The 56288-nt window shown below is 71.3% G+C and carries 54 protein-coding genes and 4 pseudogenes (3 of these 58 cut by a window edge); 35 read left to right on the top strand and 23 right to left on the bottom strand.

All coding sequences use genetic code 11. The annotated features are described in order from the left end of the window. Positions 1–61, top strand: the 3' end of a protein-coding gene (locus tag PV419_RS17735) for a metallophosphoesterase (RefSeq protein ID WP_319689680.1). It extends 1268 nt beyond the left edge of the window; 61 of the gene's 1329 nt are visible here — the last part of the coding sequence; its start codon lies off the left edge, out of view; it ends in the stop codon at positions 59–61. Here PV419_RS17735 and PV419_RS17740 read toward each other — a convergent pair. Together PV419_RS17740 and PV419_RS17745 are read right to left on the bottom strand one after the other, a co-directional pair. Further along, positions 1–1560, bottom strand: partial view of a HAMP domain-containing sensor histidine kinase gene (locus tag PV419_RS17740; protein ID WP_319689681.1) — the 5' portion only. Its footprint begins 36 nt before the window's first position; the window shows 1560 of its 1596 coding nt (coding positions 1–1560); the start codon lies at positions 1558–1560; the stop codon falls past the left edge of the window. The two genes, PV419_RS17735 and PV419_RS17740, sit on opposite strands and share 97 nt — an antisense overlap. After that, on the bottom strand, positions 1557–2318 hold the full coding sequence (locus tag PV419_RS17745; protein WP_319689683.1) for a response regulator transcription factor: 762 nt from the start codon (positions 2316–2318) through the stop codon (positions 1557–1559). Before PV419_RS17745 ends, PV419_RS17740 begins: the two co-directional genes overlap by 4 nt. A 163-nt stretch (positions 2319–2481) precedes the next feature. Between PV419_RS17745 and PV419_RS17750 the strand changes: the two genes are divergently transcribed. Further along, positions 2482–4728 carry an MMPL family transporter gene (locus PV419_RS17750; RefSeq protein ID WP_319689685.1) on the top strand — a complete coding sequence of 749 codons (2247 nt, stop codon included), beginning with the start codon at positions 2482–2484 and terminating at the stop codon, positions 4726–4728. Positions 4729–4746: 18 nt separating this feature from the next. Here PV419_RS17750 and PV419_RS17755 read toward each other — a convergent pair whose 3' ends face one another. The 6 genes from PV419_RS17755 to PV419_RS17780 all read right to left on the bottom strand — a co-directional run bounded on the left by PV419_RS17755 (position 4747) and on the right by PV419_RS17780 (position 10394). Continuing rightward, positions 4747–6057 (bottom strand): VanZ family protein, encoded by a 1311-nt coding sequence (locus PV419_RS17755; RefSeq protein ID WP_319689687.1) that lies wholly within the window; start codon positions 6055–6057, stop codon positions 4747–4749. A 145-nt stretch (positions 6058–6202) separates the two neighbouring features. After that, positions 6203–6976, bottom strand: a complete 774-nt coding sequence (locus PV419_RS17760; RefSeq protein WP_319689689.1) for a succinate dehydrogenase iron-sulfur subunit — start codon at positions 6974–6976, stop codon at positions 6203–6205. After that, the gene (gene sdhA, locus PV419_RS17765) at positions 6976–8730 is read right to left on the bottom strand and encodes a succinate dehydrogenase flavoprotein subunit (protein WP_319689690.1); all 1755 of its coding nucleotides are present in this window, start codon (positions 8728–8730) and stop codon (positions 6976–6978) included. Before sdhA ends, PV419_RS17760 begins: the two co-directional genes overlap by 1 nt. Before the next feature lie 24 nt (positions 8731–8754). Next, positions 8755–9225, bottom strand: coding sequence for a succinate dehydrogenase hydrophobic membrane anchor subunit (locus tag PV419_RS17770; protein ID WP_319689691.1), 471 nt, complete (start codon positions 9223–9225; stop codon positions 8755–8757). A 5-nt stretch (positions 9226–9230) separates the two neighbouring features. Then, the gene (sdhC, locus tag PV419_RS17775; RefSeq protein ID WP_319689693.1) at positions 9231–9611 is read right to left on the bottom strand and encodes a succinate dehydrogenase, cytochrome b556 subunit; all 381 of its coding nucleotides are present in this window, start codon (positions 9609–9611) and stop codon (positions 9231–9233) included. A 156-nt stretch (positions 9612–9767) separates the two neighbouring features. After that, the gene (locus PV419_RS17780; RefSeq protein ID WP_319689694.1) at positions 9768–10394 is read right to left on the bottom strand and encodes a 2-oxo-4-hydroxy-4-carboxy-5-ureidoimidazoline decarboxylase; all 627 of its coding nucleotides are present in this window, start codon (positions 10392–10394) and stop codon (positions 9768–9770) included. Between the two features lie 400 nt (positions 10395–10794). Here PV419_RS17780 and PV419_RS17785 point away from each other — a divergent pair, with 400 nt between their 5' ends. The 4 genes from PV419_RS17785 (at position 10795) to PV419_RS17800 (ending at position 15804) form a co-directional block, all read left to right on the top strand. Beyond that, on the top strand, positions 10795–12486 hold the full coding sequence (locus tag PV419_RS17785; protein ID WP_319689696.1) for a glycoside hydrolase family 20 protein: 1692 nt from the start codon (positions 10795–10797) through the stop codon (positions 12484–12486). Between the two features lie 363 nt (positions 12487–12849). Next, positions 12850–13785 carry a DUF4328 domain-containing protein gene (locus tag PV419_RS17790; protein WP_319689698.1) on the top strand — a complete coding sequence of 312 codons (936 nt, stop codon included), beginning with the start codon at positions 12850–12852 and terminating at the stop codon, positions 13783–13785. Positions 13786–13840: 55 nt separating this feature from the next. After that, complete coding sequence (locus tag PV419_RS17795; RefSeq protein ID WP_319690024.1) at positions 13841–14515, top strand: RNA polymerase sigma factor; 675 nt, start codon at positions 13841–13843, stop codon at positions 14513–14515. Continuing rightward, entirely contained in the window at positions 14515–15804 is a 1290-nt protein-coding gene (locus PV419_RS17800) for a hypothetical protein (protein WP_319689699.1), read from the top strand. The genes PV419_RS17795 and PV419_RS17800 overlap by 1 nt, the downstream gene beginning before the upstream one ends. A 187-nt stretch (positions 15805–15991) precedes the next feature. Here the strand turns inward: PV419_RS17800 and PV419_RS17805 are convergent, their stop codons facing one another. Then, entirely contained in the window at positions 15992–16876 is an 885-nt protein-coding gene (locus tag PV419_RS17805; RefSeq protein ID WP_319689701.1) for a L,D-transpeptidase family protein, read from the bottom strand. A 204-nt stretch (positions 16877–17080) separates the two neighbouring features. Here PV419_RS17805 and PV419_RS17810 point away from each other — a divergent pair, with 204 nt between their 5' ends. Further along, positions 17081–18670: a methylmalonyl-CoA mutase gene (locus tag PV419_RS17810; RefSeq protein ID WP_319689702.1), complete on the top strand. Its 1590-nt coding sequence runs from the start codon at positions 17081–17083 to the stop codon at positions 18668–18670. Between the two features lie 85 nt (positions 18671–18755). Beyond that, complete coding sequence (locus tag PV419_RS17815; protein ID WP_319689704.1) at positions 18756–19358, top strand: SecDF P1 head subdomain-containing protein; 603 nt, start codon at positions 18756–18758, stop codon at positions 19356–19358. Here PV419_RS17815 and PV419_RS17820 read toward each other — a convergent pair. After that, positions 19348–20079 carry a B3/4 domain-containing protein gene (locus tag PV419_RS17820; protein WP_319689706.1) on the bottom strand — a complete coding sequence of 244 codons (732 nt, stop codon included), beginning with the start codon at positions 20077–20079 and terminating at the stop codon, positions 19348–19350. The genes PV419_RS17815 and PV419_RS17820 overlap by 11 nt on opposite strands. A 194-nt stretch (positions 20080–20273) precedes the next feature. Between PV419_RS17820 and PV419_RS17825 the strand changes: the two genes are divergently transcribed. Next, entirely contained in the window at positions 20274–21002 is a 729-nt protein-coding gene (locus PV419_RS17825) for a hypothetical protein (protein WP_319689708.1), read from the top strand. Here the strand turns inward: PV419_RS17825 and PV419_RS17830 are convergent. Further along, positions 20977–21117, bottom strand: a complete 141-nt coding sequence (locus PV419_RS17830) for an SCO1431 family membrane protein (RefSeq protein ID WP_319689710.1) — start codon at positions 21115–21117, stop codon at positions 20977–20979. The two genes, PV419_RS17825 and PV419_RS17830, sit on opposite strands and share 26 nt — an antisense overlap. A 160-nt stretch (positions 21118–21277) precedes the next feature. On the opposite strand from PV419_RS17830, the gene PV419_RS17835 reads away from it, so the two are divergent. Then, entirely contained in the window at positions 21278–22735 is a 1458-nt protein-coding gene (locus PV419_RS17835) for an amidase (protein WP_319689712.1), read from the top strand. A 37-nt stretch (positions 22736–22772) separates the two neighbouring features. Here PV419_RS17835 and PV419_RS17840 read toward each other — a convergent pair whose 3' ends face one another. Beyond that, a complete protein-coding gene (locus PV419_RS17840; protein ID WP_319689714.1) occupies positions 22773–23474 on the bottom strand; it encodes a FadR/GntR family transcriptional regulator in 702 nt (233 codons plus the stop codon). A gap of 145 nt (positions 23475–23619) precedes the next feature. Between PV419_RS17840 and PV419_RS17845 the strand changes: the two genes are divergently transcribed. From PV419_RS17845 to PV419_RS17860, 4 genes are all read left to right on the top strand, one after another. Beyond that, complete coding sequence (locus PV419_RS17845; RefSeq protein WP_319689717.1) at positions 23620–24135, top strand: gluconokinase; 516 nt, start codon at positions 23620–23622, stop codon at positions 24133–24135. A 108-nt stretch (positions 24136–24243) separates the two neighbouring features. Next, positions 24244–25641, top strand: coding sequence for a gluconate:H+ symporter (locus PV419_RS17850; RefSeq protein WP_319689719.1), 1398 nt, complete (start codon positions 24244–24246; stop codon positions 25639–25641). 68 nt (positions 25642–25709) lie between these two features. Beyond that, on the top strand, positions 25710–26510 hold the full coding sequence (locus PV419_RS17855) for an SDR family oxidoreductase (protein WP_319689722.1): 801 nt from the start codon (positions 25710–25712) through the stop codon (positions 26508–26510). A gap of 42 nt (positions 26511–26552) precedes the next feature. Next, positions 26553–27587: an L-idonate 5-dehydrogenase gene (locus PV419_RS17860; RefSeq protein WP_319690031.1), complete on the top strand. Its 1035-nt coding sequence runs from the start codon at positions 26553–26555 to the stop codon at positions 27585–27587. Positions 27588–27699: 112 nt separating this feature from the next. Here PV419_RS17860 and PV419_RS17865 read toward each other — a convergent pair whose 3' ends face one another. After that, complete coding sequence (locus PV419_RS17865; RefSeq protein ID WP_319689725.1) at positions 27700–28893, bottom strand: FAD-dependent oxidoreductase; 1194 nt, start codon at positions 28891–28893, stop codon at positions 27700–27702. A 105-nt stretch (positions 28894–28998) separates the two neighbouring features. Here PV419_RS17865 and PV419_RS17870 point away from each other — a divergent pair, with 105 nt between their 5' ends. The 3 genes from PV419_RS17870 to PV419_RS17880 all read left to right on the top strand — a co-directional run bounded on the left by PV419_RS17870 (position 28999) and on the right by PV419_RS17880 (position 32360). Then, positions 28999–29622 (top strand): TetR/AcrR family transcriptional regulator, encoded by a 624-nt coding sequence (locus tag PV419_RS17870; protein ID WP_319689727.1) that lies wholly within the window; start codon positions 28999–29001, stop codon positions 29620–29622. 293 nt (positions 29623–29915) lie between these two features. After that, entirely contained in the window at positions 29916–31286 is a 1371-nt protein-coding gene (locus tag PV419_RS17875; protein ID WP_319689729.1) for a CoA transferase, read from the top strand. An 81-nt stretch (positions 31287–31367) separates the two neighbouring features. Beyond that, on the top strand, positions 31368–32360 hold the full coding sequence (locus PV419_RS17880) for a hypothetical protein (RefSeq protein WP_319689731.1): 993 nt from the start codon (positions 31368–31370) through the stop codon (positions 32358–32360). 76 nt (positions 32361–32436) lie between these two features. Here the strand turns inward: PV419_RS17880 and PV419_RS17885 are convergent, their stop codons facing one another. After that, positions 32437–32766, bottom strand: coding sequence for a hypothetical protein (locus PV419_RS17885; protein WP_319689733.1), 330 nt, complete (start codon positions 32764–32766; stop codon positions 32437–32439). On the opposite strand from PV419_RS17885, the pseudogene PV419_RS17890 reads away from it, so the two are divergent. Beyond that, positions 32760–33197, top strand: a pseudogene (locus PV419_RS17890) (XRE family transcriptional regulator); the annotation flags it as partial. The gene PV419_RS17885 and the pseudogene PV419_RS17890 sit on opposite strands and share 7 nt — an antisense overlap. Before the next feature lie 136 nt (positions 33198–33333). On the opposite strand, the pseudogene PV419_RS17895 reads toward PV419_RS17890, so the two are convergent. Next, positions 33334–33528, bottom strand: a pseudogene (locus PV419_RS17895) (winged helix-turn-helix transcriptional regulator); the annotation flags it as partial. A gap of 87 nt (positions 33529–33615) precedes the next feature. Between PV419_RS17895 and PV419_RS17900 the strand changes: the two are divergent. The 3 genes from PV419_RS17900 (at position 33616) to PV419_RS17910 (ending at position 35158) form a co-directional block, all read left to right on the top strand. After that, positions 33616–33771 carry a hypothetical protein gene (locus PV419_RS17900; RefSeq protein ID WP_319689735.1) on the top strand — a complete coding sequence of 52 codons (156 nt, stop codon included), beginning with the start codon at positions 33616–33618 and terminating at the stop codon, positions 33769–33771. Between the two features lie 48 nt (positions 33772–33819). Further along, on the top strand, positions 33820–33981 hold the full coding sequence (locus PV419_RS17905; RefSeq protein WP_319689737.1) for a hypothetical protein: 162 nt from the start codon (positions 33820–33822) through the stop codon (positions 33979–33981). 190 nt (positions 33982–34171) lie between these two features. After that, positions 34172–35158, top strand: coding sequence for an aldo/keto reductase (locus tag PV419_RS17910; protein ID WP_319689739.1), 987 nt, complete (start codon positions 34172–34174; stop codon positions 35156–35158). Positions 35159–35287: 129 nt separating this feature from the next. Here PV419_RS17910 and PV419_RS17915 read toward each other — a convergent pair whose 3' ends face one another. Continuing rightward, a complete protein-coding gene (locus tag PV419_RS17915) occupies positions 35288–35761 on the bottom strand; it encodes a helix-turn-helix domain-containing protein (protein ID WP_319689741.1) in 474 nt (157 codons plus the stop codon). Positions 35762–35886: 125 nt separating this feature from the next. Here PV419_RS17915 and PV419_RS17920 point away from each other — a divergent pair, with 125 nt between their 5' ends. The 5 genes from PV419_RS17920 to PV419_RS17940 all read left to right on the top strand — a co-directional run bounded on the left by PV419_RS17920 (position 35887) and on the right by PV419_RS17940 (position 40120). Then, positions 35887–36819 (top strand): NADP-dependent oxidoreductase, encoded by a 933-nt coding sequence (locus tag PV419_RS17920; protein ID WP_319690037.1) that lies wholly within the window; start codon positions 35887–35889, stop codon positions 36817–36819. Positions 36820–36869: 50 nt separating this feature from the next. After that, the gene (locus PV419_RS17925) at positions 36870–37751 is read left to right on the top strand and encodes an SAM-dependent methyltransferase (protein WP_319689743.1); all 882 of its coding nucleotides are present in this window, start codon (positions 36870–36872) and stop codon (positions 37749–37751) included. A 114-nt stretch (positions 37752–37865) separates the two neighbouring features. Then, on the top strand, positions 37866–38330 hold the full coding sequence (locus PV419_RS17930) for a MerR family transcriptional regulator (protein ID WP_319689745.1): 465 nt from the start codon (positions 37866–37868) through the stop codon (positions 38328–38330). 8 nt (positions 38331–38338) lie between these two features. Beyond that, the gene (locus tag PV419_RS17935) at positions 38339–39364 is read left to right on the top strand and encodes an aldo/keto reductase (protein ID WP_319689747.1); all 1026 of its coding nucleotides are present in this window, start codon (positions 38339–38341) and stop codon (positions 39362–39364) included. Between the two features lie 39 nt (positions 39365–39403). Beyond that, positions 39404–40120 (top strand): AraC family transcriptional regulator, encoded by a 717-nt coding sequence (locus PV419_RS17940; protein ID WP_319689749.1) that lies wholly within the window; start codon positions 39404–39406, stop codon positions 40118–40120. On the opposite strand, the gene PV419_RS17945 is transcribed toward PV419_RS17940, so the two are convergent. From PV419_RS17945 to PV419_RS17960, 4 genes and pseudogenes are all read right to left on the bottom strand, one after another. Beyond that, a complete protein-coding gene (locus tag PV419_RS17945) occupies positions 40073–40672 on the bottom strand; it encodes a class I SAM-dependent methyltransferase (RefSeq protein WP_319689751.1) in 600 nt (199 codons plus the stop codon). The genes PV419_RS17940 and PV419_RS17945 overlap by 48 nt on opposite strands. A gap of 190 nt (positions 40673–40862) precedes the next feature. Beyond that, positions 40863–41423: pseudogene (locus PV419_RS17950) on the bottom strand (IS5/IS1182 family transposase); the annotation flags it as partial. Between the two features lie 77 nt (positions 41424–41500). Then, positions 41501–41908 carry a peptidase inhibitor family I36 protein gene (locus PV419_RS17955; RefSeq protein WP_319689753.1) on the bottom strand — a complete coding sequence of 136 codons (408 nt, stop codon included), beginning with the start codon at positions 41906–41908 and terminating at the stop codon, positions 41501–41503. Positions 41909–41991: 83 nt separating this feature from the next. Then, positions 41992–42585: a CGNR zinc finger domain-containing protein gene (locus PV419_RS17960; protein WP_319689755.1), complete on the bottom strand. Its 594-nt coding sequence runs from the start codon at positions 42583–42585 to the stop codon at positions 41992–41994. A gap of 86 nt (positions 42586–42671) precedes the next feature. Here PV419_RS17960 and PV419_RS17965 point away from each other — a divergent pair, with 86 nt between their 5' ends. Both PV419_RS17965 and PV419_RS17970 read left to right on the top strand, forming a co-directional pair. Next, a complete protein-coding gene (locus tag PV419_RS17965) occupies positions 42672–43148 on the top strand; it encodes a carboxymuconolactone decarboxylase family protein (protein ID WP_319689757.1) in 477 nt (158 codons plus the stop codon). Further along, positions 43145–43689 (top strand): annotated as a pseudogene (locus PV419_RS17970) (phosphotriesterase); the annotation flags it as partial. The gene PV419_RS17965 and the pseudogene PV419_RS17970, both read left to right, overlap by 4 nt. 55 nt (positions 43690–43744) lie before the next feature. Here the strand turns inward: PV419_RS17970 and PV419_RS17975 are convergent. From PV419_RS17975 to PV419_RS17985, 3 genes are all read right to left on the bottom strand, one after another. After that, positions 43745–44869 carry an acyltransferase family protein gene (locus PV419_RS17975; RefSeq protein ID WP_415925327.1) on the bottom strand — a complete coding sequence of 375 codons (1125 nt, stop codon included), beginning with the start codon at positions 44867–44869 and terminating at the stop codon, positions 43745–43747. Positions 44870–45180: 311 nt separating this feature from the next. Then, complete coding sequence (locus tag PV419_RS17980) at positions 45181–46608, bottom strand: alpha-2,8-polysialyltransferase family protein (RefSeq protein WP_319689761.1); 1428 nt, start codon at positions 46606–46608, stop codon at positions 45181–45183. Next, the gene (locus tag PV419_RS17985) at positions 46608–47582 is read right to left on the bottom strand and encodes a glycosyltransferase family 2 protein (protein ID WP_319689763.1); all 975 of its coding nucleotides are present in this window, start codon (positions 47580–47582) and stop codon (positions 46608–46610) included. The genes PV419_RS17980 and PV419_RS17985 overlap by 1 nt, the downstream gene beginning before the upstream one ends. Before the next feature lie 286 nt (positions 47583–47868). On the opposite strand from PV419_RS17985, the gene PV419_RS17990 reads away from it, so the two are divergent. From PV419_RS17990 to PV419_RS18020, 7 genes are all read left to right on the top strand, one after another. Then, positions 47869–49221: a DUF6716 putative glycosyltransferase gene (locus tag PV419_RS17990; RefSeq protein ID WP_319689765.1), complete on the top strand. Its 1353-nt coding sequence runs from the start codon at positions 47869–47871 to the stop codon at positions 49219–49221. 226 nt (positions 49222–49447) lie between these two features. Beyond that, complete coding sequence (locus tag PV419_RS17995; RefSeq protein WP_319689767.1) at positions 49448–50683, top strand: acylneuraminate cytidylyltransferase; 1236 nt, start codon at positions 49448–49450, stop codon at positions 50681–50683. Continuing rightward, entirely contained in the window at positions 50684–51628 is a 945-nt protein-coding gene (locus tag PV419_RS18000) for an N-acetylneuraminate synthase family protein (RefSeq protein WP_319689769.1), read from the top strand. It begins immediately after the preceding gene. 202 nt (positions 51629–51830) lie between these two features. Further along, complete coding sequence (locus tag PV419_RS18005) at positions 51831–52865, top strand: hypothetical protein (RefSeq protein WP_319690043.1); 1035 nt, start codon at positions 51831–51833, stop codon at positions 52863–52865. Positions 52866–53112: 247 nt separating this feature from the next. Then, on the top strand, positions 53113–54405 hold the full coding sequence (locus PV419_RS18010; protein ID WP_319690049.1) for an amidohydrolase: 1293 nt from the start codon (positions 53113–53115) through the stop codon (positions 54403–54405). Between the two features lie 164 nt (positions 54406–54569). Further along, the gene (locus PV419_RS18015; RefSeq protein ID WP_319689771.1) at positions 54570–55607 is read left to right on the top strand and encodes a BMP family ABC transporter substrate-binding protein; all 1038 of its coding nucleotides are present in this window, start codon (positions 54570–54572) and stop codon (positions 55605–55607) included. Positions 55608–55887: 280 nt separating this feature from the next. Then, positions 55888–56288 carry the 5' end (the start) of an ABC transporter ATP-binding protein gene (locus PV419_RS18020; RefSeq protein ID WP_319690066.1) on the top strand. The gene runs 1171 nt beyond the window's last position, so the window shows 401 of its 1572 coding nt (coding positions 1–401); its start codon is at positions 55888–55890; the stop codon falls past the right edge of the window.

Here is a 56288-nt window from a genome sequence, read left to right on the forward strand (position 1 = left end):
GGTGCGGGTGGGGGCGCCGCCGGACATCACCGTGGTGGAGCTGGCCTCGGCCCGTGCGTGATGGGGTCTGCCGGCGCGCGCCGACGGCAGGGCCACCACGACCGTCAGCCCCTCGCCCGGGGCGGTGGTGACCCGGACCGTGCCGTCGTGTGCGTCGACCGCCGCCCGTACGACCGCCATCCCCAGGCCGCTGCCCTCCGTGCCGCCCGTACGGAAGAAGCGGTCGAAGATGCGCTCCGCGTCCTGCGGGCGCATGCCGGGCCCCTCGTCGGCGACCCGCAGCACCCCGAACCCGCCCTCTTCGTCCCCCTCCTCCACGCTTACCCGCACCCGCGCGTCGGCGGGCGTGTGGATGCGCACATTGGCCAGCAGATTGCTGACGATCTGGTGGAGGGTCGGCTCGTCGGCGAGGACCGGACAGTCCGCGGGCAGGCGCAGCTCCACGGGGCGGCCGGGCTGCTGGGCGCTGAGGTCGGCGGCGGCGGCGCGCGCCACGCCCGCCAGGTCCACGGGCGCGGGGCGCAGCCGGGGCCGCTGGTCGAGGCGGGCCAGCGCGAGGAGTTCGTCGAGGAGCCGGGCCATCCGTTCGGCCTCGGCGTTCATCCGGGCCATCGCGCGCGCCCGTTCCGCCTCGTCCCCGAACATGCCCTTCTCGTCCAGCTGCAGATAGCCGCGGATCGCGGCGAGCGGCGTCCGCAGTTCGTGCGAGGCGTCCGCGACGAACCGGCGCAGCTGTCCGGCGGCGTGCTCGCGCGTGACGAAGGCGGTCTCCAGCTGCTGGAGCATGGCGTTGAGGGCGGTGCGCAGCTGCTCGACCTCGCCGCCGCTGTGCCGGTGGCCGCGGGAGGCGACCCGGCGGGAGAGGTCGAGCCCCTGGGGGCAGCCTTCGGCGATGGCGGAGGCGGTCTCGACCATGTCCTCCAGGGGGCGCAGCCGCCGCCGCGCGCCGATGAAGGTGGCCGTGCCCAGGCAGGCGACCAGGGCGGCGCCGACGCCCAGGACGAGCCGTACGACCTTGTGCATCGTCTGGGTGACGGCCGTGGTGGAGTTGGCCATCAGGAGCAGCCGGCCGTCGGGGCCGCCCAGGCGCAGGGCGGTCACCCGGTAGCCGGTGCCGTGCGCGGTCACGTCCACGGGCGTGTCGCGGCGGGCCAGCGCGGCGGCGTCGGGGACGGCGTCGGCGAGGGCGCGCTGGGCGGCGTCCGGCGCCGCTTTGCCGAACGGCGTGGCCTTGCCGTCGCGGCCGACGACGGCGAACAGGGTCCGGTTGGAATGGTTCTCGGCGGCGAACTGGCCGCTCAGGTCGGCGATCGCGGCAAGGGTCGCTACCTGGTCGCTGGTCAGCCTGGTCCGCTGGAGCCCGTCGCGGGAGGCGCGGAGATCGCTGTCGATGTTGGCGACCATGTAGTGCCGGATGCCCATGGTGCTGACCCACAGGGCGGCGGCGATGCCGATCGTCAGCATGGCGATGATGCTGAGCGTCAGCTTGGCCCGCAGCGTCGCGCGCTGGTGCTGCTCCTTCCGCCGGCACCTCCCGCACCCCCAGCACCAGCACTTCACGCGGGCTCCACGGGCCGCAGTCCGTAGCCGACGCCCCGCCGGGTGCGGATCAGGGGCGGCCCCAGCGGGTCGAGCTTGCGCCGCAGATAGCTGATGTACGTCTCGACGACCGTGGACTCGACGGGCTGCTCATACCGCCACACGTCCCGCAGCAGCTGCTCCTTGGGCACGATCCGGTCCGCGTGCCGCACCAGATGGCGCAGCAGCGCGAACTCGGTCGGGGTCAGATCCGCGCTGCGCCCGCCGCGCCGCACCGTGTACGTGGCCTCGTCGAGCTCCAGGTCGCCGTGGCGCAGCACCGGGGGCCGGGGCGGCGGCGGGGCGTCCGGGTCCGGGCCCGGCGGGCGGGTGCGGCGCAGCACGGCCCGGATCCTGGCGACCACCTCGTCGACGTTGAACGGCTTGGTGATGTAGTCGTCGCCGCCGAGCGCGAGCCCGCGCACGATGTCGGCGGGGGCGTCGCGGGCGGTGAGGAAGACGACCGCCAGATCGGCGCGTTCGGCGCGCAGCACCCGGCACACCTGGCGCCCGTCGCCGTCGGGCAGGGCGATGTCGAGCAGGACGGCGTCCGGGCGCGCCTCGTGGGCGAGTTCGACGGCGGCCCGTGCGCTGCCCGCGCACACCACCGAGAAGCCGTGGAAGCGCAGGGTGATGGCTAGCACATCCGCGATGCTCGGCTCGTCCTCGACGACCAGGACGGTCGCGCTGCCGGGACCGTTGGGGATACCAGCGCTGCCGTTGGAGTCTGCGGCACTCATCTCCCCAGTATCGGTCCCGGAATTGCGCGATCCCATGGGGAAGCCTGGGAGCTTCTTGTGAGTCCGGGGGTGGTCGCCCCGCCGCCCCGTACCGGCGGCCGAATCTTGGTGCGTACCTCGGGGGCGGACGTCACGACATCACGAGAAACAGGGGGCGGAACGCATGGCGGCATGGGCACGGTGGTGCCTCAGACACCGGCTGGTGGTGCTTCTGCTGTGGGTGGGGGCGCTGTTCGGCACGGTCGTCGCGAGCGGGGTCGCGGGCAGCGCGTACTCCAACGTCTTCAGCCTCCCGGGGACCGAGTCCTCGCGGGCCATGGAGCGGATGGAGAAGGCGTTCCCGCAGCGGGCGGGGGACACCGACAGCGTGGTGTGGCAGGTGGACACGGGCAAGGGCGCCGAGTCGGTCAGGGACCCGGCCGTACGGGAGCGGATGTCGGCGGCGCTCGCGGACATCGGGAAGCTGCCCGAGGTCGGCACGGTGGTCAGCCCGTACGAGCCCGAGGGCGCGCGGCAGATCAGCGAGGACGGGCGGATCGCCTACGCCGAGGTGACCTTCACCAAGCAGGCGCCCGAGCTGCGGAAGGAGAACATCCGGAAGGTCATCGACCGGGCCGAGGAGGCGCGCACCGCCGGGCTGCGGGTGGAGCTCGGCGGCCAGGCCATCGAGCAGACGCAGGAACCGCCGGCCGGGCTTTCGGAGGCGGTGGGCATCGTCGCGGCGGCCGTGGTGCTCTTCCTCGCCTTCGGATCGCTGTTCGCGATGCTGCTGCCGCTGCTCAACGCCGTCTTCGCGGTGGGCACTGGCCTGTCGGCGCTGGTCCTGCTCAGCCATGTCGTCGACCTGCCCGATGTGGCGCCGCTGATGGGCAGCCTGATCGGGCTCGGCGTCGGCATCGACTACGCGCTGTTCATCGTCACCCGGCACCGCAAGGGCCTTCGGGCGGGCCTGGATCCGCGCGAGTCCGCGACGCGGGCGCTGGACACCTCAGGCCGCGCGGTGCTGTTCGCGGGCGGCACGGTGTGCGTCGCGCTGCTGGCGATGTTCTCGCTGGACCTGGGCTTCCTCAACGGCATCGCGATCGCCGCGACGCTCACCACCCTGCTCAGCGTCCTCGCCGCGGTCACCCTGCTGCCCGCGATGTTCGGCTTCCTCGGGCACCGGGCGCTCAGCCGCAAGGAGCGGCGGGCCCTGGCCGAGGAGGGGCCGCGGGAGGGTGAGAAGCCCGGCGGGGCGGCGGTGCGCTGGGCCTCGTTCGTGGAGCGGCGGCCCAAGGCGCTGGCCGCGGTCGCGCTCGTCGTGATGGCGGTGCTCGCGATCCCCACGCTCTCGCTCCGCCTGGGCACCAACGACCAGGGCAACCAGCCCGAGTCGCAGACCACCCGCAAGGCGTACGACCTGCTGGCCGAGGGGTTCGGGCCCGGCTTCAACGGGCCGCTGCTGATGGTCGCGGACGTCTCCGGCGGGGCGGCCGAACAACGGGCGCTGGACCGCCTGGTGCGCCAGGTGGACGGTACCGAGGGCGTGGTATGGGCGGTGCGGCTGCCCGCGGCTGCCGGGCCCGGCGCACCCGAGACGGCCAGGAACACGGCGGTGGTGCAGGTGGTGCCGGCCACCTCGCCGCAGTCGGAGAAGACCGACCGGCTGATCGACAAGCTGCGCGACGAGACCGTGCCCGCGGCCGAGCGGGGCACCGCGCTCGAGGTCGACATCGGCGGTGCCACGGCGATCCAGAAGGACTTCGCCTCGGTCATCGGCGAACGGCTGCCGCCGTTCATCGCGCTGATCGTCGGGCTGGGCGCGCTGCTCCTGCTCGTGGCGTTCCGCAGCGTGGTGGTGCCGCTGACGGCCGCGGTGATGAACCTGATCGCGGCGGCCGCGTCCTTCGGCGTGCTGGTGGCGATCTTCCAGTGGGGCTGGGGCATGGACCTGCTGAGCCTGGGCAAGGAGGGGCCGATCATCTCCTTCCTGCCGGTGATCATGCTGCCGCTGCTGTTCGGCCTGTCCATGGACTACCAGGTCTTCCTGGTCAGCCGGATGCACGAGGAGTGGGTACACACCAAGGACAACGCGCGGGCGGTGCGGGCCGGGCTCGCCGACACCAGCCGGGTCATCAACTGCGCGGCGCTCATCATGATCTGCGTCTTCTCCTCGTTCATCCTCAGCGGCGACCGGGGCGGCGTCATGGCCGGACTCGGGCTCGCGGGCTCCGTGGCGCTGGACGCGTTCATCCTGCGCATGGTGCTCGTACCGGCCCTGATGCAGCTGATCGGCCGGGCCAACTGGTGGCTGCCGCGGGCGATCGACAAGCGGCTGCCGCACCTGGCGGTGGACCCGCCGGACCGCCCGTACCCGGGCGTCTCCCCGGAACGCGCCGAGGGTGAGCGGGAGTTGGTGGGCGACCGCTGAGGCTCCCGGGCGCCGGGTTCAGACGCTGGTGAGCGTCTTCTGCCCTGGGGCGGCCTCCTTGACGGCGACGGCGACGGCGACGGCGACGGCGACGGGGGCGGCCACCGGGCGGGCGGCCACCGTGCCGCGGGGGCGCCGGGCGCGGGTGTGCGGCAGGGCCTCGTTGCGGAGCCCCGAAAGGGTCTCGTGCGGGCCGAGGCCCTCGGGGTGGCGCAGCGTCCGCAGCCCGTACGTCACCAGCAGCGCGATGCCCAGCACCACGACGCGTGTCTGCTCCGGCGAGGACGCCGCGAGGTACACCGCGTCCTCGCCGTTCGCCTGCCGGGCTGTGGCGGTGGCGGTATCAATGAGGTCGGGCAGAGACGGCTCGAAGAGCAGCACCGCCGTCGCGAGCGACAGCCCCGCCAGCAACGGCAGCGCGGCCACGCCGAGCACCAGCGCCCGTACGGCCGGCCGCCAGAGGGGGAGCGCGCCGCCGCCGGTGGGCACCAGCCGCAAGCGCAACAGCCGTTTGCCGGGCGTTGCCCCCGTCAGATACGGCAGGACGACGAACCACCCGGCGAAGACCGCGACGGGTACCCACGGCAGGAGGTCCGCCCCGCCGAGTCCCTGGCTCACCACGACGGCGAGAAGCGTCGCCGCCGCGTACCCGACCAGGTCGACCACCAGCGCCGTCAGCCGCCGTCCGAACGGCACCGGGTGGCGCGCCAGCGCCCGCCCGTCCAGCGTCTCCAGCGTGGGCAGCCGCCGCGCCACGGGCCCGGCCAGGATCCAGCCGAGCATCGCGCCCGAGGTGTTGACGATCAGGTCGTCCACGTCGAAGAGCCGGTACGGGCAGGCGTAGAGGCCCCACACCCCACTCCACTGCGTCAGTTCGAAGAACAGCGAGGCGCCGAAGCCGAGGGCCGCGGCGGCCCGTGGCCCTCGCCGGAAGTGATAGCGGAGGAAGACCCCGAGCGGCAGGAGCAGCAGCAGGTTGAAGAGGGTTCCGGCGACGGCGGGGTTCTGCAGGACCAGCGCGTTGAAGGTGACCTTGCCGTGCGCCTCCTTCCAGATGTCGCCGAAGGTGTTGCCCGGGATCAGCTGCGGGGCGGCCACCATGGCGTAGCCGGCGCACATGTCGGGGGACCGCATGGGCAGCGGGACGACCGTCATGCAGAACGCACTCAGCGCGTAGTACAGGAAGCCGTACAGCGACAGGGCCCGCCCCCGCGACATGACGCCGTGCCTGCGGTAGAGCACGACGGCCGTCGGCAGAAACAGGGCCAGCGCGAGGAGGGGGAACAGGGCCGCGGCTGTCGTGATCGGCAGCAGGTACGCGTGGGTCATGCGGAGCACTATACACACGGCGTATACACCACGTGTATAGATGGACATGGGTGGCCCCCGGCGATACGACGAGTGCCCCGCTTCCCGGGCGGGAAGCGGGGCACTCGGCAGGTGCCTGCGGGCGGGTGCCTGCGGCAGTGGGGACTCAGAAGCGCCGCGTGATCAGCGCGCGCTTCACCTCCTGGATGGCCTTGGTGACCTCGATGCCACGCGGGCAGGCCTCCGTGCAGTTGAAGGTGGTGCGGCAGCGCCAGACGCCGTCCTTGTCGTTCAGGATCTCCAGGCGCTGCTCACCGCCCTCGTCGCGCGAGTCGAAGATGAAGCGGTGCGCGTTGACGATCGCCGCCGGGCCGAAGTACTGGCCGTCGTTCCAGAACACCGGGCACGAGGAGGTGCACGCGGCGCACAGGATGCACTTGGTGGTGTCGTCGAAGCGCTCGCGATCCTCGGCGGACTGTCGGCGCTCGCGGGTCGGCTCGTTGCCCGTCGTGATCAGGAAGGGCATCACATCGCGGTACGCCTGGAAGAACGGCTCCATGTCCACGACCAGGTCCTTGAGGACCGTGAGGCCCTTTATCGCCTCGATCGTGATGGGCTTCTCAGGGTTGATGTCCTTGATCAGCGTCTTGCAGGCGAGCCGGTTCCGGCCGTTGATGCGCATGGCGTCGGAGCCGCAGATGCCGTGGGCGCAGGAGCGGCGGAAGGTCAGCGTGCCGTCCACGTCCCACTTGATCTTGTGAAGCCCGTCGAGGACGCGCTCCTTCGGATCGATGTCGAGCTGGAAGTCCTCCCAGAACGACTCGTCGGAGACCTCCGGGTTGAAGCGGCGGATCCGGAAGGTGACCGTGATCAGGTGCGAAGCCGTGGCCGCGGCCGCCTCCGGAGCCTCGGAGGGCTTGTCAAGCGTCGGGGTGCTCATCAGTACTTACGCTCCATCGGCTGGTAGCGGGTCTGTACGACCGGCTTGTAGTCGAGGCGGATGGATTCGGAACCGTCGGCGCCCACCTCGCGGTACGCCATGGTGTGGCGCATGAAGTTGACGTCGTCGCGGTTCGGGTAGTCCTCGCGGTAGTGGCCGCCGCGCGACTCCTTGCGGGCCAGGGCGGAGACGGCCATGACCTCGGCCAGGTCGAGCAGGTTGCCCAGCTCGATCGCCTCCAGCAGGTCGGTGTTGAACCGCTTGCCCTTGTCCTGGACGCTGATGTTCTTGTAGCGCGAACGCAGGTGGCCGATCTCCTCGACGGCCTCCTTCAGCGTCTGCTCGGTGCGGAAGACCATGACGTTCTTGTCCATGGTCTCCTGCAGCGCCTTGCGGACCTCGGCGACCCGCTCGCTGCCGGCGGCCTCGCGCAACCCCTCGACCTGGTCCTGGACCAGCTGCGCCGGGTTGTCGGGGAGCTCGACGAAGTCGTTCTCGGCGGCGAACTCCGCGGCGGCGATGCCGGCCCGGCGGCCGAAGACGTTGATGTCGAGCAGCGAGTTGGTGCCCAGGCGGTTGGCGCCGTGCACGGAGACACAGGCGACCTCGCCCGCCGCGTACAGGCCCGGCACGACGGTGTCGTTGTCGGACAGCACCTCGCCCAGGACGTTGGTCGGGATGCCGCCCATCGTGTAGTGCGCGGTCGGCTGGATCGGGATCGGGTCCGTGTAGGGCTCGATGCCCAGGTACGTCCGGGCGAACTCGGTGATGTCGGGCAGCTTGGCGTCCAGCTGCTCCGGCGGCAGGTGGGTCAGGTCCAGGAAGACGTGGTCGCCCTCGGGCCCGCAGCCGCGGCCCTCCCGGATCTCGGTGTAGATGGAGCGGGAGACCACGTCGCGCGAGGCGAGGTCCTTCATGACCGGCGCGTACTTCTCCATGAAGCGCTCGCCGTCCTTGTTGCGCAGGATGCCGCCCTCACCGCGGGCGCCCTCGGTGAGCAGGATGCCCATGCGCCAGATGCCGGTCGGGTGGAACTGGAAGAACTCCATGTCCTCCAGCGGCAGCCCGCGCCGGTAGGCGACCGCCTGGCCGTCACCGGTCAGGGTGTGGGCGTTGGAGGTCACCTTGAAGAACTTGCCGCAGCCGCCCGAGGCGAAGATCACGGCCTTCGCCTGGAAGACGTGGATCTCGCCGGTCGCCAGCTCGTACGCCACCACACCCGCGGTGCGCTTGACGCCGTCGACCTCGGTCATCAGCAGGTCCAGGACGTAGAACTCGTTGAAGAACTCCACGCCCTCCTTGACGCAGTTCTGGTACAGCGTCTGGAGGATCATGTGGCCGGTGCGGTCCGAGGCATAGCAGGACCGGCGGACCGGGGCCTCGCCATGGTTACGGCTGTGGCCGCCGAAGCGGCGCTGGTCGATGGTGCCGTCGGGGGTCCGGTTGAACGGCAGGCCCATCTTCTCCAGGTCGAGGACCGAGTCGATGGCCTCCTTCGCCAGGATCTCGGCGGCGTCCTGGTCGACCAGGTAGTCGCCGCCCTTGATCGTGTCGAAGGTGTGCCACTCCCAGTTGTCCTCCTCGACGTTCGCGAGGGCGGCGGCCATGCCGCCCTGGGCGGCGCCGGTGTGGGAGCGGGTCGGGTAGAGCTTGGTCAGCACCGCGGTGCGGCTGCGCTTCGTCGACTCGATGGCCGCGCGCATCCCGGCGCCGCCGGCGCCGATGATGACGGTGTCGTACTTGTGGATCTTCATCAGTGGATACCTCAGCCCCGGGGCCTAGCGGATGTTCGGGTCGAAGGTGAAGATCACCAGAGTGCCGAGCACAATGGTGAATCCTGCCGCCGTGTAGAGCAGCGCCTTCAGCCAGAGACGGGTGTTGTCCCGCTCCGCGTAGTCGTTGATGACCGTGCGCAGACCGTTCGCGCCGTGCAGCGTGGCGAGCCAGAGCATGATCAGATCCCATGCCTGCCAGAACGGCGAGGCCCAGCGGCCGGCCACGAAGGCGAAGCCGATCTTGGAGACGCCGCCGTCGAGGACCAGCTGGATCAGCAGGTGGCCCAGGACGAGCACGACCAGCAGGACGCCGGACAGCCGCATGAACAGCCATCCGTACATCTCGAAATTGGTGCGAGTCGCCTTCGGCGTCTTACGGGTACGGGCGCGCGGCGGCTCGATGAGCGGCGCGGGGTGGTCCACGTCGTACGCGCGGACGCTGTCGTTCGCGGGGGTGGTGGTCTCGGCGGACATCTGTGTCAGCTCCCGAACAGCTCGCGCAGGGTGTGCTGCAGGATCGGGTAGAAGGCACCCGCCATCAGCACGACCCAGATACCGACAACGCTCCACAGCATCTGCCGCTGGTACTTCGGGCCCTTCGACCAGAAGTCCACGGCGATGACGCGCAGGCCGTTGAGGGCGTGGAACAGGATGGCGGCCACCAGGCCGTACTCCATCACGTTCACAATCGGATTCTTGTACGTCGCGACGACGTCGTCGTAGGCCTCGGGCGAGACACGTACAAGCGAGGTGTCCAGGACGTGGACGAACAGGAAGAAAAAGATGAGGACGCCGGTGACTCGATGAGCCACCCAGGACCACATGCCTTCCCGGCCGCGATACAGCGTTCCAGCCGGCACGGAAAACCCTCCGGAAACGGGGATTGGGGCCTGCCGGCTTCTGTCGGTCGGGCCCGGCCGGGTACGGTCCACCGGCCCTGGCCATCGTAGCGACGTGTTGTCGGTTCGCTCGCCCGGGGGGCTTCAGTGTGATCGATCAGGCACGTACGGCCTATATCAGGCAGGGCGGAACCGTTTGATTCCGGACACCTGAGAGTGGCCCGCGATCAGCCGGGCGAGTCGGCCGCGCGCGATGCGCCGCAGCTCCTCGGCCGCCTTGACCCGCTCGGCGTCCCTCTCGTTGTCCAGACGGGCATGGATTTCGGCCAGCACCCGATTCCGTATTTCGTCGGGGTGCAGGCCGTCCAGGCAGATCACGAAGACATGGCCGAAGCGGCGCTCGTACTCCGCGTGGGCGGCCCGCAGCGCGGTGTGCGCGGCCAGCGCCCCCGCCCCGCCCATGGGGATGCCCGTCGGCAGCTGCCCGACCGCCGCCTCGTCGGCGAGGGCCTCGTCGAGGTCGGCGGGGGTGAGGTCGTAGCTGGCCTCGTCACCGGCCGCGAGCAGCGCGTCGAGATCCGGATAGGGGCGGTGCGCCACGATCAGCCGCGCCCAGCGGCGGCTGCCGCAGCAGGCGAGCAGCGCGTCCTCGGCGGCGCCGGCCGGGGCGGTGTTGAGGTGGTCGAGGCGGGCGGCGCAGATCCGGCCGGGCGCGGCGGGGGTGGCTGGGGCGCGCTGGGCGGGCGGCCTGGGGGAGCGGAGCGCGGAAGGGGTGCGCGGGGAGTCGCTGGGCCTGGACAGCATGGGCTCCTTGGACACGCGTGTTCGAAAGGGCGGCGCAAGGGGTGCAGGGAGGGATGTAGTGGGCACAAGGGGTTGAAGTGGTGCGATCGGCAGTTCAAGGTAACGATATGTGTCAGTCGCTGTCCGGTGGATGTGCGAAATTCACCCGGAAGTGGAGGTTTCATGGTGTGCGGTGGACGCCATGCGGCCCGGGACGGGAGGTCAGCGCCATGAGGGACCCGAGAGACCCGAGCGAGCTGAGAGACCCGAGAAGGCTGAGAGACCTGACAGGTCCGAGCGAGCTGAGAGACCCGAGAGACCCGAGCGAGCTGAGAGACCCGAGAAGGCTGAGAGACCCGAGCGACCCGAGAGAGCGGCCCGTGCCATGGGATTGCCGTATATAAGGCGGCCGGGGCGACGCATGGCCGACCGGGCGGCAGCCACCCGTGGCGCGGGCACCCCCGTCGTCACGGCCGTCGCCGCCACGGTCGTCACGGCCCTCGCCCTGGTCACCGGCTGCCAGCAGCAGGGCGGCGAAGGCGGGCACCCGGCGACCACCAGCCACCGCCCGACCGGCACCGCCACCGCGACCAGCCGCCCCCCGACCACCCCGACCACCCCGGCCACTCCGAGCCCCCGGCCCACCACCACCTCGCCCCGGCCCCCGGCCAGCCCGTCGGCCCTCCCCGCCGCGCCCCGCACCGTCCCGTCCGTCCGGAGCTACGTTCCTCAGGCCGGCCCCGGCTGGCGGCCCGGCGCGGGCAGCCGCATCGTCGCCGACACCAGCGGCCCGCTCGCCGACGAGGCCGCGCTGATCGCCCGTGAGCTGGGCCTTCGCGTCAGCCCGGGCCCAGCAGGCAGCGGCGACCTGGAGCTCGCCCTGAACCCCAAGCAGAGCGGCGGCCGCGAGGCGTACATCCTCACCGTGCGCGGCGGCCGGGCCCGGATCACCGGCTCCGCCGACGCCGGGGTCTTCTACGGCACCCGCACCGTCAAGCAGGCGCTGCGCTCCGGGGGCCGGGTGCCGCAGGGCGTCATCCGCGACGCCCCGGACCGCTCACAGCGCGGCCTCAACCTCGACATCGCCCGCAAGTACTTCGCGCCCGCGTGGATCGAGGCCCGGTTGCGCGAGATGGCCGACCTCAAGCTCAACCAGCTCGGCCTGCACTTCTCCGACGACCAGGCCTTCCGTATCCAGAGCAGCTCGCATCCGGAGATCGTCGCCCCGCAGCACCTCACCAAGCAGGAGGTGCGCCGGATCGTGAGCCTCGCCCAGAGCCTGCACATCACCGTCGTCCCCGAGATCGACTCGCCCGGCCACCTCGGCGCGGTCATCCGCGCGCACCCCGCGCTGCAGCTGCGCACCGGGAGCGGGGCGGCGTTCCGCGGTGCCGTGGACATCTCGAACCCGGCCGCCGCACGCATCGTGGACGACCTGATGCGCGAGTTCGCGCCGCTCTTCCCCGGCCCGTACTGGCACCTCGGCGGCGACGAGTACGGCGCGCTGATGTCGCGGAACCCCGAGGCCGGCTATCCGGTCCTGGCCACGGCCGCCCGACTGGCCTACGGGCCCAGGGGCCGCGTCCAGGACCTGGCCACCGCATGGCTCAACGCCCGCGCGGCGGTCGCGCGTCAGCTGGGCAAGCAGCCCAAGGCGTGGAACGACGGCTTCTTCTCCGGCGGCGTCGTCACCCCCGACCGATCCATTCAGGTCGAGTACTGGACGGGCCGGGAGAGCGGGGCCCGGCTGCCGGTGGAGTACCTGCGCGAGGGGCGCACGGTGGTGAACCTCAACGACGAATACCTCTATTACGTGCTGGGGCAGCCGAATAACTTCCGCTACCCGACCGGCGAACGTATATACGAACAGTGGTCCCCAGCGGTACTTCGCGGGACCACGCCCGTACCCGACCCGGCGCTGACCGGTCCTGCCCGAGTGCAGGGCGCACGCTTCGCGGTGTGGTGCGACCTCGCCGGCGCGCAGACGCAGAAACAAGTGGCCGATGGCATCAGGCTGCCGCTCGCGGCACTGGCCCAGCGGCTGTGGGATCCCGGGAAGCCGCCCTTGAGCTGGAAGGACTTCGTCGCGCTCAACAACCGGCTGACGACGTGAACTCCGCGGCCCCCTGAACGGGCCCTGACCGCGCCGTGGCGGGAGGAGGGACGGTCGGGGCCGCCACCCCCCACAGGAGAGGCCCCGACCGCCGTCCGATACGGGCCCGCGAGGGACCCGTACTCCCTATAGCGTCGCACGCCCCGAATCCGTCACACCTCTCGCGGACGAGATCGAGACGGGACCGAGAGGTCCGGGCCGGGTCCGGCGCCCGGCCCCGCTCTGGACGTGACCGGTCGGCTCCCCGTAACGTGCAGGTCCGCGCTGTGGGCGCGGTGTGTTGTTTATTCCTTGCGTGGCCCGAAACGCGGTCACGCTCCCAGGGGGACTTCAAAAATGTATCCGTGTGGGAATTGCCGCGCCGTGGCCGTCGGCCCCGACGGGCGCTGCGCCGCATGCGGGACCTACCAGCAACAGCTCCAACAGGGGCCCATACCGGCCGCGCCGGCACCGCCCCTCGCCTATCCCGCCGCCCCCGCCATGGGGATGCCGGCCGGCGGGGTGGATCTGCGGCGCGGGCTGTCGACCACGCTGGTGGTGCTCTTCGGGGTGGCGATCCCCGCCCTCATCCTCGTTCTCGTGGCGCGCGGTGACCAGTACGGCGTCATCGGGGACATGCTCGACGGCTCGTACGTGACCCGGAGCGACCTCGATGACGCCGACGACTTCTATACGGGGGCGGCGGCCCTCTACTTCTGCCTCATGGTCGCGATCGTCATCGTGTGGGCCATCTGGTTCCGGCGGCTGCGGCTGAACGCCGAGGTGTTCGCCCCCGGTCAGCACCGGTTCGGCAGCGGCTGGGCCGCGGGCTCCTGGTTCACCCCGGTCGTCAACCTCTGGTTCCCCAAGCAGATCGCCAACGACATCTGGCGGGCCAGCTCCCCCCAGGGGCCGCACAACGTGCGCCGCGGACTGCTCAACGGATGGTGGGTGACCTGGATCGTCGGCTTCGTCGCCAACTTCGCCGGCACGGTGCGGTACAACACGCTGCGGAGCAAGGTCGAGAGCGACAGCTACAATCCGAGCTATTCGGAAGCCAAGAGCGACATCGAGGACCTGCACGGCATCCTCGCGCTCGACATGTTCGCGGTGGTCGTCTTCATCGCCGCGGCGATCCTCGCGCTGCTGCTCGTCCGCCAGATCACCGCGATGCAGGAGCAGCGCGCCTCGCTTCCGCCGCAGACCGGCGGACCCGCCCCGTACGGCACGCCCGCCCCTCCCTACGGCATGCCTCCCTCACCTCCCTACGGCCCGCCCGGTCCGGCGAACCAGCAGTACCCGCCCTATGGTCACGGCTAGCCTCGGCTACGGCATCGCTGGACCTCCGTTTCTCCGAGTGGGGCAGGTAGAGGGCGTGCAGGGGGACGACGCGGAACTGACCGCCGCGGTGCGCGCGGCGCAGGACGGAGACGAGACCGCTTTCCGGACCGTGTACCGAGCGGTCCACCCTCGCCTCCTCGGGTACGTACGAACGCTGGTCGGCGACGGCGACGCGGAGGACATCACCTCCGAGGCGTGGCTGCAGATAGCCCGCGACCTGGCCAGGTTCAGCGGCGACGCCGACCGCTTCCGCGGCTGGGCCGCGCGCATAGCCCGCAACCGGGCGCTCGACCACATCCGGATGCGCGGGCGGCGCCCGGCGATCGGAGGCGACGAGACCGAACTGGAGGGCCGGGCGTCCGACGTGGACACGGCGGACCAGGCGCTGGAGGCGCTCGGCACCGGCCGCGCCCTCGGGCTCGTCGCCCAGTTGCCGCAGGACCAGGCCGAGGCGGTGGTGTTGCGGGTCGTCCTCGGGCTCGACGCCAAGAGCGCGGCCGCGGTCCTCGGCAAACGCCCCGGCGCGGTGCGCACCGCCGCCCACCGGGGCCTGCGGCGTTTGGCCGACCTGCTCGACGCGGGGAACGGGGCCGAACGAGGGGTGCGCGGGGTAGTCGATGGGGTGCCGCTGCAACGGGAGTCACACAGAGGGACCGCGAGGTCCGCCGGTGTGACGGATTCCGGCGTCCCGACGCAGAAGGACATGTGATGGCCGACGACCACCGCTACACCTGGCTGGATGACGATGCGGCGGAGCGGTTGCTTCGTGGTGAGCCGGCCTGGGGGCAACCCAGCGACCCCGAAGGCGGGCAGGACGGCGGGCAGAACGGCCGGTCGAGCCAGTCGCGGAGCGAAGCGGAGCGGTTGGCCGCCGTGCTCAGCGCCGTGGCCGAGGCATCCCGCCCGGTAGCGGCGGACGGCACCGACGGCCAGAAGCCCCTCCCGGGCGAGGAGGCCGCGGTGGCCGCGTTCCGCGCGGTACGGGCGGAACGGTCGGAGCGGGCAGGCCGGGCGCTACGGAGCGTACGGTTCGGCGCCGACGGCGGCTCGGAATCCCCTGGGGCGTTCCGGATAGCGCGGGCGTCGAGCGGGTCGGGCGGGCAGGCGCGGCTGCGTCGGCCGCTGCATATCGGAGTGGTCGCCGCGCTGGCCGGCTGCGCGCTCAGCGGATTCGCGGTCGCGACGGCCGCGGGCGTGCTGCCTTTCGGGCAGCACGACGGCGCGCCGGGACCCACGGTGAGCATGTCGTCCGGCAGCGGCGGGAAGCCGGTCGGGCCCCAGATCTCCCCGGACGGCCGGACGTCGCCCGGAACCGGAGGATCGGCCGACAACGATGCCAGCGGCGGGCCCTCGCACGGCTCCGGCGGCTCGGGCATGTCACCCGGCGAGGGCCATGAGGGCTCGGGCGACGACCAGGACAAGAACAAGAACAAGAACAAGAACAAGAAGAACGAGAACAAGGCCAAGGACACAGGCCAAGGCGACTCGTCGGCGTCGGGCGCGAACGAAGGCGGCCAGGTGGTCACCGTCTGCCGCCAGTATCTGGCGGCGGAGGAGGGTCAGGGCGCGGCTGTCGACGCCAAGGACCTGAAGAAGCTGGAGAAGGCGGCGGGCAGTCCGACCGCGATCCACAGTTACTGCGTCGCAGTCGTCGGCGACACCGGCGGCGGCGAGGCGACCCCGCGCAGCGGCGAGAACGACAACGGCGGTGGGGAAGACCAGGGAAAAGAGGACGGGGACACGGGCACTGACAACGCCCCGGCGCCCCCACCTCCGCCCCCGTCCGACCCGCTGACCCCCGACACGTCGCAGGCCCCTGACACGTCGCAGGCCCCTGATACGACGCCGCCTGCCGATACGACGCCGCCCGCCGACGTGACGGCGACGGCGGGCGACACTGTGACGAGGGCCGCGCCCCGCACAGCCGAAGGCCTGACCGGGACCGCCGGTGACACCGCCGCCGGCGTGGCCGAGGACGCCACGGGCTCGGCCCGTTGAGGTTCCGGAATCCGGGTGTGACGTTTTTGCCGGCGGTGACGCTGTAAGAAACGGGCCGACTGGTCATCGGCCGCGCGCGGGAGCCGAGGTTCCCCCCGTACCGACGGCTCCGCGCATATGGCGCGGGCAGGGCACGTTCCCCCGGCCCTGCCCGCGCCCTTCTCATCGACCTGTTCGCTCCGCGGAGCTACTTGTAGACCACGACCTTGTCGCCCGTCCGGACCTGGTCGAAGAGGGTTGCGATCTTCTCCTTGTCCCGTACGTTGACGCAGCCGTGCGAGGCGCCGCTGTAGCCGCGGGCGGCGAAGTCCGCCGAGTAGTGCACCGCCTGGCCGCCGCTGAAGAACATCGCGTAGGGCATCGGGGTGTGGTAGATCGTCGAGACGTGGTCGCGGCTCTTGAAATCGACCTGGAACAGCCCTTCCCGCGTCGGGGTGTACTGCGAGCCGAACCGCACGTCCATCGCCGAGACGACCTTGCCGTTCACCATCCAGGCCAGCGTGCGGCTCGTCTTGCTGATGCACAGCGCCCGCCCGGTCGTACAGCGCGGATCGGGCTTGGCGAGCGGGTTGGTGGTCGGCGGGTACAACTCGTCGTGCGTGGGCCGCTTGGTGGCCGTGCGCAGGGAGTTCCAGGTGCGGCGGTCGACCGAGCCGGTGGCCGTCAGGCCGTGGCCGCGCTGGTAGGCCTGGACCGAGGAGCGGGTGACCGTGCCGTAGTAGCCGGTCGGGTTGCGGTCGAAGAGGCCGAGCCCGCGCAGCCGCGCCTGCAGCTCGCGCACCTGCTCACTGCTCGTCCCGAAGGCGATCACGGCGGCGGGCGCCGGCGGGGCGGTCCGCCGGGGCGGCACGGCCCGGTGCGTGGGTCGCGGCTTGTGCGACGGCTTCTTCCAGGCCCTGTGCGGCCGTGGCTTCGCCGGTGAGGCGTGGGCGGGTGCGCTGCTGCTCGTACGCACCTCCGGTCTCGCGCGCGCATGCCCGGTGTCGGGCGGGGCCTGCTGCTTGCACCCCGTGACCAGCGTCGCCACCGCAGCCGTGGCGAGCGCCGTACGAGCCACCGATATCCGGTGCATCCTCCCCAACCCCCAGACCCGTCCCTGCCCCAGTCTTGTCCTGTCGCCGTGCCCTGTGCCGTTCGCAGTACGCAGTTCGCCGTTCGCTGTCGCTATCGTCTTCCATGCTTCCCGGGGCTGCCGCGCGGCGAACATCGGCGCATGCTGTGAGGAGGGCTCTTCCCCTCGAGTGGTGGCCACCGGACCAGCAGGAGGCGTGAACACATGGCGCGCGAGTCGGAGTCGGGTTTCCCCATCGAACCGGTGTACGGGCCCGAGGCGCTCACCGGCCGGGACCCGGAGGAGGCGCTGGGCGAGCCGGGCACGTACCCCTACACGCGCGGCGTCCACCCTTCGATGTACACCGGCCGCCCCTGGACGATGCGCCAGTACGCGGGCTTCGGCACCGCCGCCGAGTCCAACGCCCGCTACCGCCGGCTCATCGAGCACGGCACGACGGGCCTGTCCGTCGCCTTCGACCTGCCCACCCAGATGGGCTACGACTCCGACGCCCCGCTCGCCCACGGCGAGGTCGGCAAGGTCGGCGTCGCCATCGACTCGGTCGAGGACATGCGGACGCTGCTCGCCGGTATCCCGCTGGACCGCGTCTCGACCTCCATGACCATCAACGCGCCCGCGGCCCTGCTGCTCCTGCTCTACCAACTCGTCGGCGAGGAGCAGGGCGTGGCGGCCCGGAACCTCACCGGCACCATCCAGAACGACGTGCTCAAGGAGTACATCGCGCGCGGCACGTACATCTTCCCGCCGGGCCCCTCGCTGCGGCTCGTCGCGGACGTCTTCAAGTACTGCGGGGCCGAGATCCCCCGCTGGAACACCATCTCCATCTCCGGCTACCACATGGCGGAGGCGGGCGCCTCGCCCGCGCAGGAGATCGCCTTCACGCTGGCCGACGGCATCGAGTACGTCCGTACGGCCCTCGCCGCGGGCATGGCGGTCGACGACTTCGCCCCCCGCCTGTCCTTCTTCTTCGTCTCCCGTACGACGCTCCTGGAGGAGGCAGCCAAATTCCGGGCGGCGCGCAGGATCTGGGCACGGGTCATGCGCGAGGAGTTCGGCGCCCTCGACCCGAGGTCGCAGATGCTGCGCTTCCACACCCAGACGGCGGGCGTCCAGCTCACCGCCCAGCAGCCCGAGGTGAATCTGGTGCGGGTCGCGGTCCAGGGGCTCGCCGCCGTCCTCGGTGGCACCCAGTCCCTGCACACCAACGCCTTCGACGAGGCCATCGCGCTGCCCACCGACAAGTCCGCCCGCCTCGCGCTGCGCACCCAGCAGGTGCTGGCCCACGAGACGGATGTGGCCGCCACGGTCGACCCGCTCGCCGGCTCGTACGCCGTCGAGTCGCTCACCGACGCCGTCGAAGCCGCCGCCCTCGACCTGATGCGGCGGGTCGAGGACCTGGGCGGCGCCGTGGCCGCCATCGAACAGGGCTTCCAGAAGGAGGAGATCGAGCGCAACGCCTACCGCATCGCCCAGGAGACCGATGCGGGCGACCGGGTGGTCGTCGGCCTGAACCGCTTCCGGCTGGAGGAGGAAGAGCCGTACGAGCCGCTGCGCGTGGACCCGGCCATCGAGGAACGGCAGCGGGACCGCCTGGCGAAGCTGCGCGCCGCGCGCGACCGTACGGCGGTGAGCGCGGCGCTGTCCGCGCTGAAGAAGGCCGCCGAGAGCGAGGCGGGGGCGGCGAACGTCCTCTACCCGATGAAGGACGCGCTCGCCGCCCGCGCCACGCTGGGGGAGGTCTGCGACGCGCTGCGGGACGTATGGGGTACGTACGTCCCGGCCAATACCTTCTGACCGGGGCGCGGTTTCTGGTCTACTTCCAGGGCTGGTTGAAGCAGTGACGTGGGCCACAGGGCCCAGGACCACGGGGGGCGGGCCGATGAGAAGCGGATGGGCGCGGGGCGCGACGGCGGTGGCGGGGCTGCTGCTGGCGGCGTCGGCGACCGCGGGGTGCGACGACGGCGGCAGCGGCGGAGCCGGCGGCCGGGGCGGCGGCAGCGGGGGCGGCAGCGCCGCGGGGGGCGTGGTGAGCGGGCCGCCGCTGCGGTTCCTCCCGGTTGAGCGGGAGGAACCCGGGCCCTGCCCGAGCGGCGCCACCGACGCGTACGCCGACACCCCGACGGGCCAGACGGGCGGGACGGGCCAGGCCGGGCAGTCGTGCCTCTACGTCGACCCGGACGCCGGGATGACCGTGCGCCGGACCCAGTCGGCGAAGGCGAGCTTCGACGAGCAGTACAGCCAGGGCTACGTCGTGACCATCGGCCTCGGGAGCGCGGACGCCGCCCGCTTCGGCCAGTTGACGGGCAAGCTCGCCCAGCGGCAGAGCCCGCAGAACCGGCTCGCGATGGTGCGCGGCGCCAAGCTGCTGTCCGCCCCGTCCGTCGCGTCCGCCATCCCCGGGGGCAAGGTTCAGATCTCCGGGTCGTTCACCAAGGAGAAGGCGGAGCAGCTGGCGCGGGACCTCGGGGGCGTCAGCCCGTGACCGTCTGCGGCGAGCCCGTGACCAGCCGCGAGTGGAGCCGTACGCCCGGGCAGGCGTCCGTCAGGGCCGCGGTGAGCGCCTCCCCGGCGGCGGCCAGGGCCGCGTCGTCCATGGGGCCGAGGGCGTCGAGGACGAACATGGCGCGGGTGGTGGCGTGGGTCAGCCGGGTGCGGGTGCACTGACGCCAGTTCCAGCGGCGGCAGGTGACGCCCGCGTCGTCGCGCCAGACCACCTCGCCCGGCGCGGGGTGCTCCACGACGGCATCGCCGCCGGCCGTGGTCTCGAAGGTCTCGTCACCGTCGGCGCGGACCAGCCGCGCCGGTCCGGCGTAGTGGTCGAGATCCTCGCCGCCGAGCGGCAGGACATGGGCGACGGAGATCGCGTTGTAGATGTCGGTGAGCCGGTCCACCCGGGGCAGCCCGGCCGCCACCCGCCGCAGCAGCGCCTCCGCGCTGGGCCGGGTGCGCTGCGGCTTCGCCCCGAAGGCGCGGAACGCCTCGCGCCACGCGGCGATGTGCGGGTGCTGTTCCACAGCCCCGTCGCCCAGCAGCTCGCGCGCCGTGGACTCCGCCGCCGAGAGCATGCCCTCGCTGAAGTCGTCGCCGGGACCGGGGCGCAGCCCCTCGGCGGTGATGAGGAGCGCGCGGTAGTCGGGGCGCAGCGCGAGGACGGCGGGGTCGATGGTGGCCGAGTCGAGCCATTCCGCTGCGTCGGGTGTCACGGTTCACTTCTCCCTGTGTAGTGCACTATGCCAAACGATGGAGTACAGCATAGTGGACGGAGGTGGTGGGGGGTCGGTGACGGAGCCGGTTCATCGCGGGACTCGCGTCCCGGGGCAAGGTGGACTCAGCTCCACCCGAGGACGGCGGGCTCCCCACATGGTGTCGGGCGGCCCGACGCGGAATCCTTTAACACATGACGACCTACACCACCGGCCGTGGGCCGCACCGCAGCGAACCGACCGCCTCCGCCTCGCTCGCCGCCCCCGCCTCAGGGGTCATGGCGGCGCCGACCGGCCCGGATCCCGTCGGCATGATCTCCCTGCAGCTGGTCGACCGCGACCGGCCCGAGCCCGGGGCGCCGTCCAAGCCGTTCCGCGAGCTGACGGTCGGCGTCCGCTACCCGGCCCGCGACGTCGAGCGGTACGAGCGGACCCCGGGGACCTTCACCCACGAGGACGCCCCGCCCGCGCTGGACCCGAGCGGCCCGCGCCCCGTGGTGCTCCACTCGCCCGGCGTCGGCGAGGCGCGTTCGCCGCGCGTCCCGCTCGCCGAGGAGGTGGCCTCGCACGGCTATGTGGTCGTGACCATCGAACACGCCGACGACGCGCGGGCGGCTGAGTTCCCGCAGGACCGGGTGGCGGACGTCCGGTTCGTGCTCGACCAGCTCGTTTCGCTCGCCCCCGGCGTCCTGGACCTGTCCAGGATCGGATTGTTCGGCCGGTCCGCCGGCTGTCCGGCGGACCTGGCGGCCCTGCACGACGACCCGAGGATCAAGGCGGTCGCCGATCTGGACGGAAACCTGGCGGCGGCTTCGACCGATGACCCTGCTCCGGGTGCGCCCCTCGTGGCGTTCCTCGACCGCCGGCTGCGCGGCCGCGAGGAGGCGGCTTTCCCGGCTACAGCAGCCCGAGCTGGACGGTGAGCATTGCGATGCAGACGGTCAGAACCCAGCCGAGGACGGCTTCCAGCAGCCCGTCGTCGGACGGTCCGCCGGTACGGAGCCGGAAACGGGCACGGCGTGCCGCGATGTCGGTCATGCGGGTGTCCTTCTCACTCAGCGATGATTCGGCATGAGGCAGCCGTTACCCCGCCCAGAGTGCGCAGACGCGTCCCGTTCGGTAAAGGGGGAGTGGCCGAACTCACGAGCACCGGTTCCTGCCCGCCGGGCGCGGGCGAGGCGAGTCGAGGAGGTCCGCCGTGACCAGCGTCATTCCGAAAGGCTTGAGCGAGCAGGTCAGCGCGCTGGCCGGCGGTGAGGTGTCCTCCCGTGCGCTGGTCGAGCGGGCGCTGGACCGTATCGCCGGGACCCAGGGCACGCTGAACGCCTTCCGGCGGGTGCGCGCCGAGGCCGCGCTCCGCGAGGCCGAGGAGGCCGACCGGCTGCTGGCGGCCGGACGGCGGCTGCCGCTGCTGGGGGTGCCGATCGCGGTCAAGGACGACACGGACGTGGCGGGCGAGCCGACCTGCTTCGGGTGCTGCGGGGAGTTCCCGCCCAAGACCGAGGACTCCGAGGCGGTGCGGCGGCTGCGGGCGGCCGGTGCCGTCGTCGTGGGCAAGACGAACACACCCGAGCTGGGGCAGTGGCCGTTCACGGAAGGGCCCGCCTTCGGCGAGACGCGCAATCCATGGAACCCGGACTACACTCCGGGCGGTTCCTCCGGCGGAGCCGCGGCCGCCGTGGCCGCGGGCCTGGTGCCCGCCGCGCTCGGCTCGGACGGGGCGGGTTCGGTCCGTATCCCGGCCGCCTGGACCCACCTGATCGGCATCAAGCCGCAGCGCGGCCGGATCTCCACCTGGCCGTACGCCGAGGCGTTCAACGGCATCACCTGCAACGGCCCCCTCGCCCGTACGGTCGAGGACGCCGCCCTGCTGCTGCACGCGGCGAGCGGAAACCGCCCGGGCGACCTGCACCAGCCGCCGCCCGTGGACGTGCTCTCCGCCGTGCGCCGCGACCCGGGGCGGCTGCGCGTCGCGCTCTCCCTGAAGCCCGCTTTCACCGGCACGCCCAAGCAGCTCGACCCGGTCGTCCGGGCCGCCGTGCTCCGGCTCGCCGAGCGGCTGGCGGCCCTGGGCCACGAGGTCGTGGAGGCCGAACTACGCTACGGGGTCGGGGTCGGCCTGTCCTTCCTGCCGCGGGCGATGGTGGGGCTGTGGGAGTGGTCCGCGAACGTCCCGGACCGGGCCCTGCTGGACGTACGCACGCTCACCGCCGTCCGGCACGGCAGGCTCCTGGGAGGCAGGCCGCTGCGCCTGGCCCGGGCCGTCGAGGAGCCGCTGCGGCGCAGGGTCGGGGAGATCTTCTCGCGCGACGGCGACGGCGACGGCGACGGCGACGGCGACGGCGACGGCTGCGGCTTTGATGTGGTGCTCTCCCCGACGACCGCGACGCCGCCGCTGCGGATCGGGGCCCTGACCAAGCTGAACGGCTGGCACACCGACCGGGCGGTGATCGCGGCCTGCCCGTACGCCTGGCCGTGGAACGTCCTGGGGTGGCCGGCCGTGAACGTACCGGCCGGATTCGCGGGCGAGGGCGGCACGCTGCCGCTGGGCGCCCAGCTCCTCGGGCCCGCCAACAGCGAGCCGCGGCTGATCTCGCTCGCCGCCCAGCTGGAGGCCGACCAGCGGTGGTACGAGCGCTGGCCGACCGGGGTATAGCTCGCGCGCCCGCGCCCTGTTGGCACGTGGTGCGTCCCTACGGCGCCAGGATGTCCAGCTCCCGCAGCGCGCCGACCGTGATCTCCCGTGTGCAGGCCTCCGCCCGCACCGCGTCCCGCGCCCGTACGGCCTCGGCGACCCGTACATGCAGGGTGACCGCCTCCGGGTCCGGATCGCTGAACATCACCTGGTGCTCGGTGCGCCCCGTCAGCACCTCCGCGACCACGTCGCCCAGGCGCGCGAACATCTCGTTGCCCGAGGCCCTGAGGATCACCCGGTGGAACGCGATGTCGTGGATCAGATAGGCCGGCAGCTGCTGGCCGCGCGAGGTGGCCACCATGTTGAGCGCGTGTTCGGTGAGCTCGGCGCACTGCTCGGGGGTGGCGTGCTCGGCGGCCAGCGCCGCCGCCGCCGGTTCGATCGCCGAGCGCAGCGCGGTCAGCGAGCGCAGCTGGCGCGGCCGGTCGGAGCCCGCCAGCCGCCAGCGGATGACCTGCGGGTCGAAGACGTCCCACTCCTCGGCCGGGCGCACCGTGACGCCCACCCGGCGGCGGGACTCCACCAGGTGCATGGACTCCAGGACGCGCACCACCTCGCGTACGACCGTGCGGGAGACGTCGAAGCGCTTCTCCAGCTCGTCCGTGCGCAAAACGGTGCCCGGCGGGTAGTCGCCTGCTGTGATCGCGGGCCCGAGGGATGCCAGCACGCGTGCGTGCAGTCCACGCCCCTGGTTGTCCATGGGCTCAGCCTACGTGCCCGGCCGCATCCCCAAATAAGTATGACTTTTAAGTCACGGACCCTTGAATACGTCGTACCTGTGGGGTTGAGTGTGCCGCGGCGCAGAGGTCGAGGAAGACAGCGCCGGAGAAGACAGCGAGGTATCGATGGAGACCCCCCAGGTTGTCGTCGTCATGGGAGTGTCCGGCACGGGCAAGTCCACGGTCGGCGAGCTGCTGGCAGCCGAGCTCGGCGTTCCGTACGCCGAGGCCGACGACTTCCACCCCCCGGCCAACATCGCCAAGATGTCGGCCGGTACCCCCCTCGACGACGAAGACCGCCGACCCTGGCTGGACGCCATCGGCGCGTGGGCCCGTGAACACGCCGCCGGTGGCGGTGTGGTCAGCTGCTCCGCGCTCAGGCGCGTCTACCGCGACCGGCTCCGCGCCGCCGCCCCCGACATCTTCTTCCTCCACCTCACCGGCGACCGCGATCAGATCGCCGAGCGGATGAAGGCCCGCAAGGGCCACTTCTTCGCCAGCAACATGCTCGACTCGCAGCTGGCCACCCTCGAACCGCTGCGACCGGACGAGAACGGCGTCGCGGTGGACATCACCCCGAAGCCCGAGACCGTCACGGAGCGGGCCGTCGCCGCGCTGCGGCGGTCCGAAGCGCGGCGATAACGCCCGTCCCGTTCGCCCTCGCTCCCGTCCCCTCTTTCATCCCCGTTGATATCCGGCATACCCGGATAAACAAACGTACGGTCAAGACACGCATGTAAGGAAGCCTCCGTGACCAGTCTCAGCGTCGAGACGCTGGCAGCGGACACTGTCGACCCGATCACGTCGGCCGGTCACGCCCAGCTGGGAATCGCCGTCCTCGTCGGCATCGCCGTCATCGTCCTCCTCATCACCAAGTTCAAACTGCACGCCTTCCTGTCGCTGACCTTCGGCTCGCTCGCCCTCGGCGCCGTCGCCGGCGCGCCGCTGGACAAGGTGATCGCCAGCTTCACGACCGGGCTCGGCAAGACGGTCGCGGGCGTCGGCGTGCTGATCGCGCTCGGCGCGATACTCGGCAAGCTCCTCGCGGACTCCGGCGGCGCCGACGAGATCGTCGACACGATCCTCGCCAAGGCGAACAACCGCACCATGCCGTGGGCGATGGCCCTGATCGCGGGCATCATCGGACTGCCGCTCTTCTTCGAGGTCGGCATGGTGCTGATGATCCCGGTGGTGCTGTTGGTCGCCAAGCGCGGCAACTACTCGCTGATGCGCATCGGCATCCCGGCCCTCGCCGGCCTGTCCGTCATGCACGGCCTGGTGCCGCCGCACCCCGGCCCGCTCGCCGCGATCGACTCGGTCAAGGCCAACCTGGGCGTCACTCTGGCGCTCGGCGTGCTGGTCGCGCTGCCCACCGTCGTGATCGCCGGGCCGCTCTTCTCGCGGATCGCCGCCCGCTGGGTGGACGTCACGCCGCCCGACCGGCTGATACCGGCCCGTCCCTCGGAGGAGCTGGAGCGCCGCCCCGGGTTCGGGGTCACCGTGGCCACGGTGCTGCTGCCCGTCGTTCTGATGCTCGGCAAGGCGCTCGTCGACATCGTCGTGGACGACCCGGCCGACGGTGTCCAGCGGGTCGCGGACGTGGTCGGTTCGCCGCTGATCGCCCTGCTGGCGGCGGTGATCGTCGGGATGTTCACGCTCGGCCGGGCGGCGGGCTTCACCAAGGACCGGCTGGCGTCCACCGTGGAGACCTCGCTCGCCCCGATCGCCGGAATCCTGCTGATCGTCGCCGCGGGCGGCGGCTTCAAGGAGACGCTGATCGACATCGGCGTCGGCGATATGATCATGGACTTCTCCAAGGACTGGAACGTCTCCGCGCTGCTGCTGGGCTGGCTGATCGCGGTGGGCATCCGGCTGGCGACCGGCTCGGCGACCGTGGCCACGATCTCCGCCGCCGGGCTGATGGCCCCGCTCGCGGCCGATATGAGCACCACGCACACCGCGCTGCTCGTCCTCGCCATCGGCGCCGGGTCGCTGTTCTTCAGCCATGTCAACGACGCCGGATTCTGGCTGGTCAAGGAGTACTTCGGAATGAGCGTCGGCCAGACCGTACGGACCTGGTCGGTGATGGAGACCATCATCTCCGTCGTCTCGCTCGGCTTCGTCCTGCTGCTCTCACTGGTCATCTAGCGATCCGGTCATCCGGCGATCCGGTATCCGGCGATCCGGTCATCCAGCGATCTGGGGAACGCGTACCCATGACGACACATCCGCTCTTCGACATCGCGGGCCGTACCGCCCTCGTCACCGGCTCCAGCCGGGGCATCGGCCACGCGCTCGCCCGGGGCCTGCTGGAGGCGGGCTGCACGGTGGTCCTCAACGGCCGTGACCCGGAACGCCTCAAGGCCGCGGCGGCCGAGCTCACCGAGTCCGCCGAGCTCACCGGGGTTACGGCCGTCCACACCGCCACCGTCCACACCGCCGCCTTCGACGTCACCGACGGACCCTCCGTCGCCGCCGGGATCGCCGAGGTGGAGGAGCGGATCGGCCCGCTCGACATCCTGGTCAACAACGCGGGCATGCAGAACCGCGCCCCGCTGCTGGAGTTCACCGACGCCGACTGGCACCAGATCCTGGACACCAACCTCACCAGCGCCTTCCTGGTGGGCCGCGAGACCGCCCGGCGGATGACCGAGCGCGGACACGGAAAGATCGTCAACATCTGTTCGCTGCAGAGCGAGGTGGTGCGCCCCGGCATCGCCCCCTACGCGGCGACCAAGGGCGCGCTGAAGATGCTCACCAAGGGCATGTGCGCCGACTGGGGCCCGTACGGAATCCAGGTCAACGGGCTGGGCCCCGGCTATATCGAGACCGAGCTGACCCGGCCGCTCGTCGAGGACGAGAAGTTCAGCGCCTGGGTGCGCGGACGGACCCCGGCGGGCCGCTGGGGGCGGACCGAGGACCTGGTCGGCGCGCTGCTGTATCTCGCCTCGCCCGCGGCGGACTTCGTGAGCGGGCAGGTCCTGTACGTGGACGGCGGCATGACGAGCGTGCTCTGAGCACGCGGACTCAAGGAACACGGAGAGGCGTGGGTGAAGGACATGGTGCTGGGCTGTGTGATCCATGGGCAGGGCGATCTGCGGGTCGACGAACTCCCCGAGCCGACCCCGGCTCCCGGGCAGGCCGTCGTCGCGATCCACTACGGCGGCATCTGCGGATCCGACCTGCACTACCACCGCCACGGCGGGGTCGGCGACTTCCGCCTGAGCGAGCCGATGGTGTTGGGCCATGAGGTCGTCGGCAGGGTCGTCGGGTACGGCGCGGGCGCGAGCGGACCCGCGCCCGGTACGCCCGTCGCCGTCCACCCGGCCACGCCCTGCGGGGTGTGCCCCGAGTGCGCGGACGGCCGGGCCAACGTCTGCCGTGACACCCGCTACCTGGGCAGCGCCGCACGGACCCCGCACGTCCAGGGCGGCTTCGCGGCCCGTATCGCTGTCCCGGCGGCGCAGCTGCGGGCCCTGCCCGAAGGACTGGACCTGCGCCGCGCCGCGCTCGCGGAGCCGCTCGCGGTCGCCCTGCACGCGGTACGCCGCGCCGGTGACCTCAGGGGCCGTCATGTGCTGGTGACGGGCGCCGGGCCGATCGGCTGTCTGGTCGTGGCCGCGGCGCGCGCGGCGGGCGCCGCGAAGATCACGGTGACCGATCTGCTGCCGCGGGCCCTGGAGTTCGCGGCCTCGGCCGGGGCCACCGCGTGCGTACGGGCCGACGACCCGGCCGACCCGAACTGGCCGGACGACGAGGTGGACATCGCGATCGAGGCCTCCGGCGTGGCGGCCGGCCTCGACACCTGTCTGCGCCGGATCCGGCGCGGCGGCGTCGTCGTGCAGCTGGGCATGCTGCCGCCCGGGCAGAGCCCGATCGCGGGAAACCTGCTGGTCAGCCGGGAGATCGAGGTGCGCGGCGCGTTCCGCTTCCACGCGGAGTTCGACGACGCCCTGCGGCTGCTGGCCGCCGAGCCGTCCCTGGAGTCGCTGATCAGCGCGGTCCGGCCGGTACGGGAGTCGGCCGACGCCTTCGCCCTGGCCGCCGACCGCAGCCGCTCCTGCAAGGTGCTGCTGGAGTTCGGGGCGGAGTAGTCGGTTCTCCACCGGACGGACGGCGCGGCGGATGGGTCCGCCGCGCCGTCCGTCCGGCCGGGCTGGTCCGTCGTCCTCACCGCGGGGGCGCGCGTCCATCAACCCCTGAAGGTCAAAGTCGTGCGCCACGGGCCTGGGAGTCCGCAGGTGTCCGACTGGTCGGCAGTTCGCCGCAGTCGTGGGTGTAGAGCCAGGCCGTGGCCCTCTCGTAGCAGAGGCGCACCCCCACCGGCATCACCAGGTCGCGCATCCACCGCGCGAGCGGGCCGGCCGTCTTGGCGTCGCGGTTGTCCGAGGCTGCTTTGACCATCTTGGCAACGCGGTCCGAGCGGACAGCCGCGTACGCCGAGAGGGCGGCCTTGATCGAGGGCTCCGCGGCCAGTGACTGGGCCAGGACCAGTGCGTCCTCCAAGGCCATTGATGCGCCCTGCCCCGCACCGACGGGGTGTCCGGCGTCGCCGAGCAGCGCGATGCGGTCGTTCTGGCAAACCGGGATCGCGTCGAGCCTGTGCATCAGGGTGGGGCGGTGCAGCTCGACGGTGGCGTCAAGGATCGCGGACGGTACCTGTTCGTGCCGGTACAGCCCGGCCAGGTGGCGCAGCCATTCCTCGTCGGTGCGGCTGAGCTCCGGCTGTGCGGGGCTGGAGACCTGGGCCGACCACCAGACCTTGCCGCCGGGGGCCGCGAGGTGGATGAAGGCGCCGTTGCGGGCGAACGTCAGGTTGAAGATGCCGGGTTCGGTCTCGATGCCGTCGGCGATGCCCGAGATGCTGTAGAGGCCGGCGTACTCGGGGGTGGGCGCGTGCGGGTCGAGCAGCGACCGGGTGGCCGACCTGATGCCGTCCGCGCCGATGAGCAGTGATGCCTCCGCTGTACGGCCGCTCGCGAAGACCGCCCGTACGCCCCCCTCGGTGGTGACCGCGTCCACCAGGCGCTCACCGGTGACGATGGCCGCTCCGGCCACCAGCGCCTCCGCGCGCAGCGCCTCGACCAGCGCGCCCCGCATCAAGGTCACGCTGTGCAGCTCGTCGCCGCTCAACCGGCCTCGCGGGACATCGCCCAGCAGCTTGGCCGAGCTCGACCACATGCGCTGACCCGGCACATCGATCCCGGCCCGCTGTACCTGCTCCAGTACGCCGAGAGAGCGCAGCACCCGCAGACCGTTGGACGCCAGGCTGAGGAACGAGCCCACCTGACCTGCCGGTTCGGCGTACGCCTCGTACACCGTGACCTCCACACCGAGCCGCCGCAGCGCTATCGCACTCGCCGCTCCGGCCACTCCGCCGCCGATGACGATGACATTCACACAAACTCCCTGAATCTATATTCATTGAATGAGAATTCATCGAACCGCGATTCACTATGCTGGAGGTCCAGGCCACACGTCAAGCCGGAGAAGGAGCCCCACCCGATGGGCGTACGCAGGGAGAAGGCCGCCGAGACCGAGGCAGCGCTGAAGGACGCGGCGCGGAGGCTGTTCGCCGAGCGCGGCTACCTCGACACGAAGATCACTGACATCACCCGCGAAGCCGGACGCGCCACCGGCTCGTTCTACGCCCACTTCGCGGACAAGAACGCCCTGCTCCAGGCCCTGCTGCAAGACCTGAACGCGCAGGCCGACACGGAGATCGGCGCGGACGGCCACCCGGCCGATCACGATCTGACGGACCCCGAGCAGCTGCGTGATCATTTGGCCGTCACCTGGCGGGTGATCCGCGATCACCTGCCCGTGGTCGTGGCCCTGATGCAGACGAACTTCGCCGGCCCGCCCGGCCAGGGCCGCGCGTGGGCGAACCTGACCGAGGAGACGAGCACCCTCCGCGAGCACTTGGACTGGCTCCGCGAGCGCGGCCACCAGCTCCCGGGTGACCCCTCGCTGGTCGCCGCGGCCATGGGGGCGATGGTCTCGGTGCTCGGGTTCGCGGTCATCACCGCCGGGGAAGGCGGCCCGCGGGCCACCGACGAGGAGATCGTCGACACCCTCACTGCCCTGCTGCTGCACGGCCTGGCGGGACCCGCGTCGGGCACGAGCTGAACGGCTGACAGGGGATCACGGCCGACGTCACGGCCTTACCTGGCAGGAGCGCATTATCAACGCCCAGTGGGTGCTGCGCCGCTCCCTGGGGAGCGGCCCGCGGCCGGAGGCCGCTGATGGGCTGGGGCCTCACGCGCCGGAACACTCGATGCGGCTTGGACGCTCCGGTGCCCCACAGCCGGCGGCGGGGGCGGGTGCGGACCTGTTCACAGGCTGCGAGGCGCGCTGCGAGGAAGGGCTGCGCGTCATGGTCGCCTGCGTCGAGGCGACCATGGGTCCCGCACAATGACTGCATGGCCCATCGAATCGACTCCGCGACCGCTCACGCGTGGACCGCCCTCGGGGGCGCCGCGGACCTGCTGGAGGAGGTGTCGTACGTCCCCGCCGACGGGGTGCTGCCCTCTCGCCTGCCCGTACGGGAGCTGGCCCGCGCCACCGTCGGAGCGTGCTCCCTCGCCGCCGCCGAACTCACGGCGCGGCGGTCCGGGGGACCGGTGCCCGCCGTACGGGTGGCCGAGGCCGCGGTCGCCACGGCCTTCGTCAGCGAGCGGCATCTGCGGATCGACGGCCGGAAGCCGACCAACTTCGCGCCGCTGTCCGGTTTCTGGCGCGCGGCCGACGGCTGGGTGCGCACCCACGCCAACTACCCACACCACCGCGCCCGCCTCCTGGCCGCCCTCGGCATCGCCGACCGGGGCGACGAGGACGTTCTCGCCAAGCGCCTCGCCGAAGAGCTGGCGGCCCGCCCGGCGCAGTGGGTCCAGGAGACGGTCTACGAAGCGGGCGGCCTGGCCGTAGCGGTCGCGCTGCCCGCGGAGACTGCCGCCGAGGCCGAACCGGCGCTGATCACGTCCCGGCGGGTCGGCGACGCGGCTCCCCGCCCCCTGCCGCCCGCGCCCCTCCCCGCCGACGGCGTACGGATCCTCGACCTGACCCGCGTCATCGCCGGGCCGGTGGCCACCCGCACCCTGGGCCTGCTCGGCGCGGACGTACAGCGCGTCGACTCCCCGCACCTCCCGGAGGACCCGGACGCCCACGCCGACACGGGCTTCGGCAAGCGGTCCACCCGGCTGGACCTCGCCGATCCCCGGGACCGGCAGACCTTCGAAGAGCTCCTCTCCCGCGCCGACGCCGTGGTCACCGGCTACCGACCGGGCGCCCTCGACCGCCTCGGCCTCGCCCCGGACGCCCTGCTGGAACGCCGTCCCGGACTCGTCGTCGCCCAGGTGTCGGCCTGGGGCTGGTCCGGCCCCTGGGCCAACCGGCGCGGCTTCGACAGTCTCGTCCAGGCCGCGAGCGGCATCGCCACCATCGAAGCCACCCCCGACGGCCACCCCGGCGTACTGCCCGCGCAGGCACTCGACCACGGCACCGGCTATCTGCTCGCCGCGGCGGTCCTGCGCGCCCTGACCGAGCGTCAGGAGAGCGGCGGCGGAAGCCGCCTGCGCCTCTCCCTCGCTGCCACGGCCTCCTGGCTGATGCACGGCATCACCCCCGCCACCACGGACGGCGTAGCGTACGAGCCGGGGCCGTGGCTGACCGAGCGCCCTGCCCCGTACGGCCACCTGCGCTACGCCCGCCCACCCCTCGGCTACGGGGGCGCCCCCCGCGACTGGCCCCACCCGCCCACCCTGTGGGGCACCGACGCCCCGGCCTGGCGCTGAAGCTCGCCTGTCACCTGCGTGGCTACTGCTGCGCCCCTCGGTGGGCATACGGCGGAGTTGAGCACGACATAGCCTTCGTGCATGGTTCGCACCACTCCACCCCGCCCGGTCGACGTCACCCGGTACTTCCCGGAGCTCGTGCCGCTGGCCCGCACCGCGGTGCGGCTGCACCCTCGCGCCGGCAATCCGACCACGGCGGACAGCTCGATCGGCGGGCCGCTCCTGTGGCCGTCTCAGGAACGGTGGCCCACCTGTCCGGACCACGCCGGCCCCTGGCACCTCGGCTTCGCACCCGACGATGTCCGGCAACGGCGACGGATCCTTGCCGAGGCGTGGAGCCGGCCTCGCGCTGCCGGGGCTGAACTGCTGACCGAGGAGGAACGTGCCGTCGTCGAGCGTGTGGCGGACGGGGAGCGGATAACCCAGGACGGCCCGGTCCCGATGGTGCCGGTGGCCCAGCTCTACGCTGCGGACATCCCTGCCCTGCCGCGCCCGGGCGGCGCCGATCTCCTGCAGCTCCTATGGTGCCCGTTCGACCACGATGAGGACTACCTGCCCCGAACCGTGCTGCGCTGGCGGACCGCTGCCGATGTCTCCGACCCGATCAGCACCGCCCCCCAGCCGTCGGTGATCGGCAACGACGACTACCTGCCGGAACCGTGCCTGCTGCACCCCGAGACGGTCACCGAGTACCCCGCTCCACACGAGCTGCCGGAGGACCTGACGGACAGGATCCGTGCCTGGGAGGAGCACCACGGGGTGGTCTACCAGTACGACCTCGGCGTCGCCCCGGGCTGCAAGGTCGGCGGCCACACCCCGTGGAGCTTCTCCGACCCGTTCCCCATGGCCTGCGCCGAGTGCGACTCGGGCCTCCTGCCGCTGCTGACCGTCGATGGCCGTGAGTGGGACGGCGGAAGCAAGAGCTGGCGGCCGCTAGAGGATCCTGAGGACGCCGACCCGTCGTTTCCCGACGCCGGCGGTGCCACCCACGTGAACATCGGTCGTGGTTACAGCCTGCAGCTGTATGTCTGTGCGGCTTCCTGGGAGCACCCGCATGGACAGAACATGCAGTGACACGGCGGCCGGAGCCAGCGGCCACGGCGTGCGCCGCTCCTCGCCGATGGTCGTGGGCTTCGCCATTCACGATGCGTCAACGTCCCGAGCGGCGCGGGTCGTCGCCCTCGCGTGGGTCGCCGTCGTCACGGTTCTTGCCATGCGCGCGCACCCGGTAGTCCCCGGGCCCAGGCAACTGCAGCTCCGCCTCCTGAGCGTCTTCGCGCCGCGTCGTTCCGAAGTCCATGAAGGCCGACTCCCAAGAGGCGGAGACTTCGGCGACGTCCTGCCAGCCCTCGACGTCCAGCGGCGACGGACCGTCCCGCAGCTCTGCGGTGACCGAGATGGTGCCGATCTCCTGCCCGCACATGATCCGGCTGCCCTCGCCGTCGGGGTCGGCCTCAAACAGGCCGTTGAGCGTGGACACAGGTGCCCGCTCTTCCCGAGACGCTGCGGAGGAAGGCTGAGAGCGGTTGCCGAGTCCGCTTCCTGTTGGGCGACCCGGAGAAACCGGTAACCCGACAGCGGGAAGCCATTGAGCACGTTGCCCTGACGGTCTCCACGCGCATCAAGATGACCCTGGAGCAGCTTGCCAAGACAGGTGAGGTGCGGGGACTGGAGGTGCGGTTCTCCGCGTCGGCTGATGCGATGAACCACGTCTCCCTCTCGGTCTTCCGCTTCGACGACGACGCACTGGTCACGCCCCACCTGGCGCGGCTCGTCGGCCACGACTCGCCGTTGATGCATCTGCGGCGCCATGGTGACGTGGGGATGTTCTCTCGCTTCGTGGAGCATGCGGAGGAGCTGTGGTCCGGTGGCGTTCCCATCCCGGAACTCTCGTCGGCCGCCTCTCGATAGCGGCCGCATGCCCCGTGCCGCCGCTCGGGTTATTCGAGACCCCAACTCCACCCCTTCGAGTGACTGTTCGGAACCGGGAACTCCGTCCATGCCCCCGTCGGCCGGACCCCGGCGTGCGTGCTCCGCGCGGTGGGACGGTCGGGTTGACGGTGCGGCTGGTCAGGCCGTCGCGTTCCAGTGTGCGCAGGGTCTGGGTCAGCATCTTCTGGGTGATGCGGTCCAGGACATACAGCGCCCACTTGTTGGCGATCACCGCGATGACGGTTCGTGAGGGGCAGCCGCTGCGGTAGGTGAGGGGCAGGCCCGCATCCGTGCCCGAGTAGGTATCCATGAGGTTCCCAAGGGATACCGCCTTCTTCCAGGGTGGAGCCCGTGGCCGATCGGCCACCGTTCTCAGGTGTCAAGGGAAGGCGATGAGATGAACAGCCGTATGCGGGCGATCAGTCAGCGGGTCACTGGGTTCCGGCCGGGCGAGGCGGTGTTCGCCGCGGTGCTGCCGACCGCGGCGCTGACGGCCTGGCAGCCACTGGCGCGAAGCACGGCTTTCTCCAGGAGCTCGGCGCCGACGAGCTGATCGACTACACCTCCACCGACTTCGTGGCCGCCGCGGCTGGTGGCAGAGGTGCCGTCCGGCAGCTGTGTGGTCTTCTCGCAGGGCACCTACGACTATGACGGCGACCGGCGCACCGTGGAACTCCTGACCGACCTGTACGCCGAGGGCGGCGTGACCGTCACGCCGCGCGACAGGGCCACCATCGCGGGATTCCTGGAGGGGGCCGGATGAGAGGTCCTTGCTCCCGGCATCGTCGCCACCAACCGCGGGCGGCCGGACGCGGACGCGCATGGGAACCCCCTACGCCTTGCCGGGGGATGGGGCCGACTCCTCATTCACGCCGTCCTCGCTCGCAAGCCGTAAGCGCCTGCCGCAAGGTCCCTTGCTTGAAGCGCACTTCAAGGACCTAGCGTGGCCCGGCATGAGCAACGCCATCGAACAGATCAGCAAGGTCGAGCTGGGCACCGGCGGCCCCCTCGTCGGCGTCCAGGGCTTCGGCGCCATGGGCATCAGCCACGCCTACGGACAGACGGACGTCGCGGCGGCCCGCGACACCCTGGAGGCCACCGTCGAGGCGGGCGTCACCCTCATCGACACCGCCGACATGTACGGCGCCGGCGCCAACGAGGAGTTCCTCGCGCTGTTCGTCGCCGCGCACCGCGACGAGATCACCTTGGCCACCAAGTTCGGCATCGAACGCCGCGCCGACGACCCGGGCTACCGGGGCCTGCGCAACGATCCCGCCTACATCAAGAGGGCCGTCGAGGCGAGCCTGCGCCGTCTGAACGTCGAGGTCATCGACCTCTATTACATGCACCGCCGCGACCCCGCCGTCCCGCTCGCCGAGTCCGTCGGCGCCATGGCCGACCTGGTGCGGGAAGGCAAGGTCAGGTACCTGGGCCTGAGTGAGGTCACCGGCGCCGAGCTGCGCGAGGCGCACGCCGTGCACCCGATCACCGCCCTGCAGTCGGAGTGGTCGCTCTTCAGCCGGGACGTCGAGCGCAGCGCGGTGGACGCGGCCGCCGCCCTCGGCGTCGCCTTCGTGCCGTACTCGCCGCTCGGCAAGGGCTTCCTGACCGGGGCCTTCACCGACGCGGGCAAAGACCTCTCCAGCAGCGACTTCCGGCAGTTCCACCCACGCCTCACCGGCGACAACGCCAAGGCGAACGCCGCTCTCCTGGCGCCCCTCCACCAGATCGCGGCCGACCATGGCGCCACCACGGCCCAGATCGCCCTGGCCTGGGTGCAGCAGCGGGCCCACGTACACGGCCTGACCGTCGTACCGATCCCCGGAACCCGCAAGCGCAGCCGCCTCCTCGAGAACGCCGCGGCCACCCGAATCACGCTGACCGCCGAAGAGCTGGCGCTGCTGGAGCCGATCGCCGGCCAGGTCGCGGGCGACCGCTAGCCGGACATGTCACTTACCTCCGCGGTCCGGGAAGCCTAGGTCCGGACAGGGGCCGCATCGGAAATCGGCCTGCCACGCTTCACCCTCCAAGAGCACGGACGGCCTCCCTCAGGATGTGCTCGGGGATCTTCACCAGCGCCTCACCGGCCGGAGGCTGGAACGCTTCACAGGGTCGGCTGAGAGAGTTCCTGCTTGGACAGGGGCCGGCGCGGTGGCCGCTCGTTCGTCGAAGGAGGTGCGGGCGGCGAGGATTTCGCGTGCGTGCTCCAGCGACCAGTCGGCGATGGCGGCGGTCAGCTGCCCGGCCTGGCCGCCGAGGGGGGTCAGGCCGTATTCGACGCGCGGTGGGACGGTCGGGTAGACGGTGCGGCTGACCAGGCCGTCGCGTTCCAGTGTGCGCAGGGTCTGGGTCAGCATCTTCTGGGTGATGCCGTCCAGGACGCGCCGCAGCTCGTTGAACCGCAGCGGCCGCTCGTAACGCCGCAGGGCGCCCAGGACATACAGCGCCCACTTGTTGGCGATCACCGCGATGACGGTTCGTGAGGGGCAGTCGCTGCGGTAGGTGAGGGGCGGTCCCGCATCCGTGTCCGAGTAGGTATCCATAAGGTACCTGGGTATCACATAGGTGCCTTCTTCCCAAGGGATACCGCCTTCTTCCAGGATGGAGCCCGTGGCCGGTCGGCCACCGTTCTCAGGTGTCAAGGGAAGGCGATGAGATGAACAGCCGTATGCGGGCGGTCAGCCAGCGGGTCTTCGGCGGCCCGGACGTCCTGGAGATCATCGAGACGGAGCGGCCCGAGCCGGGGCCCGACGAGGTGCTGGTGCGTGTCCACGCCGTGGGTGTCAACCCGGCCGACTGGAAGGGGCGTTCCGGGCTGTTGCCCCGGCTGGGCGAGCCGCCGTTCACGCTGGGGCTGGATCTGGCCGGGGTGGTGGAGACGGCGGGCGAGCGGGTCACTGGGTTCCGGCCGGGCGAGGCGGTGTTCGCCGCGGTGCTGCCGCCGCGCGCCTACGCCGAGTACGTCGCGGTGCCGCAGGAGGCCCTGGCGCCCGTCCCCGCGGGCCTTGACCTGGTGCGCGCGGCGGCGCTGCCGACCGCGGCGCTGACGGCCTGGCAGCCACTGGCGCGGGTCGCGGGCGTGCGGGCCGGGCAGCGGGTTCTGGTGCATGCGGCGGCCGGTGGCATCGGGCACCTGGCGGTCCAGATCGCCAAGGATCGCGGCGCGTACGTCATCGGCACAGCCCGGCGGGCCAAGCACGGCTTTCTCCAGGAGCTCGGCGCCGACGAGCTGGTCGACTACACCTCCACCGACTTCGTGGCCGCCGCGGCGGGCGTCGACGTGGTGCTGGACCCCATCAGCGGTGAGTACGGCCTGCGGTCTCTGGACGCGCTGGCCCCCGGCGGGGTGCTGATCGACATCAGGGGCACCGGCCCGGACCGAGACCCGATCCGGGCCAAGGCGGGAGAGCAGGGGCGGCGGTACGTGGAGTTCGGATTCACCGCCTCGGGGGCCGATCTGCGGGAGATCGGCGCACTGGTGGAGCGGGGCGTCCTGCGGGTCGCCGTTGAGGAGGTCCTGCCGCTCCAGGAAGTCGCCAAGGCACACGAGTTGAGTGAGTCCGGCCGGGTCACGGGCAAGATCGTGCTGACCGTTCGGTGACCGCTGACGTACTCACGGTGCCGAAGAGGGCGAGACCACCGGAGAGCGGCATGACTTCGCATGACACCCCGGCCGGCACGCACGCGGCACGGCTGTACGCGCACTTCCTGGACGACGGGACAGACGGTGGGGACCGGGAGGACGGCGGGGACCGGGAGGACGGCGGGGACCGGGAAGACGGTGGGGACCGGGAAATGACCCTGACCGAACGGATACAGCAGCGGGTGCCCAACGTCGGGCTCATCGCCCGCAATCAGCGTCTCTTTGTGCTGCGGGCGGTGCGTACCGTCGCCGAGCAGTACGGCATCCGGCAGTTCCTGGACATCGGCTCCGGGCCGGACCACGCGCCGAACGTCCACGAGGTGGCGCAGGACGTCGACCCGGCCTGCGGGGTCCTCTACGTCGATCGGGACGAGGCGGTCATGGCCGAGCTGTCGGCCAGGTGGCAGGGGGACGCCCGGGTCGGCTGCCTCACGGCCGACGCGCGCGATCCCGAGTCGATTCTGCGCTCACCGGTCGTACGGAGGACCATCGACTTCGGCCGGCCCGTCGGACTGCTCCTGGCCTCGGTCTTCCTGTTCGTCGAGGACGAGGACGACCCGGCCGGCATCATCGAGCGGCTGGTGGCAGAGGTGCCGTCCGGCAGCTACGTGGTCTTCTCGCAGGGCACCTACGACTATGACGGCGACCGGCGCACCGTGGAACTCCTGACCGACCTGTACGCCGAGGGCGGCGTGACCGTCACGCCGCGCGACAGGGCCACCATCGCGGGATTCCTGGAGGGGGCCGGATTGGAGATCCTTGCTCCCGGCATCGTCTCCACCAACCGTTGGCGGCCGGACGCGGATGCGGACGCGCACAGGAACCTGGACTCCTTGCCGGGGGACGAGGCCGATTCCTGTATCCACGCCGCCCTCGCTCACAAGCCGTGAGCCACGGCCTGCTCGTATACGCGCGACCGTAGTGCGCTGCCACCGGGACCGGGTGGAGACGTCGCACGGAGGGTGCTTGCTTCAAGTGCACTTGAAGGTCCTAGCGTGGTGGGCATGACGGTGATCGACAGCACTCCCGTGAAGGTCCCGCCCGTGGACGCCTGTGTGTCCGCCGGGACGGCGCATCCGCGACCCGACGGCCAGGACCGCTACACGATCAGCGAGGTCGCGGAGGTCACCGGACTCAGCGCGCCCACCCTGCGCTGGTACGAGCAGATCGGTCTGATGCCGCACGTGGAGCGGTCGCACACCGGCCAGCGCCTCTTCAACAACAGGGACCTGGACTGGCTCGCCTTCGTGAGCAAGCTGCGGCTGACCGGGATGCCGATCGCCGACATGGTCCGCTTCGCGGAGCTGGTGCTCCGCGGCAAGGCCACCTACGACGAACGGCGGGAGATTCTGGAACAGACCCGACGCGAGGTCCTCGCGCGCATCGCGGGGCTGCAGGACACCCTCACCGTACTCGACGCCAAGATCGACTTTTATGCGGGCGCCCGCCGGGCGCCGGAAAGGGCCTGAGCGCCATCATGAGCAACGCCATCGAACAGATCAGCAAGGTCGAGCTGGGCAGCGGCGGCCCCCTCGTCGGCGTCCAGGGCTTCGGCGCCATGGGCATCAGCGCCGCCTACGGCCAGACGGACGACGCGGCGGCCCGCGACACCCTGGAGGCCACGGTCGAGGCGGGCGTCACCCTCATCGACACCGCCGACATGTACGGCGTCGGTGCCAACGAGGAGTTCCTCGCGCCGTTCGTCGCCGCGCACCGCGACGAGATCACTCTGGCCACCAAGTTCGCCATCGAATACCGCGCCGACGACCCGAGCTACCGAGCCATCCGCAACGATCCCGCCTACATCAAGAAGGCCGTCGAGGCGAGCCTGCGCCGTCTGAACGTCGAGGTCATCGACCTCTACTACATGCACCGCCGCGACCCCGCCGTCCCGCTCGCCGAGTCCGTCGGCGCCATGGCCGACCTCGTACGGGAAGGCAAGGTCAAGCACCTCGGCCTGAGCGAGGTCACCGGTGCCGAACTGCGCGAGGCGCACGCCGTGCACCCGATCACCGCCCTGCAGTCGGAGTGGTCGGTCTTCAGCCGGGACGTCGAGCGCAGCGCGGTGGGCGCGGCCGCCGAACTCGGGGTCGCCTTCGTGCCGTACTCGCCGCTCGGCCGGGGCTTTTTGACCGGGGCCTTCACCGACGCGGGCAAAGACCTCTCCAGCAGCGACTTCCGGCAGTTGCTGCCGCGCTTCACCGGCGACAACGCCAAGGCGAACGCCGCTCTCCTGGCGCCCCTGCACAAGCTCGCGGCCGACCATGGCGCCACCACGGCCCAGATCGCCCTGGCCTGGGTGCAGCAGCGGGCCCAGGCGCACGGCCTGACTGTCGTCCCGATCCCCGGGACCCGCAAGCGCAGCCGCCTCCTCGAGAACGCCGCGGCCACCTGGATCACGCTGACCTCCGACGAGCTGGCGCTGCTGGAGCCGATCGCCGGTCAGGTCGCGGGCGACCGCTACTCGGACATGTCACTCACCTCCGCGGCCCGGGAGGCATAGGAGTTGGGGAGGGCCGGGGCGGGGACAGGGGGCGAGCCGGTGCCACGCTTCGCTGTCGGCGTCGGCTATGCGCTGTACCGGGGACCGTCGGCGGACGGCTCCTTCCACCGGCACGCCGCCTTCCAGATCGCCATCGCGGCCGGGGCCGCGGCCGGCGGCGAGGTGGGCATGGTGGACTCCGGCGACACCTGCCATCGAGGCGCGGTACTGCTCGTGCCCCCGATGGTGCGGCACCGGATGCTCCCGACGGAGGACCAGCTCACGTTCTTCGTGGACCCACACTGCGCGTTCGCCGACCGGTTACGTCGGCGCTGCGGCCCCGGCATCACGGCCGCGCCCGAGCTGCACGAGCTCGGCGAGGGGGACGTACGCCGGGCCGGCGCGCGCCCGTCGGGCGAGCTCGACCCCCGGCTCCTGGCCGCGATGGACACGCTGGCGGACCGGGACGTCCCCATGCCGGATCTGGCCGCAGGCGTCGGCCTGTCGCCCCAGCGGCTGCGTGCGCTGGCCCGCGACCAGCTCGGCCTGCCGCTCGTGCGCTGGCGGCTGTGGTTGCATCTGCGGCGGGCCGCCGAGGCGCTGCACGAGGGCCGGTCACCGGCCGACGCGGCCGTCGCCGGCGGCTTCGCCGACCAGGCGCACTTCACCCGGCAGATGCGGGAGCTGATCGGCCTCACCCCGGCTGCCGTACTGCCGGTGCTCCGCCCATCAAGCGCGGCGCGCGACGTACACCGAGATCGAGCCGCTGAGCGTTGAGACCACCTCGGCCTCGCGCACGCCGCTGAACCCGGCTTCGGAGATCAACCGGGGCAGGACCCCTTCGGCGTTGGGCCGGGTGTCCTCGGTGCCGTCGGCGAGCTGCACAAGGTGGAACGCCAGGCGCATCGTCCGGGTGCGCTGCAGCCCGTAGTCGGCGATCACCAGCCTTCCGCCAGGCCGCAGCACCGTATGCATCGAGGCGAGGATGGCCCGCTTCGTGTCCATCGGGCACTGGTGCAGCACGAGGCTGGAGACCGCCGTGTCCACCGAGCCGGCGCCGAGAACCCCCGCCAACTCGTCGCCCATGCCGACCCGCCACTCCACGGCGGTACCGGTGGTGGCTGCCGTGTCGGCCTTGTGGCGCGCGATGGCCAGCACGTCAGGGTCCGGATCGACACCGATGATCCGTGCCCGGGGTTCGACGCGGTGCAGCAACACCGCCAGCGAGCCGGTGCCGCAGCCCACGTCGACGATCTCGTCGTCGGGCCGGGGAGCCACGTGCATGGTCAGCAGACCGCGCCACAGGCGCTCGCGCAGCAGGGCGGCCACGGGATCGTAGAGACGCGTGGGAGCGAATCGGCCCAACGCCGGAGTGAAAGCTCGTTCGGTCATGTCGGCAGTCTCGTGCGGCTGTCGCCGCCCGGTCTTGAACAGATCGCTTGTGCCCGGCCTGATCGGCGCTCCTTTGACGACAGGCCCTGAGCTTGTTTTCAACCCTCTTAGAGTGTCCGCCAGTAGGTCATCGGATGCGTGGTGTGCGGGGGCGGGTGTCCCATCGGTAGTGGGTCCAGGCCCGTCGGATCAGGCAGCGCACAGTGATGATCACGGAGGCCGGAGCGAGGAAGAAGTGGACGGTGGCTTTGCGTCTTTCCGTGCAGCGGCGCAGTCTGCTTCTCCAGGCCGGCGTAGGCGTCGAGGGTGGGCGGCAGCAGGGTGTGGTCACGTACGTTCGCCGGCGCCGGCTCGGTGACCAGCGGTATGCCCGCCCCTTCAGTCAACTGTGAGCGTTTCATGCCCTTTTTGCCCGGTCGACCGGGCTCTTGCCGGCGCACTCGCCGCCGGAGGGTGCTTTGGTGATACAGCCGTCGGCGACCAGACGGCCCAGTTCAAGACCGATCATGCGGTCGTAGGCGGACAGAACCAGCAGCCGGAGATGCTCCATCACGCCCAGTGCGATCCACTCGTCCCTCCGGCGGCGCAAGGTCGTGGCCGAGCAGTGCTCGTCCGCGACGCGCTCGTAGCCACAGCCGAAGACCAGCACTTGTACCAGTCGGTCGAAAATTACCGCATCCGGCCAACGCCTATGAGGCCGAAGCCGCCGCGGTGGACGACTCGGCCGGCGGCCTGCGCGCACGGCCCAGGCCGCCGGGCCCGCGGTCAGCCGTCTTCGCCGGGTGGTGTGCCGCAGCTCAGGCCGCCCGGGCCGTCGAACTGCACCGAGCTGAGGAAGTCCCGGTAATCGGGGTAGAAGTTGCCCTTGCCGGTGGGGTCGGCGGAGGTGACGACCGCGCAGCCCGTGTAGTTGGCGTCGGACCAGAGGTAGATGGTGGAGGAGGTCCGGTTCCAGTCCGACTTGGCCCGGTCGTTCATGCCGAGCGCCGCGAGGTCCGGCGTGCTCCCCCTCAGCGTGATCATGTCGCCCGTGCCGTCGAGGCCCGAGAACATGCAGTAATAGCCGTCAGGACACCGGTCGTACCCGTCGGCCGCATGGGCCGTGGAGGCGGGCAGCGCGGTGGCGGCCGCGACGGCTACCGGCACGAGCAGGGCACGTAAGGCGTTCCTCATCTATTTTGTCTCCTTGGCCTGAATTGCGAGTGCGTGAACGATCAGGGCAAGACCCTACGGTCGTGCGCTCGGCCTGCCAAGGATCAAGATCCAGTGCTTGGTGCAGGCAGTTCAGGGGCGGCGGCGCTGCGGCGGGCGCGCAGTGCGCGGACCCTGCCCCGGCTCGCACACGACAGGGACGGGCACCAGCGTCGGCGCCCGGGCGGATCGATGAAGATGCCCCGGCAGTCGTGTTCCGGGCAGCTTTTCAGCGTCAGCCGGTCCGAGCTGCTCAGCTGGCCCACCGCCTGACGGGCGATGCGGGTCAGGGCATCCACGGTCGTCGTTGGCGGTTCGCGTCGCAGCCGGTCGTCCGCTGTCAGCCGGATCGGGTCGTCATGTGCGGAGAGGAAGCCGGCCAGGTCCGCCACGGCGCCTGCGGGTGGCGGCTGCTCATCGACGGTTGCCAAGGCCAGGACGCGCAGGGTCTCCCGCAGCTGCCGCGCCTGCTCCAGGTCGCCCTGGTCCGGCGGCCGAGTGGGGGACAGCTCGCAGTGCTCCAGCCATTCGGCGAGCCGGGCGGGCGTGGCGAGCCGCTCCACTGGCTCCGCGCTGAACGTGCGGCCTTTGGTGGCGAGCAGGTTCAACCAGAGGGCGCCGCAGTCGAAGCGGAAGGCGAACTTGTCTTCCTTGGTCATGGCGAGAGTGTAACGCTTCAGTCGTTACCCCTGCTATCGTCCCGGTAACGTTTGAAGCGTTACGAAGCTCGATGGAGGACACCGCCATGGCAACCAACCCCGCACTGCCGGAGCAACTGACACAGACCCGACTGGATCGCGATGAGGGGTATCGGATGCTGAACCTCCTGCAGGACGAGACCACCCAGCAGGCGACCCTGCCGGGACTGGAGCGGATCGCGCCCGGGTACGCCGACTGGATCATCACCGCCCTGTTCGGCGGCACCTACCTGCGCGAGGGGTTGTCGTTGCGTGACCGGCAGCTGGTCAACCTGGCCGCCCTCACCGCACTCGGCGGCGTGGACCCGCAGCTGAGCGGCCACGTCAGGACCGGGCTGCGGATCGGAATGACCCGGCAGCAGATCGTCGAGGTCTTCGTCCACCTGGCGCCCTATATCGGCGTGCCCAAGGCCCTGGCCGGACTGCGTGTCGCCGCGGACGCACTCGCCGACGCGGAGCAGGAGCAGGAGCAGGAGCAGGAACAGGAGCAGGAGCAGGAGCAGGAACAGGAGAGCACGCGATGAGCCCCGCGATCCGGACTGTGCTCGGGGACATCCCGCCCGACGAGTTGGGCATGTGCGACGCCCACGACCACCTGTTCATCCGCTCGCCCATGCTGCCGGGCCAGGAACTGGACGACGCCGAAGCCGCATGTGCCGAACTCAACGCCTTCGCCGCGCTCGGCGGAGGCGCGGTCGTGCAGTGGACCCCCTGGGGGATGGGGCCGCGAGCCGAAGAACTTCCCGACCTGTCGCGGCGGTCCGGCGTCCACGTCATCTCCGCCACCGGATTGCACCAGGCGAGGCACTATGACCACGACGAGCTGGAAGCTGTTCGCGACGGGCTGGCCGAGCTGTTCGTCCACGAGGTGACCAGCGCCCCCGTCAAGGCCGGACTGATCAAAGTCGCCGGGTCCTATCACCGCCTGGACGACCACGCCCGGCACGTCATGGCCGCCGCCGCCGAGGCACACCACACCACACCACCGGCGCGCCCATCGGCGTCCACCTGGAGGCCGGCACCGCGGCCCTGGGCGTGCTCGAGCTGCTGTGCGGATCACACGGGGCAGCCATGACCCGCAAGCGGCGGCCGGCCCTTGGGGGCCGGCGCTCATGAGGAGTCAGCGCACCCGGACCGCCGTCAGCGACCGTTTGATGACGGGCGCCAGCTGTTGCTCCACGAAGCGGTAGAGAAGCCAGGCGAGGGCCAGCATCAGCAGGATCGTCAGGGCGAAGGTGCCGTACGAGGGGATGCCCAGCTTCTGGTGGAGCAGTTCGACGACCACCCAGCCCAGGTGTTCATGGACCAGGTAGAAGGGGTAGGTGAGCGCGCCCGCGACGGTCAGCCAGCGCCAGTTGGCCCACTGCAACTTCCCCAGGGCGATCAGGGCGACCGCGAGATAGCCGAAGGCCACGACGGCCACGATGCCGGACGCCGGACGGTACGAGAAGAAGGCAGGATTCGGCTCGTGCCACAGCCGGGCCACCGCGTAGTGCTGGCCGATGAGGAAGCTGATGCCGACGATGCCCCAGGCCAGGGCGTCGTGGCCATAGCGGTGGATCAGGTAGAGGCCGATGCCGCCGATGAAGTACGGCGCGTACTCCGGCATCAGGACGAGGTCGAGGAGCGGCTGGTTCGCGGCTTCCGCGAGGGCCGCGCCCAGGGTCCATACGGCGCAGAAGAGCACGACGCGTTGGCGGTTCGCGCCGGGGAGGACGACGAAGAGGGCGAAGAGGGCGTAGAAGCGCAGCTCGGCCCAGAGCGTCCAGCACACGCCCAGCACCCGGTCCGCGCCGAGGGGCTGCTGGAGCATCGTGAAGTTGACCAGCGTGTCGCTGGGCGAGACCGACTTGTACGCGACCCAGGGCAGCGCGAAGACGACGGTGATGATGAGGATCGCGGCCCAGTAGGCGGGGTAGAGCCGGGAGACGCGGGAGGCGAAGAAGGAGCGCAGCGGGCGGCCCCAGCCGCTCATGCAGATCACGAAGCCGCTGATGACGAAGAAGATCTGGACGCCGAGGCAGCCGTACGCGAAGTAGCTGGAGGCGGTGGGGAACTGCTCGCGGGGCGAGGTGCCCCAGGCCTGGCTGATCTCGCCGTTCCGGCCGCCGTAGTGGTACGCGGCGACCATGAGGGCGGCGAGCAGCCGCAGACCGTCCAGTGCGCGCAGCCGTACGGGCGCGCCGCGGGCGGGGCGGGAGCCCTCGGCGGCGGGCGCGGGGGTCTGGGGGAGTGCGGGGGGCAGGGGGAGCGCGGCGGTGGGGGATATCGGGCCGGTGTCGCCCGGGTCGGCGGGCCGGGTGCCGCCGGGGCTGCTGCCCTGGCCGGTGGACGGGGTGGCGGGTGCGCCCGCGGTCGTGGTCACGCCGGCACCCCGTTTCGCGTGGCCCCGTTCCGGGGTGTGGCGTCGTTTCGGGTGGCCCCGTACGCCGCCCCCCCGTCACACACCCTGCGTATGCGGCTCGTTCTGCCGAGCTCTCTGCCCGCGGTCGTCATGCCGTTCCTTCGCACTCGTCGCCTGTCTGTCCCGTACGGCGGCAGCACCCGCCCCCCGTCTCACCCGGTGGCCGCTCGCTTCAGCGCCGACCGCTTGAGCGCGCGCGCACGTCGCGCGACCCGGCGTACGGTCTCGTTGCGCGGGATGAAACCGAGCTGGGAGGGGACCGCGCCGGGCAGGGCGAGTGCCGTCAGGCGGCGGCGCTTGAAGTAGCGCCAGGTGTGGGAGTCCAGATGGGCGTTCAGATAGCGCTCGGCGGCGGGGCGGAGCGACGGGTAGATCTTGGCCTGCATGGCGAAGCCGACGGCGGCGACCAGCCCGGTCAGCTGCCGGCCGGTGCGCTCGTCCGTGGGCGGGGTCCACGCGGCGACGGCCTTGTGGTCCTCGAGGTCGGGCAGCAGCGCGTCGACGATGGTGACGGGCACCCGGTTGCTGTTCTGGTAGGGGGTCAGCCGCTCCAGCAGCACATCGGTGCCGATACGGGCGACCGGCAGTCCGTAGAAGACGCTCGCGGTGAGCAGCGCGGTGGAGAAGCAGCCGATGACCAGGGCCGGGGCCATCCGCTGGTACAGCACCTCGGCGAGGACGGGCGTGTCCATGACGGTCAGCTCGGCGCCCAGCTCCGCGGCCTTCTTCTCCAGCATCCGCGACCAGCGGGCCGGCGCGGTGGGGTGCGGCTTGAACACGACGCTGCGGTGGCCGAGGGCCACGGCGCCGCGCAACATCCGTACGTGCAGCTCTTCCTCCTCCTGTGGCGTGAGGATGTCGAGCGCGGAGAGGTACTGACCGAGCATCAAGGCCGGGCCCACGCCCGTGGCGATCCGCTCGCTCGCGGAGGTGACGCTGCGCGGGGCGGCGTCGGTGATCTCGGCGAGCACCTTGGTGAAGACGTCGGTCGGGATGACCTCCGGCTTGACGCCGAACTCGGTGAGCAGCAGCGGCCGCAGCCCCGGGACGAGGTCGAGGTGGAGGAGGCGGCGGATGCGGGTGCCGATCAGCGGGTCGAGCTTGTTGCGGGTGGGGCCGTAGCTCATCAGCCCGTCGGCGTAGACGTCGATGGGCGCGCCCTGGAAGACATGGGCGATCGCCATGGCCGGGTTGACCTGGATGGACTCCAGGACGATCTCGATGTCGTCGTCGTCGAGGTTCCACAGCAGGCGCAGATGGCGCTCCCACAGGGGGGCGTCGTCGGCGCGCGGGGACCAGCCGCCCGGGTGGAAGGGGCTGATCGTCTCGTTCCAGGACAGCACGCGGTCGAAGCGGCCGCGCAGCCGCTCGAAGCCGGGCATGTCGTCAATGGCGGGCGTGGTTTCGGGCGTCGCGGCGTTGTTGCTGATGAGCAGCAGGCGGCGGTCGGCCGGGCCGACGCGCTCCGAGTCGATGGCGGCGGCGATCGTGGCGGCGCCGTAGAGCGTGGAGGCGAGGAAGATCTGGGTGCGCTTGCGGAGGGCGCGGGGTGTACGGGGGGCGGGGGCGAGGGCGGACATCAGGCCGCCACCTCCGTCACCGGGCGGCGCTTGAGCCGGCGCAGCCGGGCCGCGCGCTCGTAGTCCATCGAGTCCAGCGCTTCTTTGAGTACGTCCTGTGGCATGCGCTTCATCGCGGCCGCGGACATGGAACGCAGTTTCCTGGCCACGGTCGGCTCGAACCTTTCGATGTTGCCGAGATGGTGGGAAATGATCGCGCAATAGGTGCGCACGGCCTTCGGGAGAAGGGCGTCCGCGTCCTGGTCCCGGGCCGTTTCTTCGATTACCTGATCGAATGCGCGAATGAAGTCGAGCTGTCGTACGTCGCCGATCTGGGTCAGCGAGGACGCGACGCCGCGCCGGTAGAAGACGCCGAGCAGGCCGACCACCGCGAATGAGCGTGCCTCGCGGTGCAGTTTCCAGATCCAGGGGCGGTCCTCGGCGGTGCGCAGACCGTGGGTGAAGTGCAGCAGGCCCTGGTCGGCCAGGCGGCGGTGGTAGATGCCCGCCCAGGCGTACGCGTAGTCGACGGAGGTGGAGCGGTCGGCGGGGAGGATGACGTCGCGCGGGTTCATGACGACGTTGCGCAGGCCGTGCGGTACGCGGTGGATCGTGCGCGCCCGGCCGGTGCACTGGACGTGGTCGGTGCGCAGGAAGTCGCAGTCCAACTCCTCGATGGCGGACAGCAGTTGCGCGTAGTAGCCGGGCGCGAGCCAGTCGTCGCCGTCGAGGAAGGTGAGGTACTCGCCGCGGGCCGCGTCAAGGCCGGTGTTACGGGCGGTGGCGAGCCCGCCGTTCTGCTCGTGCCGCACGTAGACGGCCCCCGGAAGGTCGCGCTCGGCGCGCTCCAGGATCTCCGGAGTCCCGTCGGTGGCACAGTCGTCGACGAGAATGAATTCGAAGTCCTCGCGCGCGTTCGCACGCAGACTTCTCAGCGTATCGGGGGCATAGGTCTGCACGTTGTAGAACGGCACGATGACGGAGAGCTTAACCACTCGCGTGACGCTAGGTCGCCGTCTGGCATTCGGCTTGACGAGGGGTGTACGTAAAGGTGAACGAAGAACGTCAGGACGGTTAACCCGCCGCCTTTGTCGGAACATCTACGCGGTTGACCGGGCGCTCCGCCCGGCTTCCCGGCGGCTCCCCGACAGCTTCCGGACGGCTTTTTGATGGGCGCCCGTCGGTTCCCGTCGGCCGATTCGCCAAGCGTCGATGTGCTGTTAACCCTTTGTTGCTCCTGCGTTGGGCCGTGAATCGAAATCGCTTCCTAGCGTCAGCGTCGTGCCCTCACGTACCAATTCCCCGCTACGAGTCGCCGTGCTCGCCGACTCCGACACCCGGTGGAAATGGGGCGCGCTCACCGCGCAGCGCCTCGTACCGGATGACTCGGAGTCAGGCCGCAGCATGGACGGCTTCCTGCTGCGCGGCCGGGCGACGCCCACGGTCCGGCAGCTCGCCGAGGTCGGGGTACGCGCGGACTCGTTGCGCGAGGTGACGGGGGTCGAGTTCGTCTCGGCGGTGGACCGCGAGCGGTACGACGTGATCGTGCTGTCCCTGGTCGGCGGCGCCGTCCAGGCCATGCTGCACGGCCTCGCCCGCGCCTGGGAGGGCGCCGCGCGCCGGCCCGTGGTGGTCACCGGCTATGTGGGCGTCGTCTACGAGAAGCTCGCCGACGGCCTGCTGCTGCGGCACGGCGCGGACGTCGTCCTCGCCAACTCCCGCCATGACGCCGAGCGGTTCCGCGAGGTGTACACGGGCGTCGGCGCCTCGGCGGACAGCGTGGTGGAGTGCGCGCTGCCGTTCCTCGGGGGCGCCCGCTACGACGAGAAGGCGCGGGAGGGGCGCGCGTACCCGGGAGGCACGGTGGTGTTCGCGGTCCAGCCGTCCGTCCCGGACAACCGCGCCGACCGGACGTACCTGCTGCGCCGCGCCGTGGAGCACGCCCGGGCGCACTCCGACCGCGAGGTCCTGGTCAAGCTGCGCAGCAAGCCCGGTGAGCACACCACGCACATCGAGGAGCTGCCGTACCAGAAGCTGCTCGGCAAGCTCGGCGACGACGTGCCGAAGAACTTCCGCCTCGCCTACGGCAACATGGGCGAGGTCCTGGACACCACGGACCTCCTGGTGACGGTCAGCTCCACGGCCGCCCTGGAATCCCTGCACCGCGGCATCCCGACCGCCGTCCTCACCGACCTCGGGGTGCGCGAGGTGCTGGGCAACCATCACTTCCTCGGCTCCGGCTGCCTCGCCTCCTGGGACCAGCTGGACGCGGGCCATCTGCCCGTGCCCGACCCCGACTGGGTGAGCCGCCAGGGCGTCGCGGCCGACGGCGCGTACGAGACGGCCTTCGACGCCGCGCGGCAGCGGGTCGCCGAACTCGCCGCGCGGCAACTGCCGCCGCTCGCCCCCTACTACACGCGGGCCACCGCGCCGGGCTACCTGCCCGCGCGACTCGCCCGGTACGGCTTCGAGCCGGACGGCCGGCCGCGGCCGGGCGCGGCGGCGGGGGAGGCCGCGCAGGTCAGCGGGTTGCGGCGGGTCGTACGCAACACCATGCGCGAGGCGGCGCGCGGCGCCTACCGGCACGGCGTACAGCGCGTGGCGCCCGTGATCCGCCGGATGGGGGAGCTGTGAGCAGGGGGCACCGCCCAGCGGTAGCTGGGGGAGCACGCGCGGCCGCCGGGCCGCACATGTCCCTGATGGCCGCACCTCTGCGCCGCGCGGGCGGAGAAGCGAACGGGTGGTCGCTGTGAGCGCCCGCGAGAACTCCGAAGGCGCAGGAAACCGAGGCGCAGGAAGCCGAGGCGCAGGAAGCCGAGGCGCAGGAAACCAAGGCACCGAAGGCACTGAAGGAGCCGCCATGTCCCCCTCCCACCGGCGTGTGGTCGCCGTGATCCCCGCCCGTGGCGGTTCGAAGGGCGTGCCCGCCAAGAACCTCGCCGCCGTGGGGGGCGTGCCGCTCGTCGCGCGCGCCGTCCGGGAGTGCCTGGCCGGCCGCCTGGTGACGGATGTGATCGTCTCCACCGATGACGCGGGCATCGCCGCCGTGGCCCGCGGCGCGGGCGCGGAGGTCATCCAGCGGCCGACCGCCATCGCGGGCGACACCGCGACCAGTGAGGCCGCCGTGCTCCACGCGCTCGACGCGTACGAGGCGATCCACGGGATCAGCGCGGAGGTCGTGCTGCTGGTGCAGTGCACCAGCCCGTTCATCGTCCGTGAGGACGTGGACGGCGTCGTCGAGGCGGTGCTGGACGGCGGGGCGGACACCGCGCTGACGGTGGCCCCGTTCCACGGCTTCGTCTGGCGGGACGCCGAAGACCGGACCGACGCAGCCACGAGCGAGGACGGGAACGGTGCCACGCCCGAGGGCGGGTACGGCATCAACCACGACAAGTCGTACCGGCCGCGCCGCCAGGACCGGCCGCAGGACCTGCTGGAGACCGGCGCCGCGTACGCGATGCGGGTGGAGGGCTTCCGCGCCGAGCGGCACCGCTTCTTCGGCCGTACCGCCCTGGTCCGCACCGACGCCGCCCGCGTCCTGGAGATCGACGACCCGCACGACCTGGCCCGGGCCCGCGCGCTCGCGCCGCTCCTCGACGCCCCGCGCCCCGGTGCGCTCCCCACCCGCGAGGACATCGACGCGGTGGTACTCGACTTCGACGGCACCCAGACGGACGACAGGGTGCTGATCGACTCCGAAGGACGCGAACTCGTCGCCGTGCACCGCGGCGACGGGCTCGGGATCGCCGCCCTGCGCCGCGCTGAGCTGGCGCTGCTGATCCTGTCCACGGAGCAGAACCCGGTCGTCGCCGCACGCGCCCGAAAGCTGCGGGTCCCCGTGCTGCACGGCATCGACCGGAAAGACCTCGCGCTGAAGCAGTGGTGCGAGGAGCAGGGCATCGCGCCGGAGCGCGTGCTCTATGTCGGCAACGACGTCAACGACCTCCCGTGCTTCGGCCTCGTCGGCTGGCCCGTGGCGGTCGCAGGTGCGCACGACGTCGTGCGCGGCGCCGCACGCGCGGTCACCTCCACGCCCGGAGGGGACGGTGCGATCCGCGAGATCGCCTCGTGGATTCTCGGAAAGGAACTGTCTTAAGTGAGCTCCAACAATCGCCTCCGCACGCTCGGTGACAAGATCGCCGGCCCCGGCCACCCGGTCTACGTCACAGGTGAGATCGGCATCAACCACAACGGCGACCTGGAGAACGCGTTCAAGCTGATCGACGCCGCCGCGGACGCCGGCTGTGACGCGGTCAAGTTCCAGAAGCGCACCCCGGAGATCTGCACCCCGCGCGACCAGTGGGACATCGAGCGGGACACCCCCTGGGGCCGGATGACCTACATCGACTACCGGCACCGCGTCGAGTTCGGCGAGGACGAGTACCGCGCCATCGACGAGCACTGCGAGAAGCGCGGGATCGCCTGGTTCGCCTCCCCGTGGGACACCGAGGCCGTCGCCTTCCTGGAGAAGTTCGACGTCCCGGCCCACAAGGTGGCCTCCGCCTCGCTGACCGACGACGAGCTGCTGCGCGCCCTGCGCGCGACCGGCCGTACGATCATCCTGTCGACGGGCATGTCCACCCCCAAGCAGATCCGCCACGCGGTGGAGGTGCTGGGCAGCGAGAACATCCTGCTCTGCCACGCCACCTCGACGTACCCGGCCAAGGCCGAGGAGCTCAACCTGCGCGTGATCAACACGCTGCAGGCCGAGTACCCGAACGTGCCGATCGGCTACTCCGGCCACGAGACCGGTCTGCAGACCACCCTCGCCGCCGTCGCGCTCGGCGCGACCTTCATCGAGCGCCACATCACCCTGGACCGCGCGATGTGGGGCTCCGACCAGGCCGCCTCGGTCGAGCCGCAGGGCCTGCAGCGCCTGGTCCGCGACATCCGCACCATCGAGGAGTCGCTGGGCGACGGGGTCAAGAAGGTCTACGAGAGCGAGCTCGGGCCGATGAAGAAGCTGCGCCGCGTCGCGGGTGTCGTCGCCGAGGGCGAGGCCACCGTGGAGAGCACCGAGCGCGAGCCGGCCGGGGTCTGACGAGCCGGTCGGATTCTGAGAGGTCTGAGAGGCCAAGGAGCCGTCTGCTGTGAACTCACCGGCCGGTCAGCCCGGCCCACGCCCGGAAGCGGCGGGTCCCCGTGACTCCTCGGGGGCTGCCCGCCGCTTCCGGGCCCTGTCCCGGGACGGCGCCAAGCGTGCCGAGCGTCCCGGTCCCACCGGCGCCGGCTCCGGCGCCACCCTGGCCTTCGTCGAGAGCCCGGTTCAGCTGCTGAACGTCCTGGAGTGGGCGCATGCGGACGGGCTCGCCCCCGAGGGCCTGACCGTGGTGGTGCTGTCGCCGCACGACCCGATGACGCGCGGCCAGCTGCGCCGGATGGCGGAGCTCGCGCGGGACGAGGGTATGACGGTGCGGTGGGAGGAGGCGCGCGGCGGGGCGGGCGCGCCGCTGAAGACGATCGGGGGGCTGCGCGGCCCGCTGCGCCGCGCCCACCGGATCGTCATCGGCGATCCGTTCTCGCGCTATGTGCAGCTGCTGCTCACGCTCACCCGCGCCCAGGACCTGGTCGTCGTCGACGACGGCACGGCCACCATGGAGTTCGTCTCCCAACTGGCCAGCGGTGAGCCCCTGGTGCGCTGGCACCGGCGCGGCACCGGCCGGGGGGCGCGGGAGATGGTGTTCGCGCCGGTGTCGGCGACCGCGCGCCGCCGTCTCACCCCGGGCGGCGACCGACGCGTCGAGGTGTTCAGCTCGATGCCCGTCGAGCCGCCCGCCGGGGTGACCGTCACGGCCAACTCCTTCGCCTGGACCCGGGCCCGCTTCGGCCCGCCCCTGCTCACCCGCGGCACCGACCTGGTGGGCACGTCCCTGGTGGAGACCGGGGTGGTCGACCTGGAGCGCTATCTGGAGGCGGTGGCCTCCCTGGCCCGTACGCACGGGGCGACCCGCTACTTCGCGCACCGCCGCGAGAGCGCGGACAAGCTCCACCGGGTCGCGACCGAGATCGGGCTGGAGATCGTACGGCCGGACCTGCCGCTGGAGCTGATAGCCCGCCGCGGCCCCATCGGCCATACGATCGTGAGCTTCCCGTCGACCGTCGTGCACACGCTTCCGCTTGCGCTCGTGGGTACGGGGGTCAAGGTCGCGGTCTGCGAGGTGGACCCCGCCTGGCTGAGGAGCGACGCCTCGCCGCGCGCCCAGGGGTTCCTGTCGGGGGTCACGGGCACGGCCCGGGACGTGCACCGGCTGCGGTCGGCGCCCGCGGCCGCGCCGTAAGAGGCCGGACCGGGCGCTGCTGACCACATCCTGAGATGGCTGCGGCAACTTCCTGTCAGGGGTTCACCTGTACGCCATGTGGCGCTCGTCACTACCAGGCGGCTGTGGAAGGACCTGTTATACCCCCTGACTAGGGAGATCATGCGAGGGGGGTGGCAGTTTCCTGTCCTCGAACGGGTTGAAGTTTTGTTGATCGACATCCGGTCGCCCCACCAGCCGTTCTACGCTTCATCGGGTGAAGCAATTGATGTCCCCCGAGACCGATTCCGTCACCGCTGAGGCCGAGGCTGTCACCGCCCAGGCCCAGGCCTTCGCGCCCGGGGCCGCACCCGGTCTGAGCGCGATCGCTCTCGCGCTGCCCGGCCGGCTTTCCGAGGAGCTGCGGGCGGAACTGATCGCCTTCCGGCGGGACATCCACATGCACCCGGAGCTTGGCAACCGCGAGGTCCGCACCACCGCCGCCATCAAGGCGCGGCTGGAGCAGGCGGGCCTTACGCCGCGCGTGCTGCCCACCGGCACCGGCCTCATCTGCGACATCGGCACGGGTGACGGCGGCACGGGCGGCGCCGCGACGCTGCCCATGCTGGCGCTGCGCGCCGACATCGACGCGCTGCCCATCCCGGACACCAAGACCGTGCCCTACCGCTCGACCGTGCCCGACCGCGCCCACGCCTGTGGCCACGATGTGCACACCACCGTCGTCCTCGGCGCCGGTCTGGTGCTGGCGGAGCTGGCCCGCGAGGGCCGGCTGCCGCGCCCCGTACGGCTGCTGTTCCAGCCCGCGGAGGAGGTGCTGCCGGGCGGCGCGCCCGACGCGGTCGAGGCGGGCGTACTGGAGGGGGTCGGCCGGATCCTGGCGCTGCACTGCGACCCCAAGGTCGACGTGGGCCGCATCGGGCTGCGCACCGGCGCGATCACCTCCGCCTGCGACCGCCTGGAGGTCTCCCTCGACGGCGCGGGCGGCCACACCGCGCGCCCCCACCTCACCACCGACCTGGTGACGGCGGCCGCGAAGGTGATCACGGAGGTGCCCGCGGTGCTGTCCCGCCGGGTCGACACGCGCTCGGGCCTGGCCGTCACCTGGGGCCGGGTGGAGTCGGGCCACGCCTGCAACGTGATCCCGCAGCACGCCGAGCTGTCGGGCACGGTCCGCTGTCTGGATCTGCCCGCCTGGCGGGAGGCGCCCGACCTGGTGCACGCCGCGGTCGACGAGATCGCGACCCTGCACGGCGCCAAGTCGGAGATCAACTATGTCCGCGGGGTGCCGCCCGTGGTGAACGAGGGCAGCTCGGTCGAGCTGCTGCGCCGCGCGATGGAAACCCGCCGTGGATCGTATGCGGTGGAGGGCACGGAGCAGAGCCTCGGCGGCGAGGACTTCTCCTGGTACCTGGAGCGCGTGCCCGGCGCGATGGCGCGGCTGGGGGTCCGCAGGATCGGTGACACGGCCCGGCGTGATCTGCATTGTGGTGATTTCGATGTGGATGAAGGGGCTATCGAGGTTGGCGTGGAGCTGTTCACCGCCGCGGCTCTGCTCGGCTGAGCCAGGACTTCGCTTGTTTGACATGTCCCGGGGGATCCCGGGACAAGTCAGATTCGCGACGATCCGATAACGGCTTCCGGACGCCCCTTTATCTGCCATCTACGCGCGTTACGATGCGGCGAAACCAGCGCCGAAGGAGGCGCTCAAGCCGAAGGGGAACCCTCGTGCGCCGGGTATCCAGCATCGCCGTCGCGGGCATAGGCATCGCGGCCCTCGCGTTCACCACCACGGCCTGTGGTGGCAGCTCATCCGACTCCAAGAAGGACAAGGGCGTCGCGATCGCCTATGACGTGGGCGGCCGTGGCGACCAGTCCTTCAACGACGCCGCGTACGCGGGCTACGCCAAGGCCAAGAAGGAACTGGGGGTCAAGGGCGACGCCGTCGAGCCGTCCGAGGGTGAGTCCCAGGCCGACCAGGTGCAGCGCCTGTCCGACCTGGCCCGCGCGGGGCACAACCCGGTCATCGCCGTCGGGTTCGTCTACGCTCCGGCGGTGAAGAAGGTGGCCAAGGACTTCCCGAAGACCACCTTCGGCCTCGTCGACGACGACACCGTGCACGCCAAGAACGTGGTCAACATGGTGTTCAACGAGGAGCAGGCCTCCTACCTGGCGGGCGTGGCGGCTGCCCTGACCACCAAGTCCAAGACGGTGGGCTTCGTCGGCGGTGTGGAGAACCCGCTGATCAAGAAGTTCGAGGCGGGTTACGTCCAGGGCGTCCACGACACCAACAAGTCGGTCAAGGTAAAGGTCCAGTACCTGACCCAGCCGCCGGACTACAGCGGCTTCAAGAAGCCCGACCTCGGCAAGAGCACCGCCAACGGCCAGCTGGACGCGGGCGCCGACGTCATCTACCAGGTCGCGGGCAAGGCGGGCACCGGCGTGATCGAGACCACGGCCGCGCGCGGCAAGTGGGTCATCGGCGTCGACATGGACCAGTACAAGCAGGCGGGCCTGGCCAAGGTCAAGGACCACATCCTGGCCTCGGCGACCAAGGGCATCCCCGACGCCGTCTACAACCTGGTCAAGTCCGTCAAGGACGGCAAGCCGCAGTCCGGCACGGTGCGCTACGGCCTCAAGACGGGCGGCGTCGGCCTGGCCGACTCCAACCCCGCGTACAAGAAGATGACCAAGGTCGTCGAGGCGGTCGAGGCCGCGAAGAAGAAGATCATCAGCGGCGAGATCAAGGTCAAGACGACGCCGTAAGGTGGCATTCGGTCTGCTGAGCAACTGCTGAGCATCCGCTGACCAGATGAGCGGGGCCTGGGGAGGGAGCTACGACCTGGGGGCAAGAGGGATCGGGAGAAGGAGCGTCGTCCGGTGCGGTCGATCCGACGCCGATCCCTCTTGCTCCCCAGGTCGTCAGGGCACACCACCTCAGGTCCCGCTCGCTGTGCGGCCCACCGCCGCCCCTTGACTCCCCCAGCCACCGCTGGGAGGTCCCCCCCCGCCACCGCCGAGACTCCTTCTTCGAGGAGAGTGCGCCATCAACGCGTCCAGCAGTCCACCCGCAGTAGAACTCAGCGGGATCACCAAACGTTTCCCCGGTGTCGTCGCCAACCACGACATCCACATCGCCGTCCGCAAGAGCACCGTGCACGCGATCGTCGGTGAGAACGGCGCGGGCAAGTCCACCCTGATGAAGACCCTCTACGGCATGCACAAGCCGGACGAGGGGACGATCACGGTCGATGGCGAAGAGGTCTCCTTCCACAGTCCCGCCGACGCCATCGCCCACGGCCTGGGAATGGTGCACCAGCACTTCATGCTGGCCGACAACCTCACCGTCCTGGAGAACGTCGTACTCGGCGCCGAGAAGCTGTACGGCATCGGGGCCAAGGCCCGCGCGAAGATCAAGGAGATCTCGGACGCGTACGCCCTCGGGGT

The organism is Streptomyces sp. ME19-01-6, assembly GCF_033793745.1.
Lineage (GTDB): Bacteria > Actinomycetota > Actinomycetes > Streptomycetales > Streptomycetaceae > Streptomyces.

Coding starts and splice junctions, on each gene's coding strand:
- PV419_RS17935 (WP_319689747.1), top strand. CDS start 38,339: ATGAGCAACGCCATCGAACAGATCAGCAAGGTCGAGCTGGGCAGCGGC.
- PV419_RS17840 (WP_319689714.1), bottom strand. CDS start 23,474: ATGGACAACCAGGGGCGTGGACTGCACGCACGCGTGCTGGCATCCCTC.
- PV419_RS17830 (WP_319689710.1), bottom strand. CDS start 21,117: ATGACCGACATCGCGGCACGCCGTGCCCGTTTCCGGCTCCGTACCGGC.
- PV419_RS17980 (WP_319689761.1), bottom strand. CDS start 46,608: ATGTCCGCCCTCGCCCCCGCCCCCCGTACACCCCGCGCCCTCCGCAAG.
- PV419_RS17925 (WP_319689743.1), top strand. CDS start 36,870: ATGACTTCGCATGACACCCCGGCCGGCACGCACGCGGCACGGCTGTAC.
- PV419_RS17780 (WP_319689694.1), bottom strand. CDS start 10,394: ATGCTGTCCAGGCCCAGCGACTCCCCGCGCACCCCTTCCGCGCTCCGC.
- PV419_RS17805 (WP_319689701.1), bottom strand. CDS start 16,876: ATGCACCGGATATCGGTGGCTCGTACGGCGCTCGCCACGGCTGCGGTG.
- PV419_RS17810 (WP_319689702.1), top strand. CDS start 17,081: ATGGCGCGCGAGTCGGAGTCGGGTTTCCCCATCGAACCGGTGTACGGG.
- PV419_RS17960 (WP_319689755.1), bottom strand. CDS start 42,585: ATGACCAAGGAAGACAAGTTCGCCTTCCGCTTCGACTGCGGCGCCCTC.
- PV419_RS17965 (WP_319689757.1), top strand. CDS start 42,672: ATGGCAACCAACCCCGCACTGCCGGAGCAACTGACACAGACCCGACTG.
- PV419_RS17760 (WP_319689689.1), bottom strand. CDS start 6,976: ATGAGCACCCCGACGCTTGACAAGCCCTCCGAGGCTCCGGAGGCGGCC.
- PV419_RS17750 (WP_319689685.1), top strand. CDS start 2,482: ATGGCGGCATGGGCACGGTGGTGCCTCAGACACCGGCTGGTGGTGCTT.
- sdhA (WP_319689690.1), bottom strand. CDS start 8,730: ATGAAGATCCACAAGTACGACACCGTCATCATCGGCGCCGGCGGCGCC.
- PV419_RS17995 (WP_319689767.1), top strand. CDS start 49,448: ATGTCCCCCTCCCACCGGCGTGTGGTCGCCGTGATCCCCGCCCGTGGC.
- PV419_RS17915 (WP_319689741.1), bottom strand. CDS start 35,761: ATGGATACCTACTCGGACACGGATGCGGGACCGCCCCTCACCTACCGC.
- PV419_RS17880 (WP_319689731.1), top strand. CDS start 31,368: ATGGTTCGCACCACTCCACCCCGCCCGGTCGACGTCACCCGGTACTTC.
- PV419_RS17955 (WP_319689753.1), bottom strand. CDS start 41,908: ATGAGGAACGCCTTACGTGCCCTGCTCGTGCCGGTAGCCGTCGCGGCC.
- PV419_RS17785 (WP_319689696.1), top strand. CDS start 10,795: ATGGCCGACCGGGCGGCAGCCACCCGTGGCGCGGGCACCCCCGTCGTC.
- PV419_RS17875 (WP_319689729.1), top strand. CDS start 29,916: ATGGCCCATCGAATCGACTCCGCGACCGCTCACGCGTGGACCGCCCTC.
- PV419_RS17860 (WP_319690031.1), top strand. CDS start 26,553: ATGGTGCTGGGCTGTGTGATCCATGGGCAGGGCGATCTGCGGGTCGAC.
- PV419_RS17855 (WP_319689722.1), top strand. CDS start 25,710: ATGACGACACATCCGCTCTTCGACATCGCGGGCCGTACCGCCCTCGTC.
- PV419_RS17825 (WP_319689708.1), top strand. CDS start 20,274: ATGACGACCTACACCACCGGCCGTGGGCCGCACCGCAGCGAACCGACC.
- PV419_RS17745 (WP_319689683.1), bottom strand. CDS start 2,318: ATGAGTGCCGCAGACTCCAACGGCAGCGCTGGTATCCCCAACGGTCCC.
- PV419_RS17800 (WP_319689699.1), top strand. CDS start 14,515: ATGGCCGACGACCACCGCTACACCTGGCTGGATGACGATGCGGCGGAG.
- PV419_RS17930 (WP_319689745.1), top strand. CDS start 37,866: ATGACGGTGATCGACAGCACTCCCGTGAAGGTCCCGCCCGTGGACGCC.
- PV419_RS17845 (WP_319689717.1), top strand. CDS start 23,620: ATGGAGACCCCCCAGGTTGTCGTCGTCATGGGAGTGTCCGGCACGGGC.
- PV419_RS17900 (WP_319689735.1), top strand. CDS start 33,616: ATGAACAGCCGTATGCGGGCGATCAGTCAGCGGGTCACTGGGTTCCGG.
- PV419_RS17770 (WP_319689691.1), bottom strand. CDS start 9,225: ATGTCCGCCGAGACCACCACCCCCGCGAACGACAGCGTCCGCGCGTAC.
- PV419_RS17815 (WP_319689704.1), top strand. CDS start 18,756: ATGAGAAGCGGATGGGCGCGGGGCGCGACGGCGGTGGCGGGGCTGCTG.
- PV419_RS17910 (WP_319689739.1), top strand. CDS start 34,172: ATGAGCAACGCCATCGAACAGATCAGCAAGGTCGAGCTGGGCACCGGC.
- PV419_RS17870 (WP_319689727.1), top strand. CDS start 28,999: ATGGGCGTACGCAGGGAGAAGGCCGCCGAGACCGAGGCAGCGCTGAAG.
- PV419_RS17755 (WP_319689687.1), bottom strand. CDS start 6,057: ATGACCCACGCGTACCTGCTGCCGATCACGACAGCCGCGGCCCTGTTC.
- PV419_RS17920 (WP_319690037.1), top strand. CDS start 35,887: ATGCGGGCGGTCAGCCAGCGGGTCTTCGGCGGCCCGGACGTCCTGGAG.
- PV419_RS18010 (WP_319690049.1), top strand. CDS start 53,113: ATGTCCCCCGAGACCGATTCCGTCACCGCTGAGGCCGAGGCTGTCACC.